Annotated in this window: 43 protein-coding genes (1 of these 43 cut by a window edge); 14 read left to right on the forward strand and 29 right to left on the reverse strand. The window is 61.0% G+C overall.

Translation table 11 applies throughout. The features are described 5' to 3' along the window. The 6 genes from ACYVGC_RS10195 to ACYVGC_RS10220 form a co-directional block, all read right to left on the reverse strand. Positions 1 to 561, reverse strand: the start of a protein-coding gene (locus tag ACYVGC_RS10195; protein WP_460583718.1) for a T9SS type A sorting domain-containing protein. Its footprint begins 2,190 nt before the window's first position; 561 of the gene's 2,751 nt are visible here — the first part of the coding sequence; the start codon lies at positions 559 to 561; its stop codon lies beyond the left edge, outside the window. A 90-nt stretch (positions 562 to 651) separates the two neighbouring features. Then, complete coding sequence (locus ACYVGC_RS10200) at positions 652 to 1,722, reverse strand: AI-2E family transporter (RefSeq protein WP_460583719.1); 1,071 nt, start codon at positions 1,720 to 1,722, stop codon at positions 652 to 654. A gap of 114 nt (positions 1,723 to 1,836) precedes the next feature. Continuing rightward, positions 1,837 to 2,910, reverse strand: a complete 1,074-nt coding sequence (gene paaE, locus ACYVGC_RS10205) for a 1,2-phenylacetyl-CoA epoxidase subunit PaaE (RefSeq protein ID WP_460583720.1) — start codon at positions 2,908 to 2,910, stop codon at positions 1,837 to 1,839. 172 nt (positions 2,911 to 3,082) lie between these two features. Beyond that, a complete protein-coding gene (locus ACYVGC_RS10210; RefSeq protein WP_460583721.1) occupies positions 3,083 to 4,432 on the reverse strand; it encodes a phenylacetate--CoA ligase in 1,350 nt (449 codons plus the stop codon). Positions 4,433 to 4,514: 82 nt separating this feature from the next. Then, positions 4,515 to 4,889 carry a hypothetical protein gene (locus tag ACYVGC_RS10215; protein ID WP_460583722.1) on the reverse strand — a complete coding sequence of 125 codons (375 nt, stop codon included), beginning with the start codon at positions 4,887 to 4,889 and terminating at the stop codon, positions 4,515 to 4,517. A 63-nt stretch (positions 4,890 to 4,952) separates the two neighbouring features. Next, positions 4,953 to 6,218 (reverse strand): competence/damage-inducible protein A, encoded by a 1,266-nt coding sequence (locus ACYVGC_RS10220; protein WP_460583723.1) that lies wholly within the window; start codon positions 6,216 to 6,218, stop codon positions 4,953 to 4,955. Positions 6,219 to 6,334: 116 nt separating this feature from the next. Between ACYVGC_RS10220 and ACYVGC_RS10225 the strand changes: the two genes are divergently transcribed. Continuing rightward, a complete protein-coding gene (locus ACYVGC_RS10225) occupies positions 6,335 to 7,141 on the forward strand; it encodes a DUF4197 domain-containing protein (protein WP_460583724.1) in 807 nt (268 codons plus the stop codon). 163 nt (positions 7,142 to 7,304) lie between these two features. Here ACYVGC_RS10225 and ACYVGC_RS10230 read toward each other — a convergent pair whose 3' ends face one another. From ACYVGC_RS10230 to ACYVGC_RS10265, 8 genes are all read right to left on the reverse strand, one after another. Beyond that, positions 7,305 to 7,661: a hypothetical protein gene (locus ACYVGC_RS10230; RefSeq protein ID WP_460583725.1), complete on the reverse strand. Its 357-nt coding sequence runs from the start codon at positions 7,659 to 7,661 to the stop codon at positions 7,305 to 7,307. Between the two features lie 107 nt (positions 7,662 to 7,768). After that, on the reverse strand, positions 7,769 to 8,143 hold the full coding sequence (locus tag ACYVGC_RS10235) for a Uma2 family endonuclease (RefSeq protein WP_460583726.1): 375 nt from the start codon (positions 8,141 to 8,143) through the stop codon (positions 7,769 to 7,771). Further along, positions 8,127 to 8,354, reverse strand: coding sequence for a hypothetical protein (locus tag ACYVGC_RS10240; protein WP_460583727.1), 228 nt, complete (start codon positions 8,352 to 8,354; stop codon positions 8,127 to 8,129). Before ACYVGC_RS10240 ends, ACYVGC_RS10235 begins: the two co-directional genes overlap by 17 nt. A gap of 47 nt (positions 8,355 to 8,401) precedes the next feature. Beyond that, on the reverse strand, positions 8,402 to 9,034 hold the full coding sequence (locus tag ACYVGC_RS10245) for an ABC transporter ATP-binding protein (RefSeq protein WP_460583728.1): 633 nt from the start codon (positions 9,032 to 9,034) through the stop codon (positions 8,402 to 8,404). Between the two features lie 68 nt (positions 9,035 to 9,102). Further along, entirely contained in the window at positions 9,103 to 9,909 is an 807-nt protein-coding gene (gene lpxA, locus ACYVGC_RS10250) for an acyl-ACP--UDP-N-acetylglucosamine O-acyltransferase (protein WP_460583729.1), read from the reverse strand. A 108-nt stretch (positions 9,910 to 10,017) separates the two neighbouring features. Continuing rightward, the gene (locus tag ACYVGC_RS10255) at positions 10,018 to 11,415 is read right to left on the reverse strand and encodes a bifunctional UDP-3-O-[3-hydroxymyristoyl] N-acetylglucosamine deacetylase/3-hydroxyacyl-ACP dehydratase (RefSeq protein WP_460583730.1); all 1,398 of its coding nucleotides are present in this window, start codon (positions 11,413 to 11,415) and stop codon (positions 10,018 to 10,020) included. A 120-nt stretch (positions 11,416 to 11,535) separates the two neighbouring features. Further along, the gene (gene lpxD, locus ACYVGC_RS10260) at positions 11,536 to 12,576 is read right to left on the reverse strand and encodes a UDP-3-O-(3-hydroxymyristoyl)glucosamine N-acyltransferase (protein ID WP_460583731.1); all 1,041 of its coding nucleotides are present in this window, start codon (positions 12,574 to 12,576) and stop codon (positions 11,536 to 11,538) included. A gap of 53 nt (positions 12,577 to 12,629) precedes the next feature. Continuing rightward, complete coding sequence (locus ACYVGC_RS10265; protein WP_460583732.1) at positions 12,630 to 13,013, reverse strand: low molecular weight protein tyrosine phosphatase family protein; 384 nt, start codon at positions 13,011 to 13,013, stop codon at positions 12,630 to 12,632. 167 nt (positions 13,014 to 13,180) lie between these two features. Between ACYVGC_RS10265 and ACYVGC_RS10270 the strand changes: the two genes are divergently transcribed. Continuing rightward, positions 13,181 to 15,358, forward strand: a complete 2,178-nt coding sequence (locus ACYVGC_RS10270) for a glycosyl hydrolase (protein WP_460583733.1) — start codon at positions 13,181 to 13,183, stop codon at positions 15,356 to 15,358. Between the two features lie 157 nt (positions 15,359 to 15,515). On the opposite strand, the gene ACYVGC_RS10275 is transcribed toward ACYVGC_RS10270, so the two are convergent. Further along, positions 15,516 to 16,445 (reverse strand): glycoside hydrolase family 43 protein, encoded by a 930-nt coding sequence (locus ACYVGC_RS10275; RefSeq protein WP_460583734.1) that lies wholly within the window; start codon positions 16,443 to 16,445, stop codon positions 15,516 to 15,518. Positions 16,446 to 16,516: 71 nt separating this feature from the next. Next, on the reverse strand, positions 16,517 to 17,809 hold the full coding sequence (locus ACYVGC_RS10280; RefSeq protein ID WP_460583735.1) for a sugar MFS transporter: 1,293 nt from the start codon (positions 17,807 to 17,809) through the stop codon (positions 16,517 to 16,519). A gap of 177 nt (positions 17,810 to 17,986) precedes the next feature. Between ACYVGC_RS10280 and ACYVGC_RS10285 the strand changes: the two genes are divergently transcribed. Beyond that, entirely contained in the window at positions 17,987 to 19,984 is a 1,998-nt protein-coding gene (locus tag ACYVGC_RS10285) for a sialate O-acetylesterase (RefSeq protein WP_460583736.1), read from the forward strand. Positions 19,985 to 20,000: 16 nt separating this feature from the next. Here ACYVGC_RS10285 and ACYVGC_RS10290 read toward each other — a convergent pair whose 3' ends face one another. The 7 genes from ACYVGC_RS10290 to ACYVGC_RS10320 form a co-directional block, all read right to left on the reverse strand. Further along, the gene (locus ACYVGC_RS10290; RefSeq protein WP_460583737.1) at positions 20,001 to 20,966 is read right to left on the reverse strand and encodes a phosphatase PAP2 family protein; all 966 of its coding nucleotides are present in this window, start codon (positions 20,964 to 20,966) and stop codon (positions 20,001 to 20,003) included. A 48-nt stretch (positions 20,967 to 21,014) separates the two neighbouring features. Next, a complete protein-coding gene (locus ACYVGC_RS10295; protein WP_460583738.1) occupies positions 21,015 to 22,313 on the reverse strand; it encodes a DUF4833 domain-containing protein in 1,299 nt (432 codons plus the stop codon). 12 nt (positions 22,314 to 22,325) lie between these two features. Next, positions 22,326 to 24,896 carry a DUF5686 and carboxypeptidase-like regulatory domain-containing protein gene (locus ACYVGC_RS10300; RefSeq protein WP_460583739.1) on the reverse strand — a complete coding sequence of 857 codons (2,571 nt, stop codon included), beginning with the start codon at positions 24,894 to 24,896 and terminating at the stop codon, positions 22,326 to 22,328. After that, on the reverse strand, positions 24,893 to 25,258 hold the full coding sequence (locus ACYVGC_RS10305; protein ID WP_460583740.1) for a GtrA family protein: 366 nt from the start codon (positions 25,256 to 25,258) through the stop codon (positions 24,893 to 24,895). The genes ACYVGC_RS10300 and ACYVGC_RS10305 overlap by 4 nt, the downstream gene beginning before the upstream one ends. Before the next feature lie 22 nt (positions 25,259 to 25,280). Then, complete coding sequence (locus tag ACYVGC_RS10310) at positions 25,281 to 25,730, reverse strand: phosphatidylglycerophosphatase A family protein (RefSeq protein ID WP_460583741.1); 450 nt, start codon at positions 25,728 to 25,730, stop codon at positions 25,281 to 25,283. Positions 25,731 to 25,745: 15 nt separating this feature from the next. Next, on the reverse strand, positions 25,746 to 27,068 hold the full coding sequence (locus tag ACYVGC_RS10315) for an inositol-3-phosphate synthase (RefSeq protein WP_460583742.1): 1,323 nt from the start codon (positions 27,066 to 27,068) through the stop codon (positions 25,746 to 25,748). Between the two features lie 446 nt (positions 27,069 to 27,514). After that, on the reverse strand, positions 27,515 to 28,390 hold the full coding sequence (locus ACYVGC_RS10320; protein ID WP_460583743.1) for an AraC family transcriptional regulator: 876 nt from the start codon (positions 28,388 to 28,390) through the stop codon (positions 27,515 to 27,517). A 312-nt stretch (positions 28,391 to 28,702) separates the two neighbouring features. Here ACYVGC_RS10320 and ACYVGC_RS10325 point away from each other — a divergent pair, with 312 nt between their 5' ends. The 8 genes from ACYVGC_RS10325 (at position 28,703) to ACYVGC_RS10360 (ending at position 38,954) form a co-directional block, all read left to right on the forward strand. Next, complete coding sequence (locus tag ACYVGC_RS10325) at positions 28,703 to 29,989, forward strand: glycoside hydrolase 5 family protein (RefSeq protein WP_460583744.1); 1,287 nt, start codon at positions 28,703 to 28,705, stop codon at positions 29,987 to 29,989. 3 nt (positions 29,990 to 29,992) lie between these two features. Continuing rightward, a complete protein-coding gene (locus ACYVGC_RS10330; RefSeq protein ID WP_460583745.1) occupies positions 29,993 to 31,120 on the forward strand; it encodes a glycoside hydrolase family 26 protein in 1,128 nt (375 codons plus the stop codon). 99 nt (positions 31,121 to 31,219) lie between these two features. Next, a complete protein-coding gene (locus tag ACYVGC_RS10335; RefSeq protein ID WP_460583746.1) occupies positions 31,220 to 33,052 on the forward strand; it encodes a sodium:solute symporter family protein in 1,833 nt (610 codons plus the stop codon). Between the two features lie 104 nt (positions 33,053 to 33,156). Then, positions 33,157 to 34,380 carry a glycoside hydrolase family 130 protein gene (locus ACYVGC_RS10340; protein ID WP_460583747.1) on the forward strand — a complete coding sequence of 408 codons (1,224 nt, stop codon included), beginning with the start codon at positions 33,157 to 33,159 and terminating at the stop codon, positions 34,378 to 34,380. 129 nt (positions 34,381 to 34,509) lie between these two features. Then, complete coding sequence (locus tag ACYVGC_RS10345) at positions 34,510 to 35,688, forward strand: AGE family epimerase/isomerase (RefSeq protein ID WP_460583748.1); 1,179 nt, start codon at positions 34,510 to 34,512, stop codon at positions 35,686 to 35,688. Positions 35,689 to 35,710: 22 nt separating this feature from the next. Beyond that, entirely contained in the window at positions 35,711 to 37,381 is a 1,671-nt protein-coding gene (locus ACYVGC_RS10350) for an alpha-amylase family protein (protein ID WP_460583749.1), read from the forward strand. Positions 37,382 to 37,410: 29 nt separating this feature from the next. Next, positions 37,411 to 37,539, forward strand: a complete 129-nt coding sequence (locus ACYVGC_RS10355) for a hypothetical protein (RefSeq protein WP_460583750.1) — start codon at positions 37,411 to 37,413, stop codon at positions 37,537 to 37,539. A 92-nt stretch (positions 37,540 to 37,631) separates the two neighbouring features. Beyond that, positions 37,632 to 38,954: a glycoside hydrolase family 28 protein gene (locus tag ACYVGC_RS10360; RefSeq protein WP_460583751.1), complete on the forward strand. Its 1,323-nt coding sequence runs from the start codon at positions 37,632 to 37,634 to the stop codon at positions 38,952 to 38,954. A 117-nt stretch (positions 38,955 to 39,071) separates the two neighbouring features. On the opposite strand, the gene ACYVGC_RS10365 is transcribed toward ACYVGC_RS10360, so the two are convergent. Together ACYVGC_RS10365 and ACYVGC_RS10370 are read right to left on the reverse strand one after the other, a co-directional pair. Next, positions 39,072 to 40,508, reverse strand: coding sequence for a DEAD/DEAH box helicase (locus tag ACYVGC_RS10365; protein WP_460583752.1), 1,437 nt, complete (start codon positions 40,506 to 40,508; stop codon positions 39,072 to 39,074). Between the two features lie 139 nt (positions 40,509 to 40,647). Further along, on the reverse strand, positions 40,648 to 41,595 hold the full coding sequence (locus ACYVGC_RS10370; protein ID WP_460583753.1) for a YihY/virulence factor BrkB family protein: 948 nt from the start codon (positions 41,593 to 41,595) through the stop codon (positions 40,648 to 40,650). Between the two features lie 132 nt (positions 41,596 to 41,727). Here ACYVGC_RS10370 and ACYVGC_RS10375 point away from each other — a divergent pair, with 132 nt between their 5' ends. Beyond that, positions 41,728 to 42,282 (forward strand): DUF2062 domain-containing protein, encoded by a 555-nt coding sequence (locus ACYVGC_RS10375; RefSeq protein ID WP_460583754.1) that lies wholly within the window; start codon positions 41,728 to 41,730, stop codon positions 42,280 to 42,282. 93 nt (positions 42,283 to 42,375) lie between these two features. On the opposite strand, the gene ACYVGC_RS10380 is transcribed toward ACYVGC_RS10375, so the two are convergent. The 4 genes from ACYVGC_RS10380 to ACYVGC_RS10395 all read right to left on the reverse strand — a co-directional run bounded on the left by ACYVGC_RS10380 (position 42,376) and on the right by ACYVGC_RS10395 (position 45,159). Beyond that, positions 42,376 to 43,350, reverse strand: a complete 975-nt coding sequence (locus ACYVGC_RS10380; RefSeq protein ID WP_460583755.1) for an enhanced serine sensitivity protein SseB C-terminal domain-containing protein — start codon at positions 43,348 to 43,350, stop codon at positions 42,376 to 42,378. A 47-nt stretch (positions 43,351 to 43,397) separates the two neighbouring features. Continuing rightward, complete coding sequence (locus ACYVGC_RS10385; protein ID WP_460583756.1) at positions 43,398 to 43,850, reverse strand: c-type cytochrome; 453 nt, start codon at positions 43,848 to 43,850, stop codon at positions 43,398 to 43,400. Between the two features lie 3 nt (positions 43,851 to 43,853). Next, a complete protein-coding gene (locus tag ACYVGC_RS10390; protein ID WP_460583757.1) occupies positions 43,854 to 44,567 on the reverse strand; it encodes an SCO family protein in 714 nt (237 codons plus the stop codon). 127 nt (positions 44,568 to 44,694) lie between these two features. Beyond that, positions 44,695 to 45,159, reverse strand: coding sequence for a hypothetical protein (locus tag ACYVGC_RS10395; RefSeq protein ID WP_460583758.1), 465 nt, complete (start codon positions 45,157 to 45,159; stop codon positions 44,695 to 44,697). A 200-nt stretch (positions 45,160 to 45,359) separates the two neighbouring features. Here ACYVGC_RS10395 and ACYVGC_RS10400 point away from each other — a divergent pair, with 200 nt between their 5' ends. Further along, positions 45,360 to 46,358, forward strand: coding sequence for an aldo/keto reductase (locus ACYVGC_RS10400; RefSeq protein WP_460583759.1), 999 nt, complete (start codon positions 45,360 to 45,362; stop codon positions 46,356 to 46,358). A gap of 283 nt (positions 46,359 to 46,641) precedes the next feature. After that, positions 46,642 to 47,235, forward strand: a complete 594-nt coding sequence (locus ACYVGC_RS10405; RefSeq protein ID WP_460583760.1) for a hypothetical protein — start codon at positions 46,642 to 46,644, stop codon at positions 47,233 to 47,235. Positions 47,236 to 47,287 lie beyond the last annotated feature (52 nt).

The following is a 47,287-nucleotide window of genomic DNA, read 5'->3' on the forward strand; positions in this document are numbered from 1 at the left end:
AGAAGCGCCCGCTTCCAGGGTTAGGGGCGGGCCATAGCCGCCCTGCCCGTCGCTGAGCAGCAGGTTCAGCTTGTTATCGGCCAGCACCGCAAAATCGGGGTAGTTATCGGCGTTGAAATCGGCAGTGGCCAGGGCCGACGAGCCAACCCGCGAAGTGCCCAGCGGGTAGCTCGTGGCCCGGTATGAATTCGCGTTCAGCCCTGGCCCGGCAAACGTGACCGTGAAAAACGGCGTGCCCGAAGCCAGTGATGAGCCCAGCTGCCGGGTTGCCAGGTTCGCCACCGTAACCGGCGCCACCGACGAAGCCCCCACTGGTACCCGCACCGTCAGCTGGGTGGCCGTGGCCGCCGTTACCGTAGCGCGCCCAATACCGAAATACACCGCGTTTTGCGCCGGGGTGGCGGCAAAGCCCGCGCCGGTAATGGTTACCGTGGCCCCCGCCGCCGCCGCGGTAGGGGCAAGCGCAGTGACGATAGGCTGCGCCGCCGCCGCAAAGTGCAAGGTCAGGGCCAGGCCTAACAGCGTGCCCAGGCGGCCCGCGAGTAGGAAGAGGTGTTTCATAGGTTCCGGGTAGCATTAGTTTGCTAGCTGATAGCAAATTAACGAATATTTGGTTGCATAAAGTACTAGCTCAACAGTTAGGTCGCCTAGCTATACTTTCACCGTATCATCGCCCAGCACATCCTGCACGTACAGCATTTTTACCAGCACGGTCAAAATAGCGATGATGGGCGTGGCCAGTGTGAGCCCCAGCAAGCCCGTAAACGAGCCAATAATGAGCTGCCCCACCAAAATGAGTGCCGGCGGCAGCGAAATGAGCCGCTGCTGCAACACCGGCGACACGGCCGCACTCTCCAGCGTTTGGGCGCCCAGGTACAGCAGCAGCACGTAGAGCGCCATGTGCGGGCCGCCGTTGAAGAAAGCCAGCAGTAGCGCCGGCACCATCGACACCACCGGCCCGATGTTGGGAATGAATGTAACTAGGCCCGCAAACAGCCCCAGCACCGCCGCCAGCGGCATGCCTAAAAAGCTGAGGCCCACCACGGTGAGTACCCCCACAAAAAGCATGGAGGCTAGCCGGGCCAGCACCCAGTTCACGAGCGTACTGCTGATTTTGTCGAGTACCTCGTTGGCGCGGGCGCGGCCGGCTTTGGGCACCAGCAGCACCAGGCCGTGGCGGTAGGTTTTGGGTTGAATAACCAGAAACACGGCCAGAAATAATATCACGTAGCCATCGGCCAGGATGCTGAAAGTGGTCGAAAAGATGCCCGTGGCGCGACCCAGCCACTCCGAGGTGCCGCCCATAATCTTGCGGTAGTCGAAGTTTTCGCCGGCCAGCCGCTGGCCCCATTCCGTGCCGCTGATGCGGGCTTGGGCATTACGAATGGCCTGGGGTAGCTGCTGCTGCAAATCACTCACCTGCTCGCTGAGCTTGGCCGAAAACAGCCAGCCCATGCCCACCAGCAGTGCCAGCAGCAGCAGCGAGAGTAGCACAACCGCTAGCCCCTCGGGTAGGCCCACGCGGCGGTGCAGCCAGGCGCCACCCGCCCGCAGGGGCAAGGCAATGAGCAGCGCCGCCAGCAGCCGTAAAAACACGCCAAAGGCCAGGCCCAGCAGGCCCGTGAGCGCCAGTATCAGCAGGGTGATGCCTACTGCGATGCACACGCGCTGCACGTAAGAAGTTAAGGAAGTGCGAGTTGCGGAAGTAGCGGGTTGGTCCATGAGTAAGGAGGAGAAAGGCAACGCCCGGGCCGGCATCCCGGTGGGCAAAGGGCTTACGACCAAAGCCGCCCGCTGGCCGAAAAACCGCACCGTAGCGCGCCACAAGCCCCTTGCCTACTCGTCAAAATCAATAGTAACCTCGGCCGTGGTGGGCCGCGCCTGGCAGGTGAGCACGTAGCCCTTGGCCACCTCCGTTTCGGAGAGCGAGTAGTTGACATCCATGGCGGCGGTGCCCCCCGTGACGCGGGCGCGGCAGGTGCTGCACATGCCGTTTTTGCACGAGTAGGGCGCGTCGATGCCGGCGGCCAGGGCTGCATCGAGCACGGTATCACCATAATACGACATGTCGAGACGGTAGCCGCGGCCGTCGAGGCGCAGAGTCACCTGACTCTTCTGGTCGTCGTCGCCCACCGGGCGCACGGTTTTGGGTTTGGTGGGGCCACCAGCGGAGGCGAACAACTCAAAGTGAATGGCTTCGGGGGCTACGCCGGCTTCGGTAAGGGCCTGTTTCACGCCGTGAATCATCTCCTCGGGGCCGCAGATGAAGCACTCGTCGAGGCGGGCGGCGGGCAGCGCCGTTTGCAGCAGCTGGACAGTTTTGGGATAGTCGAGGCGGCCAAAAAACAGGTCGCTGTCGCCCTGCTCGCGGCTCAGCACGTGAAACACGCTCAGGCGCTGCACAAACTTATTCTTCAGGCCCTCAATCTGTTCCTTGAAAATAATGGAGTTGCGCCCCCGGTTGCCATACACCAAATACACCCGGCTGGCCGGCTCGGTTAGCAAAATCGTCTTGGCGATGCTCAGAATGGGCGTGATGCCGCTGCCGGCCGCAAACAGCGCGTAGCTTTTGGCCTGCGTGGGGTGCAGGCTGGCCGTGAAGCGGCCCTGCGGCGGCATCACGTCGAGGGTGTCGCCGGGGCGCAGGCCGTCGTCCACGGCCAGGGTCGAGAAGCGACCGTCGGGCACCTTCTTGATGGCCACGCGCCACTCGTTGTCCAACGGGCTGCTGCACAGCGAGTAGCTGCGGCGCAGCTCCTCGCCCTGGTGCTCGCGGCGCAGGGTCAGGTATTGGCCGGGCTGGTAGCTGAACGCCTCGCGCAGCTCGGCCGGCACCTCGAAGGAAAGCGACACGCAGTCGGGCGTTTCGCGGGTCACGCTCTTAATAACTAATTTATGGAAACGACTCATTTAGTGTATTTTACGATATGTACTAATCGTTGTCATGCTTATCTGGCGTCCGCTTGTCGAAGCATCTCTACCACGCCGCTTAGGTTACTGATTTTCACGGCGTGGTAGAGATGCTTCGGCAAGCGGACGCCAGATAGGCATGACGTTCTTTTTTCAACTCAGAAACTCCTAGTTACTTCACCTCCCGCAAGTCCTTCACCCGGTTCAGCTTGCCGCCTTCGCTGCGGGGCAACTGCCCACAGCCCAGTAAGTTGACCCGCATGCTGAGGCCGATGTTATCCTTTATTTTTTTGGCGAAGCTGCCTTGGAGCTGGCGCAGGCACTCGTGCTGCGCCAGGTGCTCGGCGGTGAGGGTGGCCCTGGCCAGACCCAGCTCGCGCAGCAGGGTTTCGGCTACTTCCACATTCACTTCCACCTCGTCGAGGCTGCCGCGGCGGGTGGCCACTACCTGATAGTGCGGGCTGGCGTGCGCCAGGCCATTGATGATGTCCTCAACCTGCGTGGGGAAAAAATTGACTCCCCGAATGATGAGCATATCATCAGCCCGGCCCCGGATGGGGCCCATTTTCACGTGGGTGCGCTTCACCGAGTGGTCGTAGTAGATGTTGGTGATATCGCCCGTCCAGTAGCGCAGAATGGGCATGGCTTTCTTGGTCAACGTACTGAAAACCAATACGCCAAACTCACCTTCGGCTACGGGCTCGCCGGTGTCTTTGTCCACCACTTCGGGGTAAAAGTGGTCTTCCCAGATGTAGCTGCCGGTACCGCGCTCGTCCACGTCTTCCTGCGAGATGCCGGGTCCGAGTATTTCGCTGAGGCCGTAGATGTTGGTGGCCGCCACGTGCAGGCCCCCCTGCACCTGCTGGCGGATGGCCTCCGTCCAGGGCTCGGCGCCGAGCACGGCCAGCTGGAGGTTAATGGCCTCCGGAGCGATGCTGCGCCGCTGCATTTCCTCGGCCAGCACCTGGGCGTAGGAGGGTGTGGCACAGATGATTTCAGGTCGAAAATCCTGCAACAGTTGCAGCTGGCGGTCGGTGCTACCGCCCGATACCGGAATGACCGTGAGGCCCAGCCGCTCGGCCCCGTAGTGGATACCCAGGCCGCCCGTGAAGAGACCATAGCCGTAGGCATTCTGCAATTTCATGCCCGGCCGGCAGCCTGCGGCGGCCAGCGAGCGGGCCACTACTTCCGAGAAAATAGCGAGGTCGCCGGCCGAGTAGCCCACCACCGTGGCCTTGCCCGTGGTGCCGCTGGAGCAGTGCAGCCGCGCCACCTCGGCCTCGGGCACCGCAAACAGGCCGAAGGGGTAATTATTCCGAAAATCAGCCTTCTTCGTGAAGCCCAGCTTGGGCAAATCCGCCAGCCCACGAAAGGTGGCGGGGTTGATGCCCGCCTCAGCAAACTTGCGTTGGTAGAACGGCACCCGCGCCGCCAGGTAAGCCACTTGCTCTTGGAGCCGGGCGTTTTGCAGGGCGCGCAGCTGGGGTAAGGGCAGCCGCTCGATGTCGGGTTGGAAGAGCATGGCAGGGCTAGGGTAGGAGAGATAGTCAGCCTAACACCGCAAAACTAACGAACGTTTGTTAATAGCCCTGTCTTCCCCAGCGCTACCGCCGCTCGCTGGCCACATCCGTTGCCGAGCGGTGAAAATACTTGCGGCGCAGCGCGTGCCGCACATCAGCCGGAATGGCCGCGCCGGCCGCGTAGCCACTCAAAACGGCCTGCTCGCGCTCGGGGCTGTAGCGGCCGGCCTGGGCCAGCCCCACCACTACCGGCGCCGCGCCCACCACGCTACCAATGATGGCCCCGCGCAGGGTTGCGGCCTCGGTGGCCAGGCTGGCCCCGGCCCCGGCTGTGTGCACGCCGTGCCCACGTTTTTGCACAAACAACTTGTGCACCGCAAAAGCCGTGTCGCGGCTCTGGGCAAAGCTGGGGTGGGTGCTGGCCAGCAGCAGCGCGGCCGCGAAAAGTAGCTTGGTCATAGAGACGCAAGTTACTTTTCGCGGCTGTTGGGGCGGGTGCGTAGGGCTGGGCAGCGGCGGAAGTTAAATCTTCAGCAGCTCCGCTTCCTTATGGCCCGCCAGCTGCTGCCACAGCAAAATGAGCACGGCCTGGGTGGTGTACTCAATGTTGGTCTGGCGGCCGCGGTCAATGCTGATTTGGCGGCTCACGGTGCCGGCCGGGGTAGCGCAGGCGATGAAAATGGTGCCCACCGGCTTGAGCGGCGTGCCGCCGCCGGGGCCGGCAATGCCACTGGTGGCCAGGGCCACATCGCAGCCCAGGCGGGCGCGGGCGCCCTCGGCCATTTCGCGCACGGTAGCTTCGCTCACCGCGCCGTGCTCGCCCAGCGTTTCGGCATTTACGCCTAACATGCTTTCTTTCAAATCATTATCATACGCCACTACGCTGCCGCGGAAGTAGGCCGAGCTGCCTGGTACGCTGGTAAGGCGCTGGGCTACCGCGCCGCCGGTGCAGCTTTCGGCGGTGCCGAGCTGCCAGTTTTTGGCTTTAAGTAGCTGGCCCACTACCACTTCCAGCGGCGAGTCTTCCTCGGCAAAAATGTAGCTGCCTATGCGTTCGCGCAGGGCGGGCAGCAGGGCCAGCATGCGGGGGCGCAAGTCGCCCTGGCCGTCGGCGGTGCCGGTGAGGCGCAGGCGCACGCTGCCCAGGCTGGGCAGGTAGGCCAGCTTAATATTGGGTGGCAGGGCGCTTTCCCAGTCCTTGATTTTCTCGGCCAGAAACGACTCGCCCAGGCCGGCCGTCATCACCACCACGTGTTCGATAGGGGCGAGCTGAAACTTGGCCTGGAGCTTGGGCAGCACTTCATCGGTCATCAGCTTTTTCATTTCGAAGGGTACGCCGGGCATGCTAATAAACACGGTGCCAGCATCTTCTATCCACATGCCGGGCGCGGTGCCCACGGCGTTGTGCAGCACCTCGGTGCCGGCGGGCACCATCGCCTGCTGGCGGTTCACGTCGAGCATGGGGCGGTTGAAGCGTCGGAATATCTCCTCCACGTGGCGCAGCGTAGGCGCGTGCTCTACCAGCTCGCGGCCGAAGTAGCGGGCCAGTACGTGCTTGGTGAGGTCGTCTTTGGTGGGGCCGAGGCCGCCGGTCATCAAGATGACGCTGACGCGCTGGCGGGCCTGGTCGAGGGCGGCCACTATCTCGTCGGCGCGGTCGCTCACGCTCGTTATCTGGCGCACGCGCAGGCCCAGGCGGCCCAGCTGCTGGCCCATAAAGGCCGAATTGGTATCCACGACCTGCCCATAGAGCAGCTCGTCGCCGATTGTCATGATTTCAACGTCCATCGAGAAGGAATAGAATAGTTTGGCCGGGTTTTAGGGAGAACTTTGCGGCGCGGTGCTCGCAGGACAGCTATACGGGCCGTCCGGTTTTCAGGCCCCGCTTTTTCTCTTTTCCCTGCATGAAAAATCTACTCCTGGCGCTGGCCCTTTGCAGCGCCGCCCCGGCCCTGGCCCAAACCACCAAAAAAGCTACTACCACCAAAAAAACCACCGTCGTCAAGAAAGCGGCGGTAAAAGCCCCCGTTAAAAAGACGACTACCACCAAAACCGTAGCGGCGCCCGCGCCGGCCCCCGTGCCCGTGGCGCCCCTCACCGAAGCCGAAGCCAGCACCGGCTTGCGCGAGGCCCTCACTACCGGCATCACCAAGGCCGTGGCTTTCGCGTCCGAGCCCGACGGCTTCAACCTGAACGACGATATCCGCATTCCCTTCCCGCCCGATGCGCAGCTCGTGGCCACCACGCTCAACTCGCTGCCCGGCCCGCTGGGCAAGCAAGCCGTGGAGCAAGCCACCAACCTCATGAACCGTGCCGCCGAAGCCGCCGCGCCCGCTGCTAAAGACATATTCCTCAATGCGTTGCAAAACCTCTCGCTCCCCGATGCGCTTTCGCTCGTGACCAGCGGCAGCAAGGATGCCGCTACCCAGCTGCTGCGCAAAAACTCGGAAACGGCCCTCAACGCCGCCCTGCGCCCCAGCATCGTGCAGAGCCTCGACCAAGTGGGCGCCAACGCCGCCTACGGCAAGCTCATCGACCGCTACAACAAGATTCCGCTGATGACGCCCGCCAAAAACAACCTCACCGACTACGTCACGGCCCAAACCGTGGACGGCCTCTTTGTGCTACTGGCCCAGCAGGAAGCTAAAATCCGCCAGAACCCGGCCGCGCAGTCGTCAGCCATCCTCAAGCGCGTGTTTGGCGGTAAGTAGGTAAGATTAGGCTGTAAGGCTCTAAAAAAGAACGTCATGCTGAGCTTGCCGAAGCATCTCTACCACGCCAGTAGGTTAGTAACCCTAGCGGCGCAGTAGAGAGGCTTCGGCAAGCTCAGCATGACGTTCTTTATTAAGGCTTTACAGCCCACTATTACCTACTCTAGTAATCGCTGTCGTAGTCATCGCCGCGGCCGCGGCTGCGCGAGCTGCCGCCGAACGCATCGTCGTCGTCCTCCGCATCAAGGTCGTCCTCGTCGTCGAGGGGGCTAAGGCCGCTGCTGCCGTCGGGGTCTTCGGCGGCCTGGGCAGTGGTAAATTCTTCTTCGGTCATGGAGGCGAGGTCGAGCGCCTCGTCGTGCGAGGAGCCAGTATCGCACCACATCAGGTAGTCGGCGTATTTAGCCGACAGCTGGTCTTCGCCCGAGCCTTTGGTTTTGGCGCCGCCCGTGCGGGCGTAAGCGTCGAGGTTATCATCGTCGTCGAGGGCGTCGTCGTCTAGGTTATCGTACTGTCGCATACCAAAAAGGGCAATAGAGAGTAATTAAATGAGGTTTTAAAAGCGCTGCGAAGATACGGGCAGCGGCGAAATAGGGTTGGGCCCGGCAGCCTCCTAAAACCAATTGGCTAGCCGGGCAGCGGCACTCTACGGTAGATTTCGGCCAGGGGTAGCTCCAGGCCCAAGGCCGGCAGCGGTACCACGGCGGCCAACCCTTCAAAAGTCTCGAAGGCCCATACCTTGGGCTCGCGCCAGCTCGCCAAGCGTACTATGGCTTGCGTGCTCTCGATGAGCAGGTAATGGCGCAGGGTAGGAATATCCTTATAAAGGATGAATTTGCCTACGCGGTCGTACTCCCCCGTGCTCATGGAAATAACCTCGGCCAGCATCACGGGGTTTAGCAAGGTATCTAGGTACTTATCGGGCGCGAACTGGGGCGACCCGCAAACCACCGACAAGTCGGGATAGGTATAAAGCCCGTTTTCCTTAATTTGTAGCCGCATATCGCTTATTTGTACCGTGCAGTCGCGCGCGCAGAGCGAGGTTGAGTACCGTAGCGGTATTCAGGTCCACCAAGTTGTGCGCATAGCTGGCACCGGCCATCGCGTATACCTGGCCTTGGTAATACTCGCTCTTGAACGTGGCTGCCCGCTCAGCAGCCAGGTACTCTTCGGGCGAAACAGGGGTGAACTCAGATTGGCGGAGGGCAGACATGGCACTGAGATAGGATTTACTCAAAAGTAAGCAGCAGTCAATAGCTCCTACTGGAAGTCGGTAATCAGCACCTGTGCTTCGCAAAAGGCATATTCGGCTGGCACGTTGGACGATACAATAACCAGCCGGCCGGCGTCGCGCACGCGGGCCACGTGCTCCAGGTACCAGGCCGCGCCCTGGGCGTCGAGGTTGGTGGTGGGCTCATCCAGCAGCAGCAGCGGGGCGGCCGCATACAAGGCCAGCCCCAGCTTGAGGCGCTGCTTCATGCCCGACGAGAACGTGCGCACCGGCTGGTGGCGCGCCTTCTGCAAGTACATGATTTCAACCAGGTCAGTGACTGACACCCCGGGTTGCAGTGGTTTGAGCCTGGTATGAAAGGCCAGCAACTCCAGCAAGGTGAAGTCTTCGGGCAACTCCAGATAAGGCGCACAGTAGGCCAGCTGGCGCGGCACCTCCGTTATGGGTAGCGATTTCCCACTAATGGCCCACTCGTAGCTTACCGTGCCCTCGCTAGGTAGCAACTGCCCAGCCAAAATACTTAGCAGCGTACTTTTGCCCGCGCCGTTGGGCCCCAGAATGGCCGTAGCCGTACCAGGCTGAAACGCGTGGCTCAGCTGCCGAAATATCCATTGGCGGCCGTAGCGGCGGCCCAGGTTTTGGGCGTCAATTTGTAAAGCCATTAGCTGGTAGCTGCTTGCTTTTAGCTGGCAGGCAAAAGATACCCACTAGAAGCAAGCAGCTCAACGAGTTAGTCAATGCCTTCTTCGAGCAGTGCGCCGCGGGTCGGGCCTTTGATGATGCCGCGCGCGGCCGAACGTATAAACTCCACTACTTGGTCGCGCTCGGGCAGGGCGGGCAGCTCGGTTTCGATGCGGCTGAGGGCATCCTGCATGGGTAAGCCGCTGAGGTACAGCGTGCGGTACATCTCGTGGATGGCATTGACCTGCTCTTCGCCAAAGCCCCGGCGGCGCAGCCCTACTGAATTCACGCCGGCGTAGGTGAGGGGCTCGCGGGCGGCCTTCACGAAGGGTGGCACGTCTTTGCGCACCAGCGAGCCGCCAGCGATGAACGCGTGCGACCCAATGTTGGTAAACTGATGGATGGCCGTGGTGCCACCAATAATGGCCCAGTCGCCCACCTGCACATGGCCCGCCATTTGGGTGGCGTTGGAAATCACGCAGTGGTCGCCCACCAGGCAGTCGTGGGCAATGTGCACGTAGGCCTGCAACAGGCAGTGGCTGCCCACCACCGTGCGGCCGCGGTCCACGGTGCCGCGGTTCACGGTCACGCACTCGCGCAGCACGCTGTAATCGCCAATGTGTGCGGTAGTTACCTCGCCGGCAAACTTGAGGTCCTGCGGGATGCCCGAAATGACCGCGCCCGGAAAAATCTGACAGTTGGCCCCGATGCGCGCCCCGTCCATGATAACTGCGTTGGGCCCAATCCAGGTGTTTTCGCCAATCTCCACGTCGCCAGCAATGTAGGCAAACGGTTCGACGGTTACCCCCGGCGCGAGCCGGGCAGCAGGGTGGATATGGGCAAGGGGAGAAAGCATTTTTTCAATTAACAATTAACAATGAGCAATTAACAATTATCGAACAAAGGCAAAACGCACCGAAAGTCAGGCGAATTGCTCACTGCTCATTGATAATTGTTCATTGAACTAAACGTTGTCCTTGCGAACGATGGCGGCGCTCATCTCGGCGTCGCACACTACTTTACCATTCACGAAGGCCTGGCCTTTCATTTTGGCAATGCCGCGCTTGATGGGGGCCGTGAGCTGGCAGTGAAAAATGATGGTGTCGCCGGGCAGCACCTTCTTGCGGAAGCGCGCGTTTTCGATGCCCAAAAAGTACTGCCAGTAATTTTCGGGGTCGGGCACAGTGCTCATTACCAGAATGCCACCGGTTTGGGCCATGGCTTCAATCTGCATCACGCCGGGCATCACGGGGTTACCCGGAAAGTGCCCCTGGAAGAAGGGCTCGTTCATGGTGATGTTCTTCACGGCCGTCACCGACGTGCCGTCGAGGTGAATGACTTTGTCGAGCAGTAAAAACGGGTAGCGATGGGGCAGCACCTGCATAATGCGGTTGATGTCCATCACCGGGGTGCGGCTGGGGTCGTAGAAGGGCACCGGGCTGGTGCGGTCTTCCAGCATCTTCTTTTTAATACGCTTGGCGAAGGCTACGTTGGCGGCGTGGCCGGGGCGGGCGGCCAGAATCTGGCCTTTCAGGGGGCGGCCCACCAGGGCAAGGTCGCCCACGAGGTCGAGCAGCTTGTGGCGGGCCGGCTCGTTTTTATAGCGCAGGTCCACGTTGTTGAGGATGCCTTCCTTCTTCACCGACACCTTGGGCTTGCCCAGCATGGCGGCCAGCTCATCGAGCTCGTCTTCGCCCACCACGCGGTCAACTACCACAATCGCATTGCTGAGGTCGCCGCCCTTGATGAGGTTGGACTTGTAGAGCTGCTCCAGCTCGTGCAGAAAGCAAAACGTGCGCGACGAGGCAATTTCGCTCTCAAACTGCTTGATGTCGGTGAGCGTGGCGTGCTGCGAGCCCAGCACCGGCGAGTTGTAGTCTACCATTACCGTGAGGCGGTAGTCGGCCAGCGGTAGGGCCGCAATCTCCACGCCCCGCGCATTGTCCATGTAGCGGATGGTGTCGGGAATCTCGTAGTAGTTGCGCAGCGCGTTCTGCTCCTCAAAGCCCACCTCGTTGAGGGCCTTGATAAACTCGTACGACGAGCCATCCATGATGGGCGGCTCGGGGCCGCTGAGCTGGATAAGCACGTTGTCGAGCTGCAAGCCTACCAGGGCCGCCAGCGTGTGCTCCACGGTGTTGATGCGGGCGCCGTTTTGCTCGATGGTGGTGCCCCGCGAGAGGTCCACCACGTTATCTACGTCGGCATCGACGAGGGGCTGGCCGGGCAAATCGACGCGCTGAAACTTGTAGCCGTGGCCCACCGGAGCGGGGCAGAAGGTCATGGTGGCCTCTGCGCCCGTGTGCAGCCCGATGCCCCGCACCGTGACGGGGGCTTTGATGGTATGTTGTTTGTCGTTCATTATCTAGCTGTTAGCTATTGGCTAGTAGCTGTTAGCTTTGGGAAAGCCGGGCCATTGCGATGCGGGTAAAGAGACTAACGGCTAACGGCTAATGGCTAGCAGCCCAACTCAACCGCAAAGCTAAGCCTTATCGGGCGCTGGCTGGCTTTTTTCGAGGGCGGTGAGGCGCTGCTCCAGCTCGGGCAGGCGGCGGTAGATGATGGCGGAGCGCAGGCTGTCGCGCAGCGGCAGGGGCGGGTAGCCTTGCAGGGACTGGCCCTCCGTGGTTACCGACCTTTGCAGGCCGGTTTTGGCGGCCAGGGAGGTGCGGTTGGCCACCGAGATGTGGCCCACCAGGCCCACCTGCCCGGCTAGCACGCAGTAGTCGCCAATTTTGGAGGAGCCGGAAATGCCCGTTTGGGCCGCGATAACGGTGTGCTTGCCAATCTCCACATTATGAGCTAGTTGCACGAGGTTGTCGATTTTGCTGCCCTGCCGCACGGTGGTGCTGCCCATGGTGGCGCAGTCCACGGTGGTGTTGGCCCCAATGCTCACATCGTCTTCCAGCACCACATTGCCAATCTGCGGAATGGCCTTATAGGAGCCGTCGGGCTGGGGCGCAAAGCCGAAGCCATCGCTGCCCACTACCGCGCCGGCCTTGATGACGCAGCGCTGGCCAATAACGGTGTCGGCGTACACCTTGGCCCCGGCGTGGACAACCGAATTGTCGCCGATGCGCACCCGGTCGCCGATGTAGGCGTGCGGAAAAATAAGCACGTTTTCGCCCAGTATGCAGCCTTCGCCCACGTACGAAAAAGCCCCCCGGTAGTGCCCCAGCCCGATAGTCGAGTTTTCGCCTATAAAGCTGGGCTGCTCTACGCCGCGCTTACCCATGCGCGTGGCCTGGGCATAAAACTCCAGCAGCTTGGTAAAGGCCGAGTAGGGGTCGGCCACCCGCACGAGGGCGGCGGCCACGGGCTGGCGCAGCACCAGCGCGGGGCTCACGATAACGGCAGTGGCCTGGGTGGTGTACAAAAAGGGCTCGTACTTGGCGTTCGCCAGAAACGCGAGGGAGCCGGGGCCGGCCTCTTCAATCTTGGCCAGGCTCGATACAAGGGCCTCGGCGCTGCCCTCCACGGTGCCGCCCACCACCTGGGCAATCTGCGCAACGGTAAACTTCATAGGGGGCAAAAGTACAGACCACAGATTTAACTGATTTCAGCGGCTAGAACGGCTTATTTGTGGTTCCAGCCGCTGAAATCAGTTAAATCTGTGGTCCCGAAGTACGCTTGCAGACGCTCACGCAGCAGTGCCACCAGGGCCGGGTCCTGAAACTGGTAGTTGTCGGGAATGCGCAGGTTGATAATTGGCTTGCCGTGCAGCTCGGCCCCAAACTTGGCCCGCAGGCGGTCGGCGTGCTTTTTCTCCATCACGAAGATGACGTCGGCCCAGCCCAGGTGGCCGGCGGCCACGCGCACGCGGGCCCCCGGCTCGGTGCCCGCCGAGCGGGCCAGCAGGTGCACGTGGCCGTCGAAGAGGCGCTCGGCGGTGAGGCTGCGCCAGCGGTTCTGGCTACATATAAACAGGAGTTGGCGGGGGAGGAGTGGCGTAGAAATCAAAGCGGCAGGTGGGTTTTTAATGCAAGGAAACGACAGATTTCCATTACTCGCAACATTTTGACTATGTTACTTTTACCAAACAATCTGGCTGTTCGGCCGGCCAGATTTTGCCAGCTCAAAAGACCTTCTCTTTGAGCGTCTTATCCCACCCAGGCCGCTTTAATCTTATGTCCCGTTCTTACTCCTTTTCCTCCTCGCCCGGCCGTTGGCTGGGCGCCTTAGCGCTACCGCTAGCCCTGCTGCTACCGGGCCGCGGCTGGGCGCAGGCCGCCACCACCATCCGCCTCGAAGCCGAAAGCGCCACCCTCAAGGGTGCCAGCGTGAGAACGACGGTAGCGGGCTACGCCGGTACCGGCTACGTTGCCGACTTTGCGAGTAGCACCGACAGCCTGATTTTCACCTTCCCAGCCCAGGCCGCCCCTTACAGCCTGGTGGTGCGATACACTTCCAGCGTGCTAGCGGGCAGCACCGCGAGCAACAGCGCCCGGGTGGTGGTGAACCGCATAGCCAGCTCCCAAGCCCTGGCTACTACCGGCGCGAGCTTTGGCTCGCTGCCAGTGGGCACGTTCAATTTTACGGCTACCAACAACAAGGTGGCCATTGCTGCCAGCCAGGGGACCTTTGGCATCGACTACATCGAGCTGCAGCCCGTGGCCCAGCTCGTGCCCCTTGTGAATGGCCGCGCCGAAGCCGAGGCGGGCGTGCTCAGCGGCGTGACCGCGGCTACTACGCCCACGGGCTTTTCTGGCGCCAGCTACCTCACGGGCTTCGACAATACCGACGCAAAACACGTTGATATCGTGTTCAATAACCCTACTGCGGGGCTCTTCAAAATGAACATCGGCTACACGTCGCCCTATGACCTAAAGGTGGCCAACGTGACGGTGAACAACTCCAGGTCCACGGCTTCGCTGGCAAAAACTGCGGCCGGGGCTGATTTCATGTCCGCCGATGCGGGCACCTTTCTGCTACCCGCCGGCGTCAACATCGTGTCGATTGGCGGTAATTACGGCTACTACGGCATCGACTACATCCAGCTAACGGCAACGTCGGTAGCGCTGCCGTCCAAGCCGGTTAAGCAGCTTTCCGACCCGCTGGCTACCCCCGCGGCCAAGGCGCTGCACGCGTACCTCGTTGATTTGTACGGCACCAAAACCTTGTCGGGGCAGCAAGACGACCAGTATGGCAACAGCGGCTCGGAGGTGAGGTACGTGCTGGCTACCACCGGCAAGGAGCCGGCCATTGCCAGCATGGATTTGCTCAACTACGCCTCGGTAGCTGTGGCGCGGTACGGGGCGTCCACCGACGCCGAGCGCTACCTCACCTGGAGCCCAAGCGGCAACGGCCGCGGCATCACCTCGCTGATATGGCACTGGCGGGCTCCTGCCGACAACGTGACGGCGGCCAACCCAACCGGCGACCCGGGCGGGGCTTTTTACACAACCAACACGAACTTCAACTTCGCCACGGCCCTGGCCGACACCACCAGCACCAACTACCGCCTGCTGGTGAAAGATATTGACCTGATTGCCGTTCAGCTCAAGAAGTTTCAGGCGGCAAACATCCCCGTGCTGTGGCGGCCTCTGCACGAAACCCCCGGCACGTTTTTCTGGTGGGGCAACCAGGGCGCAGCTAACTTCAAGAAGCTATGGCAGCTCATGTATACCCGCCTGACGGTCCGCCACCAGCTGCACAACCTGCTGTGGGTGTACTCGGCCAATGCCCTGCCCGATGCCAGCTGGTACCCAGGCGATGACTACGTGGATGTGGCCGGCGACGACATTTACCAGTCGACCCCGACGCCTGACCCCAACGTGAACATTTCGGGCAACTGGACCGCGATGCGGGCCATGGCCCCTAATAAGCTGATAGCCCTTACCGAGAGCGAAAGCCTGGCCAACCCCGACCAGGTTCGGGGTTACGCCACCTGGTGGTCGTGGTTTTGCGGCTGGCAGGGTAGCTACATCCGGCAGCAGCCGGTAGGCTTCCTCACCAGCCTCTACAACGACCGCGACGTCCTCACCAAGGATGAGCTGGCCGACTGGAAGGGTTCGGCGCTGGCCACCAAAAGCGGCGCGGCCGCCGCGGCCGCCGGCCTCACGGTGTACCCCAACCCGGCCAACGGCTACACGCTCAACCTGGGCCTGCGCCTCGCCACCGGCCAGGAAGTAGAGGTGACACTCGTCAACAGCCTCGGCCAGCGCGTGGCTACGCTGCGCCCGCGCCTGCTGGCCGGCGACAACCAGCTGCAACTGCCCATCGCGGGCGTGGCCCCCGGCATCTACCAGGTGCTGGTGCGCCCCGCCAATGAGCCGGCGCTAAGCCAGCGCGTGCAAATTCGGTAGGCTGCCCAGCCGGCCCTACTAAAAAGTCCTTCCCCTTGCCTGGTTTGCCAGGTAAGGGGAAGGACTTTTTGTTGGTCAATACTAGCAACGCCGTTGGCCGCAGGGACGCGCTGAAAGGCAATGTACAATGTTTGCTTGGCGCTTGCGCCACCCTAGCTCAGCGAGCTAAGGACTGGGCTGCCACGCCCTGCGTCGTGATTTTGACGGGTAGAATCTGGCCAGTCTTATCGAAGTGCAGCTCATCAATGCACACCACGCGGTGGTTGCCGTCGGGGTCGCCGAGCGGGTGGCGGTGGTACACGATGTACCAGCGGTCGGTGCCCGGCACGTTGAGGATGGAATGGTGCCCCGCGCCGGTGCCCACCTGCATGTCCTGCTGCAAGACTTTGCCTACCCGCCGAAACGGCCCAAACGCCGAGCTGCCCACCGCGTATGCCACTGAGTAGTCGGGGCCAGTCCAGCCGCCCTCGCTCCACATGAAGTAGTATTTGCCCTGGCGGCGGAACATCAGCGGCCCTTCCACATACTTATCGGGCGTGATGGACTTGAAAACCTTGCCATCGGCGAAGGGCACGAAGCCCGTAAAATCGTCTTTGAGTTGGGCAATGTTGCAGTGCTGCCAGCCACCGTAGATAAGGTAATACTTGCCGTCAGTGTCTTTAAACACAAACTGGTCGATGGGTTGGGCACCGTTTTCGATGGTGCCCACCAGTGGGTGCCCCAGCAGGTCTTTGAACGGCCCGGCCGGCTGGTCGGCCACGGCCACGCCAATGCCGCCCGGCGGCTCATTGGGCTTTTCGGGGTGGTAGTCGTTGGCCCCAAAAAACAGGTAGTACTTGCCGCCCTTGGCCACGATGGCGGGGGCCCACATGGCCCGGTGCGCCCACTTCACGCTGGCCGTGTCGATAATGCGCGGGTGCTTGGTCCAGTGCACAAGGTCGGGCGAGGAGAAGGCGTCGAGGTGCTCTTGCTGCTCATAGGGGGCCGAATACGTGGGATAAATCCAGTACTGCGAGCTGAAAATGGCCGCCTCCGGGTCGGCGTACCAGCCTGGGAAAACGGGGTTGCCGGCTCGTTTTGAAGCCATTTTTTGGGCAAAGCCTAATTGGCCCCAGAGCAATACGGCACCGAGCCAGAATAACTTTCTCATAGTAAAAATCAGCTGGCTACTACTGCACCCGGTCGGCGGCTGCCGCGCAGGCCATACCACACCACGTAAGCATAGCAGAGCACCGGCAGCAGGAGCGCCACGCGCAGCCCGCTGTGGTCGGCCATTGTGCCAAACAGCAGTGGCACCAGCGCGCCGCCCACCACGGCGGTACACAGTAGCCCCGAACCCTCCTCGGTGTGACGCCCCAGGCCGGCCAGCGCCAGCGGAAAAATCACGGGCCACATAATCGAGTTCATTAATCCCACGGCCAATAGGGTCCACATGGCAGTGGCCCCCGCGGTATTGATGGAGATGAGCACTAGCGCGGCGGCACAAATGGCGTTGGTTGCCAGTAGCTTGGCCGGCGAAACCTTGTTGAGTAGATATGCCCCGCCAAAGCGGCCTACCATGGCGGCACCCCAGTAGAGCGCCACCCGGTCGCCGGCCGATTTTGGGTCGAGGCCCATCACATCGGGTAAGGCCAAGTAGCTGACCAAGTGCGAACCAATGGATACCTCGGCTCCCACGTAGGCAAAAATGCCCACCACGCCGAACACCAAGTTGCGGTAGTGCCAGGCCCGCGTAGAGCCGGCATCCACAGTGGTGCCGGCGGCTTCGGTGGCCGGCACAATCTGGGGTAGGTTTACCCGGCTCAGCAGCAGGCTGATAAGCAGTAGCACGGTGCCGATAATCAGGTAGGGGATTTGCACGGCCGTCACGTCGATGCTGGCGGCACTGGCCACCGTGTTGAGTTTTGGCAGGCGGCTCAGAATCAGGGCGCTGCCCAGCAGTGGGGCCAGAAACGTACCCAGCGAGTTAAATGCTTGCGTGAGCGTCAGGCGGGCCGACGCCGACCGCGCCGGCCCCAGAATGGCTACGTACGGGTTAGCCGCCACCTGCAAAATAGTGATACCCGAAGCGAGCACGAACAGCGCCCCCAAAAACAGCCCATACACCCGTTGCGCCGCCGCCGGATAGAATAGAAATGCTCCTACGGCCGCCACCACGAAGCCTAGCAGCATCCCGCGCTTGTAGCCCACCCGCGCCACCAGCTTGCCGGCCGGGATGCTCATCAGAAAATAAGCCCCGAAAAAGCACAGGTTAATGAGGTTGGCCTGCGCGAAGGACAGCTGAAAAATGGCCTTCAGGTAGGGAATGAGAATATCGTTGAGGCACGTGATGAAGCCCCACAGAAAAAACAGCGTGGTAACGGCGCTCAGCGCCGAGGTGTAGCGTGGGGTAGGGGTGAGCGAATCGGAGCCGGCCGCCTGCGGCGGCGCGGAGTACATTGGAACAGCCATGCGGGTGAGAAAAGGAAGACGAAGCCCCGAAGATATTCGTTACTCTCCTAACCACCTAGTTCCCGCGCCGGGGGCCCACCGGCCGGTACGCGTATTTGCCGGAAAACTACCAGCCCTGAGTTGCGCCGCGGTCCGACCTTCGTGCCGACGGCAAGCACTATTCCCCATCCTTAGCTGATGCTTACGAAAAAATTCAAGATAGTCTTCATTATCAACGTATTACTGGTGCCAATGGCCCAGGCCACCGTGCGGCTGCCCGCGCTGGTGGGCAGCCACATGGTGCTGCAGCGCGACCGCCCGGTGCCCGTGTGGGGCTGGGCCGCGCCGGGCGAGGCCGTCGCACTCACCTTGGCGGGGAAGACATACCAGGCCAGCGCCCCCGACGCCACTGGGCGCTGGCAGGCTACGCTGCCCGCCACGCCGGCCGGCGGCCCCTACACCCTCACGGTGCGCGGCCAAAACACGCTGGAGCTCAACGATATCCTGTTTGGCGACGTGTGGCTGGCCTCGGGGCAGTCCAACATGCAGTTCAAGGTGAAGGACGGCAACCCCGGTGGCTACCAGCCCACCGACCGCGCCGACCAGGAAATAGCGGCCGCCAACTGGCCCAACATCCGCTTTTTCACCGCCAACCAGGTGGCCGCCTACCGCCCGCAGGCCGAGGTGGCGGGCACCGGCTGGCAGGTGTGCAGCCCCGCCACGGTGGCCGGGTTTTCGGCGGCGGCATACTTTTTCAGCCGCGATTTATACCGGCAGTACCAAGTGCCCATGGGCGTAGTAGTGAGCAGCTGGGGCGGCACCCTGGCCGAAGCCTGGACCAGCGCCGAGGGCCTCCAACCGCTGCCCGAGTTTGCGCCCAGCGTGGCCAGCTTCGCTACCAAAACCACCACCCTGCGCGACGACCAGGCCGCTTACGAAGCCAAGCAGCAGGCCATGCTGCACAACGTGCGCGCCTACGATAAGGGCTACCTACCCGGCGGCCAAACCTGGGCCGCGCCCACGGTCGATGCCCGCGCCTGGCCCACCATGACGTTGCCCGGCTACTGGGAATACCAGCCGGGACTAGGCACTTACGACGGCGTAGTGTGGTTTCGCAAGGAAATTGACCTGCCGCCCGCCCTGGCCGGGCAGCCCCTCACGCTCTCGCTGGGCAAGATTGACGACGCCGACAGCACGTTTTTCAACGGTGTGAAAGTGGGCGCAATGAATGGCTACGACCGGCTGCGGCGCTACCAGGTGCCCGCCGCGCTGGTGCGGCCGGGCCGCAACGTGATTACCGTGCGGGTGGTAGACACGAGCGGCAGCGGGGGCGTAGCGGGCACGCCTGACGAGCTGACGCTGAGTAGCGCGGGGCAGTCGCTGCCCCTGGCCGGCCCCTGGCAATACCAGGTAGGCATCGACCCCAAGGAAATCCCCACGCCGCCTTACGTTGGCGGTGGTCACATGGCCCCCACGGCGCTGTACAACGGCATGATTGCGCCGCTTATTCCGCTGGCTATCAAGGGCGTAATCTGGTACCAGGGCGAGAGCAACGCTGACCGCGCTGCGCAGTACCGCACGCTTTTCCCGGCCCTCATCGCCGACTGGCGGCAGCAGTGGGGTGCCGAGCTGCCCTTCCTTTTTGTGCAATTAGCTAATTTTCAGCCCACTAAGCCTGAGCCTAGCGAGTCGGCGTGGGCGGAGTTGCGCGAGGCCCAGGCGCAGGCCCTGCGCCTGCCCCGCACCGGCATGGCCACGGCCATCGATATTGGTGACCCGGCTGACATTCACCCCCACAACAAGCAGGAAGTGGGTCGCCGCCTGGCGCTGGCCGCCCGCCGCGTTGCCTACGGCGATAACAAGCTCACTGCCAGCGGCCCCACCTACGCTAGTCTGATAACGAAGGGTTCGGCTATCCAACTGAAATTCAGTTCGGTAGGAAAAGGGCTGGTAGTAAAGGAAAGCGCTGCCCTACAAGGCTTTGCCGTGGCCGGGGCCGACCGCCAGTTTCACTGGGCCACGGCCCGCCTCGTGGGCAACGAGGTGGTGGTGAAAAGCGCCGCCGTGCCCGCTCCCGTAGCCGTACGCTACGACTGGGCCGATAGCCCCACCGGCAACCTCTACAACCAGGCGGGCCTGCCCGCCGTGCCCTTCCGCACCGACACTTGGCCGGGCGTGACGGAAGGCCGCAAGTAATCGTGTCTTGCGGCGGCTAGGCGGCCTCGCTGGCAGTAATTGGTGGGGCCGTGGCCTGCATAAAGGCGGCAATCAACCGATTGAATGCCGGGCTTTTAGCTAAGAGCAATTGCAGAATGGCAATGCCCGTGAGAGCCGTAGTAATGCCGGCCAGCACATCAAGCGTGTAATGATGGCTGGTGTAAACGGCTGCAAACCAGATGCCTATCATGATAGTGAAGAAAATCAGGTTGAAAAAACCGGATTTGTTCTTCACCGCAAAAAACAGAACAATAACCGGGTATGCCGAGTGCAGCGAAGGCATAGCCGCGAAGACGTTGGCGTTCTTGGCATAGATGCCCTGGAAGATGCTCACCCCAAAAAAGCTGTCGAAGCGGGCCAGCCCCGCCGTGCTGCCCATCGCCAGCGGGTGGAAGGTGAGCCCGTGCTGCTGCACGTACCACGGCGGCGCGGCCGGGTGCACGTAGTAGAGCGTGAAACCGATGAGGTTGACGAGTAAAAACGTCAGTGAAAACTCAAAAAACAGCCGGCGGTTGGTGAAGAACAGGTAGCCCGCAAACGCCAGCGGAATGGGCACCCAGCACAGGTAAAAAATGCCGCACAGCACGTCGAGAAAAGGCCGGTGATTAAGCAGCCAAAACTCGTTGGGCGTCAATAGCTTGCCCTGGTACGTGATGCCAAACAAGCTCTTTTCGGTGAGGTAGAGATGGGCTACGTCCACGGCCCGATAGGCGTAGTTGGGGAAGGCCCGCATGTAGTCGTACAGAATCCAGAATACGACGAAGATGGAAAAGCCGGTGATGAGCCGGCGCGTGGTGTTGGACAGGAAGTAGCAGGCGTTGCAGAGGCCCACCAGCACCAATTGCTCGGGTCGAAAGCCGATGAGCAGGTACGAAAACAGCAGGTAGGCCACCGATAGCGCGGGTACCAGCCAAATACCGGGCCGGGCCAGCCGCCCCGGGCTCGAAGAAGAAGGAAGCATAAGAAAAAGGGGAGGAGCAACCGGCCAACCGGGCCGCCGCCAGGGGCACTACACGCCCACGCGCGAGGTAATGGGCTGGCGGGTGGCCGTGTCAAGGCCCTTAAACTCAATGTATTTGACGTTGGGTACCCAAAACGTGCCGCCCTCGATGCGCAGGTACACGCGCTCCAGCTGAATCTGCTTGTTGGCTACTAGGGTGTACACGTGGAAGGCGTTGTCCACGCCCGATTTCATGAGCATGAACGGTACTTTGCCGTAGGCGGCAAACTTCAGCTCGTATTTATTGGTCGCTATCTTCTTGGCGCTGAGGCCGTAGGCAAATTTGCGCTGAATGAAGTTGAGGTCTTTGCGCTCGCTGTTTTCATCGTAGCGTATCCAGAATACCTTAATTGGCTCACCGTCATCAAGTTGACCAGCTTTATCAACGTTGAGTTGGTAGATAACAGTGTTGGTGTTGGGGTCGCGCTGCAAGTAGAATAGCTGGTTGGCCACGCCCTTGGGCACCGGGAACGTGAGCGTCTGTTGCGGCGTAGCGGCACCCAGAGTTAAGTTGCTAAATAGCAAGCCGATGGCCACAATTGCGGCCGCGGCGGTAGCCGGGCGAGCAGGGCTGGCGGCAGCGGGTGTACTGGCCGCCAACGCTTCCTTTTGGTTTAGGCCCTTCTTCGCTTGCAGGATGCGCGACACGGCCGTGATGTTGGCCAGCACGGCCAGAATAGCGATGGGAAAGGTGAGAATCGACATTGTTTCGAACACGTGAAACGGTATGCCCGGCACGAACAGCTTGTAGTCGCCGCCCAGCCAGTAGGAGCTGAGGCCGCACAGCAACGCGCTCAGGCCCAGTAGTACTACGCGCTCGGGGCGCTGCATGAGGCCGCCCTTACAGTCCACGCCCAGGCCCTCGGCGCGGGCGCGGGTATAGCTCACCATCATGGAGCCGATGAGGGCGATGAACGCGCCCAGCGAGCCCAGCAGGTAGTGGTGCGCCACCAGGTAATAGCAGATGCCCAAAAACGTGAATAACTCGCTGTAACGGTCTAGCACCGAGTCGAAAAACGCGCCGTATTCGCTCTTCATGTTGCCCAGCCGGGCCACCTGGCCGTCGAGCATGTCGAAGAGCCCGGCAAACAGGATGAGCGCCCCGCCCCAGCCCACGTAGCGCAGGTCGCCGCGGTTGCCCTCCTCCCCACCGATGATGAAGAGCACGGCCACGCCCACGTTCAGTACAAAGCCGGTGAGCGTCACGGCGTTGGGCGTGAAGCCCAGCCGCACCAGCAGCCGCACAAAGGGGTTGATAACCGCGTAGATGCCGGTTTGCAGGGCAGTGCGAATAGCGTCGAAACTCATGGCGCTGAAAAATTAAAAATCTATCTTGAAGCGGCCGCGCAGGCCCCATTGTGCTACGTTGGGATTATCCAGGTAGGTGAGGCGCTTGACGATATCGAGCCGAAAGAGTTTAAAAATGTTGGCCACGCCCACGCTGGCTTCGGCGTAGGGCTGCGAGCCCAGGATAAACGAAATGGGCTGGCCCTGCGCATCGCGCAAAAACTGGTACAGCTCGGGGTGGTTGGCCGGGTTATTCTCGTCGCGCACGCCGCCGTAGAGTAGTTTCAGCGAGGCAGTTTCGCGTAGCTTGAGGTGCTTTATCAGGGGTAATTTATTGAAGAAGAATCCGTTGAAGTTCTGGTCGATGAATAAACTGGCGTAGTGGTCGCTCGAAAACTCCAGGAAGTTCATTAGGTTGTACGAGTTCAGCTGGTACGAGTACGACTGGTTGGCGCGGTGCACATCGAGCAGAGGAAACGGCACCTGGCCCAGCACGTAGCCGCCTTCCAGCGTTACGTCGGCGTGGCCCAGCTGCGACAAATAGAACCGCTTGGTGGCGTTGGCCGCCACGTTGGTGTAGTTGTATTCGCCGTTGAAAAACCCCTTGACACCCCGGGATAGCTGCGCCGAAAAAATGGGGTAGGCGTTGATAATGGGCGTGCGGTAAAGCTTGCCCTGGTAAAAAGCCTCGTTGGGGGCCCAGCGCAATCCCAGTATCAATTCAGTGGTAGTGAGGCTGGTAACGCTATTGGGCTGGTCGTTCACCACGTTGCGGAAGTACAGGCCGCCGGCCGGCGTCTGCTGCAACTTCTTGAACCCCAGCGTATAAGAAAAGTGGTTGTTGAACTCGTAGACGTAGTCGAGCCGGTATACGTCGTTGTAGAGGTACTTATCGTTGACGCCCCGCTTAAAGGACAGCAAAAAGTTGTCCTCCTGCACAAACTGCAAGTCCTGCCCCGGAATGCGCGTATCGCGCTGGAAGCTGGCCCGCAGCAGGCGCTGCGGAAACTTGTAGATGGACGTGTTATTGAACGAGTACGTGGAGCTCAGAAAGTACTTCCACTTCTCGTCCTTGAAGCCGTAGGCCGTGTACGTTTCGAAGAAAATGCGCTTGCTAAAATCCGGGGTGGTGCGCCCGCCCACCCGCAGCCGGAAGCCCTCCACGGGGTTGAAGCTGTAGAACGTGTTTGACGGCCCCACCTCAAACGGCCCGAACGACTTGTAGCCCGAAAATAAGAACGTAAACAGCGTGAGCGAACGCTGGAACGACTTGATAGTCTGCAAAGTATCGACGTTGCGGTAAATCGCTTTCTCCACCTGGCTCAGGCTGTCGGGCCGGTTTTGCTGCAAAAAGGCGGCCCCCCGGCTGGCGCTGCTGTCGGTAGCTACGCGCAGCGGGGCGTTGTAGAGGCTATCGGGCTGCGCCTTGTTAATCAGGTACTTGCTGAACGACACCGTGCGCTCGCCATAGAAGCCCGAGCCCTTCTCCGTAATGCCGAAGTCGATGCCCAAAAAGCTCTTGCTCAGGTGGTAGCGCTTGTCGGGGTTCTCGGCAAACTCCAGGCTGGCATTCAGGCTCTTGACAAAGTTGAGGTTGATGCGCTTGTCCACCGACAGGTTGGCCTGCTGCACGGCGTAGTTGCCGTCGAGCGTGACGTAGAGCTTGCCCGCAAACAGCATGTCGCCCTTGTTGCGCGGAAAAAAGCTCAACTCAATCAGCTGCGGCACGTGCTGCCGGAGGGTATCCGTAATGTAGTATTGGTAGAAGGTGGGCGCGCTGTTAGCGATGGGGCTAAGTAGCTGGTTACCAAGCAGCGAGACATTGTTGGCGTAAATATCGATGTCCTGGTACATTCGATTGAAGTAGGTGCTTAGGCCCTCATTATCAATGAAATGCTTGTCAAACTCCACCTGCTTGTTACCCAGCACCACGGTCTGGCGCTTGGCCGGGTCCTTGCGGTAGTACTCGTGAAATAGCTTCTCCTCCAGGTAGATAGGCAGAATATTGACGCCGCCCGCCGCCGCTGAGTCCTGCGTTTTGAACAGAAACTGGTAGTTGCGGAAAATCTTCCGGTTCTTGAATTTATCCGATAAGTTGCTGAACGAGAAGCTCATCTTCTCATACTTGTCGTACTCCACGTAGGGGTAGCTCTCGGGCCGGTTCTGCTCCTTATTCTCAATCACGTGGCGGATGAGCGTCACGGCTGGGTTGTCCTTGTTTTTGTAGCGCGGCGGCTTGGTGCCCCGTACTACCACCTCGTTGAGCAGGGCGGTGCTGGTGGCCAGCTGCACGTTGAGCGTGAGCGCTTGGCCGGGCGTAATCGTCTTGGTCACTGAGCTATAGCCCAGGTACGTAAACACGATTTTGGTGTACTGGGCCGGCACTTGCAGCGTAAACTGGCCCTGGTCGTCGGTGTTGGTGCCGATGGTAGATTGGGGCACCGACACGCTCACGAAGGGCAGTTTCTCCCGCGTTTTGGCATCAGTAACCACCCCCCTAATGGTGGTGTTTTGGGCCAGACCCACGGCGGGTATGGCCAACAGCAGCAACAGCAGCCAGCGCAGCCCAGCTGCCGCCAAATGCCGGTCATCCCAACGCCTCATGACTTTTTAAATACAAAATACAGCTGCAAGAAGTAATTGAAGCCCACGCCGACCACGAGTGACACTATCACCTTGCTATACACATAATTAAGGTGCAGCAGCTGGGTAAACAGATAAACCCCGGCCGCGTTTAGCAGCATGCTGCCCACCCACACCAAAAAATACCTAACTCCCTGAGTGTCTGCCTGCTGCTGACGGGCCTGAAACACATAGTACCGGCCCAGATAAAAGTTGACCAGGCCCCCGGCTGCGTTGCCCAGCACGGTACCCAGCAGGTACCAGCTGTGCAGCACCTCGACGCAGGCAATGGTGACCAGAAAATCGACGCCCGTGCCCGCCGCCGAAGCGGCCTGTGCCTTCAAAAACCGGCGAACTCGCACCGCCTTAGAGGTAGCCCAGCCGCACGCCGGCTTGCAGCAGCAAGCTGGCGTACACGCCGGCCAGCACGTCGTCCATCATCACGCCCACGCCGCCTGGTAGCTTTTCCATATCTCTAATAAACAGCGGTTTGAGTATGTCGAAAAAACGGAATAATACCAGACCTACTAGCAGGCGCGGGCCTGTGATGGGCACCAGTAGCATGGTTACCCACATGCCGGCTACCTCATCAATCACGACGCGGGAGCTGTCTTTGCCCCAGTGGGGCTCTACGCGCTGGGCCGCCAACGTGCCCAGCGCCAGCACGCCCACCGTGAGCAGGCTAGCTGGCCAGGGCAGCGTGGTGGGCTCACTGGCGCGCGCCAAGTACAGGGCCACGCAAGTAACCACGGCCGCCACAGTGCCCCCGCCCTTGACATACCCGATGCCCAGGACGGAGGCCAGTTGCTTATACACTTGATGAAGAACTTATTAGAGGGCTGCGGGGCCGTCCTGGTACTCCTCTTCGGTGGCGGCTGTCACGGCATCTTCGCCCATCAGCCCGCGCAGGGTGTTGTGCAGGGTCACGAGCTGCTTGAAGATGTCGTGCTCGGGGCGCAGGTGCGCTTCGGTTTGCGGCGCTTTGAGGTAGAACGACAGCCACTCCTGAATGCCCGTGAGGTTGGCGCGCTTGGCTAGGTCCATGAACAGGGCCAGGTCGAGCACCAGCGGGGCCGCCAAGATGGAGTCGCGGCAGAGGAAGTTTATTTTAATCTGCATGGGGTAGCCCATCCAGCCAAAAATGTCGATATTATCCCAGCTTTCCTTATTGTCGCCGGCGGGCGGGTAGTAGTTGATGCGCACCTTGTGGTACATATCACCGTACAGCTCGGGGTTTTCCTCGGGGTGAAACAGGCTGTCGAGCACGCTCAGCTTCGACACCTCCTTGGTGCGGAAGTTGTCCGGGTCGTCGAGTACGAGGCCATCGCGGTTGCCTAGGATGTTGGTCGAGAACCAGCCCTTTACGCCCAGCGAGCGGGCGCTCAGGCCGGGAGCCACGATGGTTTTCATCAGGGTTTGGCCCGTTTTGAAGTCTTTGCCGGCTACCGGGGTGCCGGTGAGGGCGGCCAGTTCCAGCAGGGCGGGCACGTCCACGGTCAGGTTGGGGGCCCCATTCACAAACGGCACGCCTTCCTTGAGGGCGGCGTAGGCGTAAATCATGCTCGGCGCAATGTTGGAGGCGCTGGTGCGCAGGCCTTCCTCAAAGGCGGCCAGCGTGCGGTGCGTTTCGGTGGGCTGGTGATAGATTTCCGTCGAGCCGCACCACACCATCACCAAGCGGCTGCAGCCGCGCTCGGCTTTAAAGTTGCGAATGTCCGCAATTACCTGCTCCACCAAGTCGAGCTTGGTCGTGTATTCCTTGATATGCGTCCCGTCGAGGTTCTTCACATAGTGCAGGTCGAAGGCCGCTTTCATGGGCTTGATGGCCTCCATCTCGGCGCGCACGCCCTTCAGGGTTTTGTAGTCGAGCACGCCCGCGTTGAGGGCGGCTTCGTACACGTTGTCCTCGTATACGTCCCAACCGCCAAACTCAATATCGTGGAGGTCGGTGAGGGGCACGAAGTCTTTAATTTTAGGGTTGCCGCTCGCCGTGCGAATCTTACCCATCTGGGTGAGCGAGCCAATGGGCTGCGAGTCGCCCTTGCGCACGGCCAGCACGCCGGCAATGAGAGTAGTAGCCACGGCCCCCATGCCGGGAAGGAGGATACCTAGTTTGCCTTCGGCTGGCGCGAGTGGCCCTTTTTGTTCTTTCATTAGAAAATGAGTATTCGGAGCCGCAGTAGTAAAACGCGGCCGGTAAAGGTATTTTGGAATGGCAAGACGGATGCGCATCAGAAATACTTCATCCGCATTAGGAGAGTATAACCAATAAAGGGTGCAAAGTTATTGCCCGAATGCATCGCGCCCTGGCCAAACGCTCTACCTACCAGTGCCCCGCTTTCCGCCCGAGCTCCACCGCGTGCGCTAGAAATGATTGAGCAACAAATTAGTAACGCCGCGCCCAGCTGCCAAGCGGTGCTTGAAAGCGGGACTGTCCCACTTGCCAGCGCGGGCAAGAATCAGGCAAGTTTTTTTAAGAAAAAACGGTGGCAATAGCGTACTGCCGCGCCCCAGCCCAGAAGTTACCCAGCCAACTAACCCTCCCAACGCAAAATACCTGGCCGGGTTGGGCAAGTTGTTGGTTTGTAATTAACTGACAATCAAATGAATATTCGATTGCCCGAAAAGTTGCCTCGGAACTCCTTGGGCGTGCAGCCCTTGCGCTTTTTGAAGGTGCGGTTGAAGTTGGAAATGTTATTGAAGCCGCACTTGTAGGCCACTTCGGCCACGTTGTGGGTGGTGTCAATCAGCATGCGGGTGGCGTGGCCCAGCCTAATTTCGTTTAGGCTGTCAATAAACGTGCTGCCGATGCGCTTCTTAATGAAGCGGCTAAATGAGGCCTCCGGCATGTTGGCCACCTTAGCCACTTCCATGAGCGTAATGGGCCGGCTGTAATTAGCGTTCATGTACTCAAATACCTTCTCAATGCGCCGGCTGTTGTAGTTAAACTGCTCATTGTCAGACCCCGCGTCGGAGAGCGTGCGCATGTTGCGCGACGTGGACAGGTCGTGCAAAATGGAGAATAGCTCCAGCACCGAGTCGAAGCCGTTTTTTTGCTCCAGTTGCAGCAGCCGGGGCTGGAGGCGCTCGATGGTGTCGCGCGAAAAAAGCAGGCCCCGCTGCGCCTTGTCAAACATGGTTTTGATGAAGCTCAGCTGGTTGCGCCGCAGCAGCCGGTCCTCAAACAAGTCTTTGTGAAACTGGATGGTAAGCTCCGTAATCTGCTCACTCGCACACTTATGCGTGAACCAGGCGTGGTACAGGTTGGGCCCCACCAGCACCAGCTCCAGGTCGTCAATCACCTCAATGTTGTCGCCCACAATGCGCTTGGCGCCGCCGGCATTGATAATCAGGTTTAGCTCGTATTCCTCGTGGTAATGAAGCGGAAAATCGAATTTTTTCTTAACCCGCGAGAAGAGCGTGAAGCAGTCGCTTTGAGTAAGCGGCGTGATTTCGCGCATAATGTCCTGTTTCATGGGTGGGGAAGGTTAGGTAGATTGAGGCAATAAAAGTACAGCCGTTGGGCAAAATGCTATTACCGGGTGCACCCTGCTTTTTTGAAATGTACGAAGTATTAGGCGCTAATTGTCAATTGCTTATAAATAAAGCGACTTATTGTTCAGCAAGCCAGCGGTAATCTGCTACCAGCAAATGTCGGGATAGTATTAGAAAGCGCGTACCCAGGCAAAGACCTTTGCGCCATCCTATTCCCACCCCAAGCAAGTGCTGGCCGCGCTGGCCGCCCCCGGGCGCGCCGGCTCACGCGGCCCACTCGAAACCCTCGCTGCATGAATGTATCTCTGTCTCGCTTTTTGCTGGCAGCTGCCTTGGGGCTCAGTGGCTTAGCCGCCACGGCTCAGCCCGCCGGCTTTGTGCGGGTGCAGGGCACGGGCTTCACCCTCGATGGCAAGCCCTACCGCTACATCGGGGCCAACTACTGGTACGGGGGCCTGCTGGCCACCCAGGGCCCGGCCGGCAAGGCCCGCCTCACCAAGGAGTTAGATTTTTTGAAGCAGCACGGCGTCACCAACCTGCGGGTGATGGTGGGGGCCGAGGGCCTGAGCGGCGGCTACCAGTACCGGGTGTTGCAGCCCTTGCAGCCCGCGCAAGGCAAGTTTGACGAAAACATCATGGCCGGCCTCGACTATTTCTTGGCGGAGCTGGGCAAGCGCCGCATGAAGGCCGTGCTGCACTTTACCAATACCTGGGAGTGGAGCGGTGGCCTGGGCCAGTACCTGGAGTGGAACGGCTACGCCGGCCAGCCGCTGCCCAAAAACCCCGGTTATACCTGGGATAAGTACCGCGCCTACATTGCGCAGTTTTACAGCTGCGAGCCGTGCAAGGGGGCCGTGGCCACCTACATCCGCTACGTGCTGGGCCGCACCAACAAGCTCACTGGCCAGCAATACGTGCGTGACCCCACCATCATGGCCTGGGAAATTATCAACGAGCCCCGGCCCATGCTGCCGGCCGCCAAGCCCGCCTTCGAGGCCTGGATGCAACAAACGGCGGCCCTGGTTAAGTCGTTGGATAAAAATCACTTACTAACTACGGGCAGCGAGGGCGACATTGCCACCGACGGCGACATGGCCACGTACGAGCGCTTGCACGCCGACCCCCACATCGACTACGCCACCATCCACATCTGGCCCAAAAACTGGGGCTGGTTCCGCGACACGGCCACCACCAGGGGCATGCCCGCGGTACTGGCCAAGGCTACGGCCTACGTGGACCGGCACGCCGCCACGGCCCAGAAGCTGAATAAGCCGCTGGTGGTGGAGGAGTTTGGCCTGCCGCGCGACGGGCAGGTATTTACGCCGGCCGCCAGCACCACGCTGCGCGACGAGTACTACGCCACCCTGTTTGGCATGATGCCGCGGCAGCCGGTTATCGCGGGCTACAATTTCTGGGCCTTTGGGGGGGAGGCGCGGCCGGTGCCGGGCCAGGTATTCTGGAAAGCCGGCGATGCCTATATGGGCGACCCCGGTGGCGAGGAGCAAGGCCTGAACTCGGTGTTTGACGCCGATAAATCGACCTGGACCGTAATTGATAAATATCTAAAAAACAGCAAGTAAGTGATGAATTTTCGTAAGCTGATGCTGGGCTTCGCGCTGGCTGCCTGCGGGCTGGCCGGCCGCGCCCAGGCCCAGGGCGCGCCGCCCGCCGACCCCGCCGCCACCCCCGAAACCAAGCAGCTGCTGGCCAACCTGCACCGGCTGGTGGGCCGGGGCGTCATGTTTGGCCACCAGGATGCGCTGGCCTACGGGGTGGACCAGGGTAAGATGTGGAAGGGCGACGCCAACCGCGCCGACGTGAAAAGCGTGAGCGGCTCGTACCCGGCCGTGTTTGGCTGGGAACTAGGTCATATTGAGCTCGATAGCACCCGCAACCTCGATGCGGTGCCGTTTGAGCGCATGAAGGGCTACATCAGGCAGGGCTACGCGCAGGGCGCGGTGGTCACCATCAGCTGGCACCTCGATAACCCGCATAATGGCCACACGGCCTGGGACACGGCCCGCACGGTGCCGTTCATTTTGCCCGGCGGCCAGGACCACGCCAAGTACGTGCGCTACCTCGACCGGCTGGCCGCCTTTCTGGGCAGCCTTAAGGGCAGCCGGGGCGAGGCCATTCCGGTTATTTTCCGGCCGTTTCACGAGCACACGGGCTCGTGGTTTTGGTGGGGCCAGAAGGAATGTACGGCGGCCGAGTTTAAGGCGCTCTGGCAATTCAGCGTCAACTACCTGCGCAACGAAAAAAAGCTGCACAACCTGCTCATCGGCTACTCGGCGGCCGACTTCAAAACCGAGGCCGACTACCTGGAGCGCTACCCCGGCGACGGCTTCGTGGACGTGGTAGGCTTCGATGACTACTGCCGCGACGTGGCCAAGTTTAAGCAGGGTATGGAGCAGAAAATGAGTATGTTAACGAATATTAGCAAGGCCCATCACAAGCTGCCCGCCCTCACCGAGTTTGGCTACGATGGCCTGCCCGACCCCACTTGGTGGACTAAAACGATGTTGCCGCTGCTCCAGCAATACCCCGTGTCGTACGCCCTCACCTGGCGCAATGGCGACCCGGTGCACTACTTCGCACCCTTCCCCGGCCAGGCCAGCGCGCCCGACTTCAAGCAATTCACCCAGGATAAGAAAATCCTGATGGAGAAGAACGTGGCCCCGCTGCGCCTGTATAAAGTAGCGCTCAAGTAAGTATCAATTAATCAATTAGTTGTATTAGCTACGCCCAGTGTGCTAACCGATTAAAAGGCTAACAGCTGCCGGCTACTGGCTGGCGGCAAAATTCCCCGCATGAAGCTTCACCCCATTGACTTTCTCATTATCGCCACCTATTTGCTGGCGACTGTGGGCATTGGCCTGTATTACCGCAAAAAATCGAGCCAGGACAAAGACAGCTACATGCTGGGCGGCCGCACGCTGCCTTGGTACAAACTAGGGCTAAGCGACGCCTCCGACATGTTCGACATCAGCGGCACCATGTGGATGGTGAGCCTCTGCTTCGTGTATGGCATGAAAAGCATCTGGATTCCCTGGCTGTGGCCGGTGTTCAACCAGGTGTTTCTGATGATGTACCTCTCGCGTTGGCTGCGCCGCTCGGGGGCCAGCACCGGGGCCGAGTGGCTGGCCACGCGCTTTGGGCAAAAGGGGCCGGGCGTGGCGGCTTCGCACCAAGTGGTTATCGCCTTTGCGCTGCTCAGCTGCCTGGGTTTCCTGGCATACGGCTTCGTGGGGCTGGGCAAGTTTATCGAGATTTTCATTCCCTGGGATTTGGTGAAGGGCTACGTGCCCTTCGACGTGGCCCCGCAGTACGTGTCGCACGTGTACGGCATCGTGTTCACGCTATTTGCCATGTTTTACTCCATCGTGGGCGGCATGCACAGCATTGTGCTCGGTGATATTATTAAGTATTGCATTATGACGGTGGCCTGCGTGGCCATTGCCATCATTGCCTACGTCAACTTGCAGGGTCACGAGCTGGCGGTGCCCAACGGCTGGTTTAACCCCTTCTTTGGCTGGCGGCTGGGGCTCGATTGGAGCAAGCTCATCCCGGAGGTCAACAGCAAAATCTCCAGCGACGGGTACTCGCTATTTGGCATTTTCTTTATGATGATGGCCTTCAAGGGCGTGTTTGCCTCGCTGGCCGGCCCCGCGCCGAACTACGACATGCAGAAAATCCTGAGCACGCGCTCGCCCGAAGACGCCAGCAAAATGAGCGGTTTCGTTTCGATTATCCTGCTGCCCATCCGCTACGCGCTTATCATCGGCCTCACTATCCTGGGTTTGCTCTACTACCACCAGATGAACCTGAAGGCACCCGATGGTAGCATCGACTTTGAGCGCATCTTGCCCCTGACTATCAACAACTTCCTGCCCGCTGGCCTGGTTGGCCTCGTGCTCACGGGCTTGCTGGGCGCATTCATGGGCACGTTTAGCGGTACCGTGAATGCGGCGCAGGCCTACGTGGTCAACGACATCTACCTAAAGTACGTGAACCCGCAGGCCAGCACCAGCCGCATCATTTCCATGAACTACCTGGTGGGCGTGGTGGTGGTGGCCGTGGGCGTGGTGCTGGGCTTCCTGGCCAAGGACGTGAATACGGTGCTACAATTCATTGTATCAGCGCTTTATGGGGGCTACATTGCCTCCAACGTGCTCAAGTGGCATTGGTGGCGCTTCAACGCCACGGGCTTTTTTGTGGGCATGACCACGGGCATTGTGGCGGCCATGATTTTTGGCGTCCTCATCCCGTCGGGCAACCTGCTGTACTGGTTTCCGGTGCTGTTTGGCATCTCGCTGGCGGGCTCCATCATCGGCACCTACCTGGCCCCGCCCACCGAGGCGGCGGTGCTCCACAATTTTTATCGCACGGTGCGGCCCTGGGGCTTCTGGGGCCCGGTGCTGGCCGAGGTGCAGGCGCAAGACCCTGCCTTCCAGCCCAATAAAAACTTCAAGCGCAATATGCTCAACATCGTGCTGGGCATCATTGCGCAGCTCTGCCTCACCATCCTGCCCATGTACCTGCTGCTGAGCCAGCACGTGCCACTGGCCGTGGTGGTCGCCATTCTGGTGGTAGTGGGTTTCATCCTGAAAAAAACCTGGTGGAACCGCCTGAGCGACGACTAGCTTTTTAAGCTGCTGGCTGAGAGCTATTAGCTGTTAGCTGCTTGTTCAATAATCACTTATCCCTTTTATCACACCAAAAAAGCTAATAGCTAGCAGCTAATAATATGGCTTCTATATTTCAACACCGCCTGCACCTGCTGCAAACCAAGCACGACCAGCTGCTGCACCTCACCAATGAGAAAGAGGAGGTCAGCAACGGCGTTTTCGACCGCTACAGACGCCCCGTGCTCACGGCCGCCCACGCCCCACTAACCTGGAAATACGACCTCAATGCCGCCACCAACCCCTTCCTGATGGAGCGCATTGGCATCAACGCCACGCTCAACGCCGGGGCCATTAAGTGGCAGGGCAAGTACGCGCTGGTGGTACGGGTGGAGGGCAACGACCGCAAGTCGTTTTTTGCGGTGGCCGAAAGCGCCAACGGTATCGATGGCTTCCGCTTTCACGAGCGTCCCATCACGATGCCCGAAACGGCCGACCCCGATACCAACGTGTACGACATGCGCTTGGTAGCGCACGAAGACGGCTGGGTTTACGGCCTGTTCTGCACCGAGCGCCGCGACCCCGCCGCCTCCGACGCTGACCAGTCGGCCGCGCTGGCTAAGTGCGGCATCGCCCGCACCAAGGACCTCGTAGCCTGGGAGCGCCTCGCCGACCTCACCACCAACTCGGCCCAGCAGCGCAACGTGGTGCTGCACCCCGAGTTTGTGAACGGCCAGTACGCCTTCTACACCCGCCCGCAAGACGGCTTCATCGACGCCGGCACGGGCGGCGGCATCGGCTTCGGCCTGTCGCAGTCCATCGAAAACGCCACGGTGCTGGAGGAGGTTATTGTCGATAAAAAGCAGTACCACACCATTTCAGAGCTGAAAAACGGCCTCGGCCCGGCGCCCATCAAAACCGCGCAGGGCTGGCTGCACCTGGCCCACGGCGTGCGCAACACCGCCGCCGGCCTGCGCTACGTGCTCTACATGTTCATGACCGACCTGCACGACCTCACCAAAATCACGCACAAGCCGGCCGGCTACTTCCTGGCCCCGGAAGGGGAGGAGCGCGTGGGCGACGTGTCGAACGTGGCCTTCGGCAACGGCTGGATTGCCGACCCCGATGGTCGGGTGTTCATCTACTACGCCTCGTCGGACACGCGCATGCACGTGGCTACTTCTACTATCGAGCAACTACTTGATTACGTGGTGAATACTCCCGAAGATAATTTGCGTTCGGCCGCCTCGGTGCAAGCCATTAATGCACTTATTGATGGTAACCAGGCCCTTACGCCTGCCTCTGTAGGCGAGCGGGTGGCCAACGCGGTGAGTTCAAAAGGATAGGGAGAGAAATAAAAAATGGCTGTCATTGCGAGCACCGCGAAGCAATCCCACCTGAACGAGTCGTTCAGTGGTTATTTGGGTGCGATTGCTTCGCGGTGCTCGCAATGACAGCCGATTATAAGTGAAGCTATGCTGCAAGTCACTGAATTTCAAGAAGAACTGGATAGTATTCTGGCTTATTGGCGCACCCATACCCCCGACGAGGCGCAGGGTGGCTTTTTGGGTAAAATCGACAACGACAACCACCCCACTGCCACCGCGCCCAAAGGCGCGGTATTGCACGCCCGCATTATGTGGACGTTTGCGGCGGCTCACAACCACCAGCCCAACGCCGAAAACTTGGCCGTGGCCCGCCGGGCCTACGACTACATTACGGCGCATTTCCTGGACGCCGAGCACGGCGGCGTGTACTGGTCGGTGGATTACCAAGGCCAGCCGCTCGATACCAAAAAGCAGATTTATGCCTTGGCTTTCACCATCTACGGGCTGGCCGAATACCACCGCGCCAGTGGCGATAAAATGGCCCTGGAACACGCGCAGGTGCTGTTTCGCACTATCGAAGCCCATAGCTTTGACCCCGCCGCGGGCGGCTACCTCGAAGCCTTCGCCCGCGACTGGCAGCCCCTCGGCGACCTGCGCCTGAGCGCCAAGGATGCCAACGAGAAGAAGACGATGAATACGCACCTCCACATTCTGGAGGCGTATGCCAACCTCTACCGCGAGTGGCCCGACGCGGACCTAGCCCGGCAAATCAAGGCCCTGCTGCTCGACTTCGCCGACCACATCATCGACTCCAAAACCGGCCACCTCATCCTGTTTCTGGATGAGCACTGGCGGCCCCGGCCCGATGCCATTTCCTTTGGCCACGATGTGGAGGCGGCCTGGCTGCTGCTCGAAGCTGCCGAGGTGCTGCACGAGCCCGGCCTCATCACGCACTTCCGGCAAACGGCCGTGCAGCTGGCCCGCGCCGCCGCCGAAGGCCTGGCCCCCGATGGTGGCCTGGGCTACGAGCTGCACCCCGGCGGCCACTGGGATGCCGACCGCCACTGGTGGGTGCAGGCCGAAGCAGTGGTAGGTTTTTACAATGCCTACCAGGTGAGCGGCGACGCGCAATTTGGGGCAATGGCTGAAGGCGCGTGGCGCTTCACGCAGCACCACATTCTGGACCGGCAAAATGGCGAGTGGCTCTGGGGCGTGCACGCCGATAATTCGCTGATGGCTGGCGAAGACAAGGCGGGCTTTTGGAAGTGCCCCTACCACAACGGCCGCGCCTGCCTCGAAATGATAAGGCGTCTGAGCAGTTGCTAACGCTACTTTACCCTTTCCACCCATGCACAGGCGGCGCTTTCTTACCCTTTCGGGTGCATCGCTGGCCAGCTTGCTGGTGCTGGATGCGGCCGCCACGGCGGCCCGCCCGGCCTTGGTACGCCCACCGGCCAAGGTGCGCGTGCGGCTAGCCGACGGTACCCACGAGTTGACTTCGGCCGACAAGCTTACCTGGTACTACCGCGACTGCATGGTGCGGCTGTTGCCGCAGGGCGCGGGGCTGGCCGTGCGGGTGCAATGCCCGGGCGTCCCGCTGCGGGCCCTGGAGCTGGAGTGGCGCTACGATGTGCCACCCGCTGCCCGCGTGCTGGGCGACGCCTGGGAGCGCACCTACGGCGACGTGCAGTTTGAGCCCGCCCGCTTCGGCCGCCCGCTGCCCTGGTACTTTGTGCAGCACGGCGCGCGCCCGGCCGATACGGTGTGCTTTGGGGTGCAGACAGGGAGTAACACGCTTTGCTGCTGGCAGATAGGCGAAGGGCGCATGCAGCTGACGCTGGATGCCAGCAGCGCGGGCGTGGGCGTGGAGCTGGGCCCGCGCGAGCTGGCGGCGGCCACCCTCGTGGCTACCGCCGGCCAGCCGGGCGAGGACACCTTTGCCACTGCCCGGCGCTTCTGTGGTATTATGTGCCCGGCCCCGCGGCTGCCGCGCCAGCCGGTGTACGGCATCAACGACTGGTATTTTGCCTACGGCAACAACTCGGCCGACCTCATTTTGCAGCACACCCGGCTGCTGGCCGACCTCATGCCGGCCGGCGGCAACCGGCCCTTCTCGGTCATCGATGCGGGCTGGGCGGCCTACTCACCCGCGCTGCCCGGCGACTGCTGCTGGCAGGATGACTTCTCACGGCCCAACGCCAAGTTTGCCGACATGACCAGGCTGGGCGGCGAAATTCGCCAGCTGGGTATGCGGCCGGGGCTGTGGACGCGCCCGCTCTGCGCCGCGCACGACACGCCGGCCAACCGCCTGCTACCCGCCATCGCGGGCCGCAACGACCCCAAAAAGCCGGTGCTCGACCCCACCATTGCGGAGAACGTGGCGCTGATTCAGCGCAACTTCGCTACCTATCAAAAGTGGGGCTATGAGCTGGTGAAGCATGATTTCACGACCTACGACCTCCTGGGGCGCTGGGGCTTTGAGATGGGCGACGGCTTCACCGCCCCCGGCTGGCGCTTTGCCGACAACACCCGCACCACGGCCGAGGTACTACTGGACTTGTACCGCGCCATCCGGCAGGCGGCCGGGCCGGCCTACCTCATCGGCTGCAACACGGTGGGCCACCTCGCGGCCGGGCTGTTTGAGCTGAACCGCATTGGCGACGACACCAGCGGCCTAGAGTGGGACCGCACCCGCAAAATGGGGGTCAATACCTTGGGATACAGGTTGGTGCAGCATAATAAACTCTTCGCCGCCGATGGTGATTGCGTGGGACTGACCCCCAAGGTGCCGTGGGCCCAAAACGAGCAGTGGCTGCGCCTACTGGCTGGTAGCGGCGCGCCGCTGCTGGTTTCGGCGCAGCCCGAGGCGGTGGGCGCGGCCCAAAAAGTCGCGCTGAAAGCGGCCTTCGCCCAAGCCGCCAAGGTGCAGCCCGTGGGCGAGCCGCTCGACTGGCTTACCGTCCTGCAGCCCAGCAAGTGGCGGCTTGATGGCCAGCTAGTTGATTTCAAATGGAGCTAGGTCGCTCCATTTTTTAGTGCCTTGCTTTTATGCGTAAGTTTCTACTGCTGGCCGGTGCGCTGGCCTTTTCCACGGGTGCCGCGCTGGCCCAAACTTATTCGGTACGCGCCTACGGCGCGGTGGCCGATGGCCGCACCGTGGCCACCGCCGCCATTTAAAAGGCCGTGGACGCCTGCACCAAGGCCGGTGGCGGCACGGTGGAGGTGCCGGCCGGCACCTACGTCATCGGCACGGTGTTTCTAAAAGCAACGTGACCCTGCACCTCGACAACGGCGCGGTGCTCAAGGGTAGCCCCAATCTCGCTGATTATCATGCCTATACGCTGCCGCAGTACGGCCAGAACTACTACGGCATGCTGTTCACCGAAAACGCGGAGAACGTGGCCATCACCGGCGAGGGTACCGTGGACGGCAACAACCCGGCGTTCTACGACTTCACCCAGGTTAAGGCCCTAGACAGCGTGACCACGCGCTACACGCGCCAAAAAAACAACTACCGCCACGTGGCCAGCGGCATCGGCGACGGCCCGGTAGTGCCCAAGGACCGGCCCCGGCAGATGGTCGTTTTCTCGGTCTGTAAAAACGTGACGGTCAGCAATGTATCATTGATTAATTCGCCGTTCTGGACGATGCACTTTGCTGACTGCAACGACGTGCGCGTGACGGGCATCCGGCTGTATTCGGGCCTGCTGGTGCCCAATGCCGACGGCGTGGACTTCACCAGCTGTAGCAACGTGACGGTGAGCGACTGCGATATTCAGGCTGGCGACGACGCGTTGGTAGTATGCGGCTACAACCATCACTTCGAGATTCCGGGCTACCATAACCTGCGCCACGTTTCGGAGAACATCGTGATTACAAACTGCAACTTGCAGTCGGCCAGCAGCGGCATTCGCATCGGTTTCCTGGACCAGAACACCGTACGCAACGTGACGGTGAGCAACTGCAACATCACCAACTCAACGCGCGGCATCAATATCTCGCTGCGCGACGAAGGCTCGCTGGAGAACCTGACTTTCAGCAATATCCGCATCGAAACCAAGCTGCGCACCGGCGACTGGTGGGGTAACGGCGAGCCGATTCACATTTCGGCCATTCGCGGCAACGCCGACAAAAGCGTGAAAATGGGCCGCATCAAAAACGTGCGCTTCCACAACATCACCTGCCGGGGCGAGAATGGCATCCTGCTCTACGGCACTGCCGAAAGCCCGCTCGAAGACGTGGAGTTTCACAACCTCACCTTCGACTTCGTAGACAGCCCCCTCAACGGCGTGGCCGGCGGCAACGTGGACCTACGCGGCAACCTAGACCCCAAATTCGGCCTATTTGCCCGCGATATTCCCGGCCTGCTGGCCGAGCACATCAACGGCCTAACGGTAGACAACTTCAAGCTGAACTGGGTGGGCACAAAAGCACCGTACCTAACGAACGGCCTCGAAATCAACCACTTCACTAACCTGCGCATCCGCGATTTTCAAGGCGCTGGCGCGCCAGGTAATACCAAGGCTCGGCCACTGCTGTTGCAGGACGGCACTGAGGCAGTAGTAGATGGCAAGGTGAGAAAGGTGAAGTAAACAACGATTGACCCCACCCCCCGGCCCCTCTGGGAAAGGGGGAGCCAGTCATACGCGGCACCGAGTAGTCAGGCTCCCCCTTTCCCAGAGGGGCCGGGGGGTGGGGTCAATCGTTGTTTACGCCACCTCCGTCACGCGCACTTTCACGCCTTTTACTTTCGCGCCGTTCAGCTTTTCGAGGAGCTCGGCGGCCTGTTTGCGGGGCACGGCCACGTAGGAATAGAAGTCGAAGACCTCGATGCGGCCCACCGTGTGGTGTTCGAGGCCGCCTACTTTGACGAAGGCCCCAACCAGGTCGTGGGCGCTCACTTTGTGCTTCTTGCCGGCCGTAACGTGCAGCGTGATGGTTTCGGGGCGGGCCAGCTTGTTGGCGGCGTTGGCGGGGGGCATGGCCGGGGGCACCAGGCGCTTCCACTGGGCGCTTTGGGCCGAGGGCCAGGCCTGCACGCGGGCCTGCTCGGGCGGGGTAGCCAGCAGGTGAGCGGTGCCAGCTACGCCGGCCCGCGCCGTGCGGCCGGCGCGGTGCTGAAAGGTTTCGGCATCGTGCGGCAGGTCGTACTGGATAACCGTGTCGAGGGCCGGTACATCGAGGCCACGGGCGGCTACGTCAGTGGCTACCAGGGCCTGGGCCGAGTTATTGCGCAGCTTCATCAGCGCTTTGTCGCGCTCAGGCTGGGGCAGTTTACCGTGCAGTACCTCGGCGGCTACGCCGCGGCCGCGCAGGAACTGGGCCAGCTCCTCCACCTTGTCGCGGGTGTTGGCGAAGATGAGCGTCTGGCCGGTTTCGGGCTGTTGTAGCAGGTGATACAGGGCGGCGGGCTTGTCCTCCACGGCGTTGAGCACGTGGCCGCGCAGGGTGAGCGAGGCGGGCAGGGCCGCGCCGGTTATCTCGCCATTGATGCCGCCGGCGGCCGTCAGCATGCGGGGGCGGGTGAGGTAGTCGCGCACCAACACCATCACCTTATCGGGCATGGTGGCCGAGAACAGCAGCGTCTGGCGGCGGCGCGGCAGGCGGCTGATGATAGTCGCCATCTCCTCCTGAAACTTCAAGTCGAGCAGCTTGTCGGCCTCATCTAACACCAATACTTTCAATTGGTTGGGGATGATGTTGCGCTTCTCCAAGTGGTCGAGCAGGCGGCCGGGCGTGGCCACTACCACGTGGGGCGTTTGCTGCAAGGTCTGCACTTCATCGCGCATGGCGTGACCGCCGTAGAGGGCCGCCACGCGCAGGCCGGGGGCCGCCATGTGCTTGCCCAGGCTTTTGAGGGCGTCGCGCACTTGCAGGGCCAGCTCGCGGGCCGGCACCAGCACAATGGCTTGCACGGCCTTGGCGCTGGGGTCCACCTGGGCCAGAATAGCCAGGCCGTAGGCGGCCGTTTTGCCCGAGCCGGTGGGGGCTTGCCCGGCCACATCCTGCCCATCGAGAGCGGGCTGAAGCACTAGGGCCTGCACGGGCGTAGGCTTGACGAAGTTTAGCTCGGCCAGGCCTTGCAGCAGTTCGGGCGAAAGGTTGAAATCAGAAAAAGAGGCCGGGGCGGCGGGGTCAGCTTGCATCCGGCAAAGGTCGGAAGTAATGAGTAATGATTAATGGTTAATGATTAAGTGCAGTTATGATTGGTTTCGAGTTAGTTATGCCTAGCTAGTTCGCAACCAGGAGGCATTAATCATTAACCGCTAACCGCTAACCATTAATTTACTCCTCCACATTCACCAGCCGGTAGCGCACGGCCGTCTTCTTGGGTTTGATATCGAGCCCTACGTGGTGGGCGTAGGCCTGGGTGAAGGCCGCGCCAAAGTAGAAAATCATGGCTGAGTAGAACACGAACAGCAGTACCAGTACCGAGCTGGCCGCCGGCCCGTAGATGGGGCCCAGGTCGCGGCTTACCAGCAGCTGGCCCAGCACGCGCTCGCCCAGTTCGATGAGCACCGCCGTGAGCAGGGCCCCGCGCCGCACGGCTCGCCAAGGCACTTTTGCCGAGCTCAGCGTGCGAAATACGAAGCCGCACCACACCGCCAGAATGAGCAGGCTCACCACCAGGTTGAGCACCCACACGACGTAAAAGGCAAAAATGACGTCGAAGCCGGATACAAAATTGGCGAACAGCGACAGCGCCGCATCGGCCGAAAAGGCCAGCACCGAGAGCGCCGCCGTAGCCAGTAGCACGCCCGCCGAGCGCACCCGCTCGCGCGCAGCCACCGACACCTGGCTGAGCTGCCGCCGGGGCCGCACGTGCCACAACTGATTGAGTGAGTGCTGAATGACGGTGAATAGTGTGGTAGCGATAAACACCAGAAACGCGAAGCCCAGCCACGTAATGAGGCGGTTGCGGGTCTGGTGGCCCACGTTGTGCACCGTTTGGGCTACCAGGCCGGTGGCGGTGCTGCCAATGACCTCGCCCAGCTTGGTGAGCAGCATCATGCGGGCGCCCCGCGCCGAGTACACCGACCCCAGCAGCTGCACCAGAATAATGAGGATGGGCGGCAGCGCAAACGAGGTAAAAAACGCCGTGGCCGCGCCCAGCCGCAGCGGGTCGTTGGCGGCCAGTTCGCGGGCGGCGCGGCGCAGCAGCAGCCACAGCTCCAGCCACCAGGGCAGGCGGTGGGGGGGCTGGGAAGCAGGGGAGGAGGAAGCCTTGGCCATAAGAAACTTAACGCCCCGCCGACAACATTTTGCGCCGGAGTGGGTAAAAAGGGGCGGCCGCGTGGCGTGCGTCGCCACCAGCCAGGTGGCCGGGCGCGCTAGTAAACAGCTTATTTGGCCGACTAGTTACGCATGACTACAACTTCCATCTCCGCCGCCGGGGTGCGGGCTGCGCCCGAAGCCCCGCCCCGCACCTGGATTCAGCGCCGACTGGTAGACCCATTTCTGAGTCTGCTCAAGGCTGGCTTGTCCCCTGGTAGCCTGGCCCTTACGGCGGGCTTGGGCGTGGCGTTTGGGTTGGCCCCCATTTTTGGCCTTACTACCATCGTGAGCACGGCGGTGGCACTGCGCCTCAAGCTCAACGTGGCGGCTATGCAGCTGGTGTGCCACGTGCTAAGCCCGCTGCAAGTACTGCTGTTGCTGCCGTTTTTGCGCTGGGGCGCTACCGTGTTGGGCCAGGGCCGCGAAGTAGCCCACCTGAGCCTCGACCAAATCAAGGCTATGGTAAAAACCGACGGTTGGGGCCACGTGCTGCACCTGCTGTGGCGCGCCGAGCTAGGGGCGCTTGTGATTTGGGCCGTAGCCGCCGTGCCGGTGGTGCTGTTACTTTACGTGAGCCTGCGGCCGCTGTTTAAAAAGTTTATTACCCGTCACGAAGAAGCCGAAGCAACGGCAGTTATCGTTTAATTGATTGATAATCATATAGATAATAGAAGAGGGTGGCTAGCGCATTGCGCTAGCCACCCTCTTCTATTTGGGACTACGGAGTGAAGTGCCAGCCTATGACTTGTAGACAGGCTGCACCTCGGGCTGCTGGAAGTAAGGGTTCACGCCTTCTTCCGACGTCAGGTCGAGGAGCATGAGGTCCACGTGCTGAAAGTCACCGGTGCGGCCTTCCAGCGCGGGGCCGAGTTGCTGCATAAACTCGGGGTCGTGGCTGATGGTGTCGAAGCCCAGCAACAGGCGCGGGGGCTGGCTATCGTCGCCGGCTAGTTGCATCTGGGCCACGTAAATGGACAGGATGTCGGCATTGGCCGCGCCAAATTCGGCCAGCGACTCGGCCAGGCCCTCGGGTAGCTCGGGAGCGTTGAGTACCACCTGAGCGTCGGAGGGCAGGCCGTTGCCCTGCGAGAGCTGGCCCGCGAGCAGCGCCTGAATTTCGGCGGCCGGCAGCAGCTTGCCCGCTACCGAGAAGGGGTTCAGCACGCAGTCCTGGCCCTGGGTCATGGCAAAAAACGCCTGGCCCGGAATGGGCACCCAGCTCACGGTGCTGGCATCCATGCCGCCATCGCTGAGGCGCGCCTCGGAGGAGAAAATGGGCAGGCGACCGTCCTGCAACACTTGCAGCTGAATTTGGGCGCCTTCGCTCAGCTGCACTTCGCCGGTGGCCTGGTCCTCGGCGGGGGCCAGCACCATCAGGATATTCTCCTGCAACAGCGCCTGGTAGAAGGCCGGGCGGGCATTCTCATCTACCGGGGCCAATAGCAGCAGGTGTTCCAGGATGTTTTGGGGCTCGTAGGGAAACTCCGGCTCGTTGGGCATACCCAGCGGCTCGGGCATGGGCGGAATGCCAGCCATGGATGGCATAGGCGCAGCCGGGGCCACGTGGGTCGAGCCCTGGTAGCGGGGGCCTTTGGGCGCGGCGGCCGCCGGCTGGGTGGCGCCGGCGGCCGGGGTGGTGCCGGCCGGGGCGGGTGCCGAAGGAATGGCCGGGGCCGACTCAGGTTTGTTTTTTAGAAAGTCGAAGAGACCCATGTCAACAGGTAAGATTAGCGGTGGAAACAGTTGAAAGCAAAGGTAGCCTACCGCTCGCCACAGGCGCGCAATTCGGCTTCGGTACCGGCAATAGTACGGGCCCCGGCCGGGCCGGGGTGGTTGCCCCAGTGGCTTTCAATAAAGTTGAGCAAGTTAGTAATCTGAGCCGGCGAAAGCTGCCGATGCGTGGCGGTGTCCTGCACGCCCAGCATCAACTGGTTGTAGCTCACGCCGTTTACCACAATCGGCCCTTTCAGGCCTACGCGCACAATGCAGGCCAGCTGGCCCGCGTGTTGGGCCAGGTAATCGGAGCCCGCCAGCGGCGGCACCAGCTGGCCAATGCCCTCGCCTTGCTCGCCGTGGCAACTGGCGCAGTGCTGCCCGTAGAGGCGCTCGCCCTGGTGCCCCTTGTTGGTAAAGCAGCTAGGCAGCGCCAGTAACGCCAACAGCAGCAAGGAGTTACTTAATAGGCCGAAAGGGTTGAGTTGGAGGGCCGCCATGGGTTAGCGCTGCGCCGTGGCCTGGCGGGTTTTCACTTCGGCCAGCAGCTTGGGCAGCTGGCGCAATAGCTTGGCGGTTTCCTGGGGGTTGAGGCCATCGTAGAGGCCGCGCACGTGGCCCTGGTCGTCCACGAGGGCAAAGGTGCCGCTGTGGGCAATGCCGCCGGGGGCCTTAGCATCGGGCATGGCCCCGGTGAAGTAGGCCTTGGCCAGGGCGTAAGCCGAGTCGCGGCTGGCCCGCACGAAGCGCCAGTTGCTACCCGGCGTGTTTACGCCCAGGCGGCGGGCGTAGTCGCGCAGCACAGGTAGGCTATCGTGCTCGGGGTCAATGGTATGCGAAACAAATACCACGTCGGGGTTAGCCGAGTACTTCTTATATACCTTCAGCAGCTCGCTCTGCATTTTGGGGCAGATGCCGGGGCAGGTGGCAAAGAAAAAATCGGTGATGTAGACCTTGTGGGCCAGGCTCTGGTTGGTTACCAGGTGGCCATCCTGGTCGTGCAGGCGGAAGGCGGGCACCGTGGGGTACACCGTAGTAGTATCGCCAGCGGGCCCCACCTGCCGCTCCGAATCGCCGAGGTAGGGTAGGGTGGCGGAAGCGGTATCGGGCGCGGCATCGGTATGAATGGCCAGCGCGCCCGTGTCGGACGTGGGGGTGGCTTGGTTGCAGCCGGCCAGGGCAAGCAGCGCCACGGCGGGCAAATATTTCAACAACATAACAACATAACACTAACAGACTAGGGGGCAATAACGCAGCCCGGCCCGCGGCCCGGCTCGGTAACTAAACAGCCAGGGGCCGCCAGTCGTTCGCGGGCGGCCCCCGGTGGTGGGCTATGGGGGTAAGCTACTTGGGTTGCGGGGCGGCCACTGCGGGCGCGGCGGCCGGTGGGGTGGCGCGGCGTAGGGTGGCTTTGCCCGAGTCGAGAGCCGCCGTAATCTGCTGGGCCACGGTCAGGAGCTGGGTTTGCTGGTCTTTGAGGTAGGTGAGGCGCTGGGGCGCGGGCGCGGTGCTATCGGGCGGCTGGTAGGCGTGCATCCAGGTCATCATGGCCTGGGAGGCGGTTTGCATCTTGGCCAGCACCGGGGCGTTGGCGGGTACCTTGGCGGCGGTGAGCTGAGCTTTAAGCTCGAAGAGCTGTTCGGTTTGACCCATCAGGCTATCGTGGCGGGCCATGAGCGTGTTTTCGAGCGCGCGGGCCTGCACGGCGGGCGTGGCAGTCTCGGTGGTAGCCTTGGTGCCGCAGCCCGGCAAGCCCAGGCTCAGCAACCCAAAAGCCGCACCCAGCGGCAAAAGCAGCAGTTTTTTCATGCCCCAAAGGTACGGCCGCCCCCGAAGCTGCCGCCGATTTTTCGTGCGCGCTGCGAACCTCTGCGTAAAACCTCAGCGCCTGCTGCGGGAACTGCTTGTCGGCGTCGGTCGCGCCGCGAAGGCCCGCTCCAAATGCGCCGCCTACAAATCAAAACCTCGCCCCTGGGAGTTTACAGCCTATCCTTTTCCCCAATCAACCTATGCAAACCCGCCAACTCGGCCGCTCCGGCCTCACTGTTTCTGCCCTCGGCCTCGGCTGCATGGGCATGTCCGACTTCTACGGCCAGCCCGACGATGCCGAAAGCCTGCGCACCCTGGCCCGCGCCCTGGAGCTGGAAATCAGCTTCTTCGACACCGCCGACATGTACGGCCCCTACACCAACGAGGAACTGCTGGGCCGCTTCTTTCAGGCCGACAAAACGCGGCGCAACAAGGTGGTGCTGGCCACCAAGTTTGGCATTGTGCGCGACCTAAACGACCCCACCAAGCGTGGCATCAGCGGCCGGCCCGAGTACGTGCGGCAGTCGGCCGAGGGCAGCCTCAAGCGCCTGGGTACCGACCACATCGACCTCTATTACCAGCACCGCGTGGACCCCACCGTGCCCATCGAGGAAACTGTGGGGGCCATGAGCCGCCTCGTGGAAGAGGGCAAAGTGCGCTTCCTGGGCCTCAGCGAAGCCGGCCCCGAAACCATTGCCCGCGCCCACGCCACGCACCCCATTGCCGCCCTGCAAACGGAGTACAGCCTCTGGAGCCGCGACGTGGAAGTCGAAATTCTGCCCCTGCTGCGCGAAAAAGGCATCGGCCTCGTGCCCTACTCGCCCCTGGGCCGGGGCTTCCTCACTGGCGAAATTCAGAAGTTTGAGGACTTCGCGCCCGATGACTACCGCCGCCACTCGCCCCGCTTTCAGGGCGAGAACTTCCACAAAAACCTCAAACTGGTAAACCACCTGCGCGACCTGGCTCAGAGTAAAGGCGTCACGGCCAGTCAATTAGCTTTGGCGTGGGTGCTAGCCCAGGGCGACGACCTCGCGCCCATTCCCGGCACCAAGCGCGTGAAATACCTAGAAGAAAACGTAGGTGCCCTCGATGTGCAATTGACTGAGGATGAGCTGCGCCACCTGGATGAGCTGTTGCCGTTGGGCGCGGCCGCCGGTACCCGCTACCCCGAAGCCATGATGGGCATGGTAGGTAAGTAAATCTGAACTGCGGATTAGTCAGATTAAGCGGATTTTGGTAACGATTTTTATGTCTGTAAAAAGGCCGCCCTACGGCGGTCTTTTTTGTTTTTGTTCGTTAGGTCAGCGCTCATTATCAAGTAGAAAGAAAAGATAATAACTACTAAAATCCGAATAATCCGACAAATCCGCGGTTCAGATAATATACTCGTCTGTATAGTTCGAGGAGGATAGTATCTTTGGCTTCGGATGAAGCATGCAGAAGTAACCAATCTGTTTCGTAAGCTGCTACCTGCCAGCTATTATGAATGCTATCGAAACGAGAATTACTGAAGTGGCCACTTGGATTCTAAAAGTCAATCCTCATTTCGAGCATAATTATTTTCGTAGTCCTGAAATTCAGCCTTTTCATAAAAAGCCTTCAGTGCAACGGGTACCCATCAGTAGCTTAGCTAATTTCAGCCTGGAAGTTGAAAAACGACGCATGCTATTGAAAGAGAAGGAAATTTCACTGATTTCTCTTGATGAAGCATTAACGTTGGGTAGCCTAGTTTATACCAGACCAATAGATTCAACACTCGACGGTGGCGCAGAATTTTATTCGCAGTGTTTACTAGATATATGGGAAGTGCCAGCCTGGGATACTTGGGTAACTTGCGATGCCGAAGAATTCCCCGATTTTATTGCGTATCATAACTGTCTGATAGCATGGATTCCAGCCTCAGTGCATGATTTGTTTTATAGTGGATTTGCAGTGTGCTTAGAAAATAACATGGGTTGGGTTAAACTGGTCCCAAAGAATTCAGCCCTTACAGGCCGAATAGGTGAACCTGCTAACCTGAAATTTATCGAGGGTTTTGACCAGAAAGAATTAGAGGGTGTTAGGAATTGGGGCTAACCCAAAAGAAAACGAGCCAGTAAGCAGCGAGCGGAGTTCCTAGGCTCCGGCT

The sequence above is a fragment of the Hymenobacter arcticus genome (assembly GCF_054779975.1).

Coding starts and splice junctions, on each gene's coding strand:
- ACYVGC_RS10200 (WP_460583719.1), bottom strand. CDS start 1,722: ATGGACCAACCCGCTACTTCCGCAACTCGCACTTCCTTAACTTCTTAC.
- paaE (WP_460583720.1), bottom strand. CDS start 2,910: ATGAGTCGTTTCCATAAATTAGTTATTAAGAGCGTGACCCGCGAAACG.
- ACYVGC_RS10210 (WP_460583721.1), bottom strand. CDS start 4,432: ATGCTCTTCCAACCCGACATCGAGCGGCTGCCCTTACCCCAGCTGCGC.
- ACYVGC_RS10215 (WP_460583722.1), bottom strand. CDS start 4,889: ATGACCAAGCTACTTTTCGCGGCCGCGCTGCTGCTGGCCAGCACCCAC.
- ACYVGC_RS10220 (WP_460583723.1), bottom strand. CDS start 6,218: ATGGACGTTGAAATCATGACAATCGGCGACGAGCTGCTCTATGGGCAG.
- ACYVGC_RS10225 (WP_460583724.1), top strand. CDS start 6,335: ATGAAAAATCTACTCCTGGCGCTGGCCCTTTGCAGCGCCGCCCCGGCC.
- ACYVGC_RS10230 (WP_460583725.1), bottom strand. CDS start 7,661: ATGCGACAGTACGATAACCTAGACGACGACGCCCTCGACGACGATGAT.
- ACYVGC_RS10235 (WP_460583726.1), bottom strand. CDS start 8,143: ATGCGGCTACAAATTAAGGAAAACGGGCTTTATACCTATCCCGACTTG.
- ACYVGC_RS10240 (WP_460583727.1), bottom strand. CDS start 8,354: ATGTCTGCCCTCCGCCAATCTGAGTTCACCCCTGTTTCGCCCGAAGAG.
- ACYVGC_RS10245 (WP_460583728.1), bottom strand. CDS start 9,034: ATGGCTTTACAAATTGACGCCCAAAACCTGGGCCGCCGCTACGGCCGC.
- lpxA (WP_460583729.1), bottom strand. CDS start 9,909: ATGCTTTCTCCCCTTGCCCATATCCACCCTGCTGCCCGGCTCGCGCCG.
- ACYVGC_RS10255 (WP_460583730.1), bottom strand. CDS start 11,415: ATGAACGACAAACAACATACCATCAAAGCCCCCGTCACGGTGCGGGGC.
- lpxD (WP_460583731.1), bottom strand. CDS start 12,576: ATGAAGTTTACCGTTGCGCAGATTGCCCAGGTGGTGGGCGGCACCGTG.
- ACYVGC_RS10270 (WP_460583733.1), top strand. CDS start 13,181: ATGTCCCGTTCTTACTCCTTTTCCTCCTCGCCCGGCCGTTGGCTGGGC.
- ACYVGC_RS10275 (WP_460583734.1), bottom strand. CDS start 16,445: ATGGCTTCAAAACGAGCCGGCAACCCCGTTTTCCCAGGCTGGTACGCC.
- ACYVGC_RS10280 (WP_460583735.1), bottom strand. CDS start 17,809: ATGGCTGTTCCAATGTACTCCGCGCCGCCGCAGGCGGCCGGCTCCGAT.
- ACYVGC_RS10285 (WP_460583736.1), top strand. CDS start 17,987: ATGCTTACGAAAAAATTCAAGATAGTCTTCATTATCAACGTATTACTG.
- ACYVGC_RS10290 (WP_460583737.1), bottom strand. CDS start 20,966: ATGCTTCCTTCTTCTTCGAGCCCGGGGCGGCTGGCCCGGCCCGGTATT.
- ACYVGC_RS10295 (WP_460583738.1), bottom strand. CDS start 22,313: ATGAGTTTCGACGCTATTCGCACTGCCCTGCAAACCGGCATCTACGCG.
- ACYVGC_RS10300 (WP_460583739.1), bottom strand. CDS start 24,896: ATGAGGCGTTGGGATGACCGGCATTTGGCGGCAGCTGGGCTGCGCTGG.
- ACYVGC_RS10315 (WP_460583742.1), bottom strand. CDS start 27,068: ATGAAAGAACAAAAAGGGCCACTCGCGCCAGCCGAAGGCAAACTAGGT.
- ACYVGC_RS10320 (WP_460583743.1), bottom strand. CDS start 28,390: ATGAAACAGGACATTATGCGCGAAATCACGCCGCTTACTCAAAGCGAC.
- ACYVGC_RS10325 (WP_460583744.1), top strand. CDS start 28,703: ATGAATGTATCTCTGTCTCGCTTTTTGCTGGCAGCTGCCTTGGGGCTC.
- ACYVGC_RS10330 (WP_460583745.1), top strand. CDS start 29,993: ATGAATTTTCGTAAGCTGATGCTGGGCTTCGCGCTGGCTGCCTGCGGG.
- ACYVGC_RS10335 (WP_460583746.1), top strand. CDS start 31,220: ATGAAGCTTCACCCCATTGACTTTCTCATTATCGCCACCTATTTGCTG.
- ACYVGC_RS10340 (WP_460583747.1), top strand. CDS start 33,157: ATGGCTTCTATATTTCAACACCGCCTGCACCTGCTGCAAACCAAGCAC.
- ACYVGC_RS10345 (WP_460583748.1), top strand. CDS start 34,510: ATGCTGCAAGTCACTGAATTTCAAGAAGAACTGGATAGTATTCTGGCT.
- ACYVGC_RS10350 (WP_460583749.1), top strand. CDS start 35,711: ATGCACAGGCGGCGCTTTCTTACCCTTTCGGGTGCATCGCTGGCCAGC.
- ACYVGC_RS10355 (WP_460583750.1), top strand. CDS start 37,411: ATGCGTAAGTTTCTACTGCTGGCCGGTGCGCTGGCCTTTTCCACGGGT.
- ACYVGC_RS10365 (WP_460583752.1), bottom strand. CDS start 40,508: ATGCAAGCTGACCCCGCCGCCCCGGCCTCTTTTTCTGATTTCAACCTT.
- ACYVGC_RS10370 (WP_460583753.1), bottom strand. CDS start 41,595: ATGGCCAAGGCTTCCTCCTCCCCTGCTTCCCAGCCCCCCCACCGCCTG.
- ACYVGC_RS10375 (WP_460583754.1), top strand. CDS start 41,728: ATGACTACAACTTCCATCTCCGCCGCCGGGGTGCGGGCTGCGCCCGAA.
- ACYVGC_RS10380 (WP_460583755.1), bottom strand. CDS start 43,350: ATGGGTCTCTTCGACTTTCTAAAAAACAAACCTGAGTCGGCCCCGGCC.
- ACYVGC_RS10385 (WP_460583756.1), bottom strand. CDS start 43,850: ATGGCGGCCCTCCAACTCAACCCTTTCGGCCTATTAAGTAACTCCTTG.
- ACYVGC_RS10390 (WP_460583757.1), bottom strand. CDS start 44,567: ATGTTGTTGAAATATTTGCCCGCCGTGGCGCTGCTTGCCCTGGCCGGC.
- ACYVGC_RS10395 (WP_460583758.1), bottom strand. CDS start 45,159: ATGAAAAAACTGCTGCTTTTGCCGCTGGGTGCGGCTTTTGGGTTGCTG.
- ACYVGC_RS10400 (WP_460583759.1), top strand. CDS start 45,360: ATGCAAACCCGCCAACTCGGCCGCTCCGGCCTCACTGTTTCTGCCCTC.
- ACYVGC_RS10405 (WP_460583760.1), top strand. CDS start 46,642: ATGAATGCTATCGAAACGAGAATTACTGAAGTGGCCACTTGGATTCTA.